Genomic DNA, 56207 nt, shown 5'->3' with positions numbered 1-56207 from the left:
TCTGTCTCATGGGGCAGACGCTCGCCCATGATATGTCCGTCAAACATCACGGCGATCCGGTCCGAGAGCGAGAAGATCTCCTCCAGCTCGACCGAGACCAGCAGGATCGCCTTGCCTTGGTCGCGCAGGGCTACGATCTGTTTGTGAATGAATTCGATCGCGCCAATGTCGACGCCACGGGTCGGTTGACCGACGAGCAGCAGGTCGGGATTGCGCTCAATCTCGCGCGCGACGACGATCTTCTGCTGGTTGCCGCCCGAAAAGCTTTTGGCGGTCAGCCAGCCGTTCGGGGGACGCACATCGAATTTCTCGATCTTGGCTTCGGTGTCCGCGCGCAGGGCGGCGTTGTCCATGAACAGGCCGCGCTTGTAGGCCGGGTCACGGTGATAGCCGAAGGCAACGTTTTCCCAGGCATGGAAGTCCATGATCAGACCTTCGCGTTGACGGTCTTCGGGGACGTGGGCGATGTGCTGCGCGCGACGCGCCTGACCGTCAGACCCAGCCCCGCTGAGGGGAAGCGGCGTACCGTTCAGCTTGATCGACCCCTGACCGGGGCGCATTCCGCCCAGAACTTCCAACAGTTCCGACTGGCCGTTGCCCGCGACGCCTGCGATACCGACGATTTCACCGGCGCGGACGGTCAGGTCGATGCCTTTGACACGTTCAACGCCTGCCGCATCGAACACGCGCAGGTCTTGGACCTCAAGAATGGGTTTTCCGGGCTGCGCGGGCACCTTGTCGACCTGCAGCAGGACCTTGCGGCCCACCATCAGCTCGGCCAGATGCTCCGGGCTGGTCTCAGACGTTTTGACCGTGGCCGTCATCTCTCCGCGCCGCATGACCGAGACGGTATCGGTGTTCTCCATAATCTCACGCAGCTTATGCGTGATCACGATGATCGTCTTTCCTTCGGCCCGAAGACGGTCGAGGATGCGGAACAGCTGGTCTGCCTCCGCAGGGGTCAGAACGCCGGTGGGCTCATCAAGGATCAGGATCTCGGCCTTGCGATACAGCGCCTTGAGGATCTCGACCCGTTGCTGCATGCCCACACCGATTTCATCGATACGCTTGTCTGGGTCGACGAACAGCTCGTATTCTTCTTCCAGCGCTTTCAACTCTTTCCGGGCCTTAGCCAGAGACGGGGCCAGCAGCCCGCCATCCTCAGCACCCAAAACAATGTTTTCCAGAACGGTGAAGTTTTCGACCAGCTTGAAGTGCTGGAACACCATCCCGATTCCTGAGGCGATGGCCGCCTGACTGTCGGGAATGTCGGTCTTGGTGCCGTTGATCCAAATTTCACCTTTATCGGCTTTGTAGAAGCCGTAGAGAATGCTCATCAGCGTGGATTTGCCCGCACCGTTTTCACCGATGATCCCATGGATCGTGCCGGGGGCGACGCTGATGGAAATGTCTTTATTGGACTGAACCGGCCCAAAGGCTTTGGAAATCCCTTTGAGCTCAATGGCGGGGACTGTCATGTCTTGTCCTTGGGTTGCCGAAGGGCCGCGCGGTTCGCGGCAGAGTGGGACCGAGGCGGAGGTCTCCCCCCGCCCCGTGCGATATCAGAACTGCAGCGCCGGGCAGCTGTCGTTCTCGTAGTAGCTGACAACGGAGATGTCGCCGTTGATGATCGCTTTGCGTGCTTCGTCCACGGCGTCGTTCATACGAACCGAGACCAGCTCTTTGTTGTTCTCGTCCATGGCAACGCCAACGCCGTCCTCGGCCAGGCCCATGGCGAATACGCCGGTTTCCAGATCTTCACCCGCTTTCATCGCGTCATAGACGGCCACGTCCACGCGCTTGAGCATCGAGGTCAGAACCTTGCCCGGGTGTAGGTGGTTCTGGTTGCTATCCACGCCAATCGACAGGATGCCCTCGTCGGCTGCGGTCTGCAGCACACCAACACCGGTGCCGCCTGCAGCTGCGTAAATTACGTCAGCGCCCTGGCTGATCTGCGCTTTGGTCAGTTCGGACCCTTTAACCGGGTCGTTCCATGCGGCAGGGGTTGTGCCGGTCATGTTGGCAACAACGTTGATGTCGGGGTTCACAGCCTTGGCGCCTTGCGCATAACCGCAACCAAAGTGGCGGATCAGCGGGATATCCATACCGCCGATGAAGCCGACAGTGCCCGATTCCGATGCCATCGCAGCCATCATACCAACGAGGTACGAGCCTTCGTGCTCGGCAAAGCCGATCTGACGGATGTTCGGGGCGTCCAGCCAAGTAACGTCAACCGCGACGAACTTGGTGTCAGGATAGTCGCCGGCAACGGCAGACAGCGGGTCAGCCATGGCAAAGCCCATGGTGATCACCGGGTTCGCGCCAGCCTCGGCGAAACGGCGCAGGGCCTGTTCACGCTGTGCTTCGGACTGAAGCTCGATCTCGCGATAGGTGCCGCCGGTTTCGTTGGCCCAACGCTGCGCGCCGTTATGTGCGGCTTCGTTGAATGACTTGTCGAACTTGCCACCCAGGTCAAAGATCAGGGCCGGTTCGGCCAGTGCGGCACCAGCGGTCAGAGCGACGGCGGCGGCAGCGCCCATCAAGGATTTCATCAGGGTCATTTGGTACTCCCGTTGTTTTTGTCGGTTCGAGGTTAAACTAGCCTCGTTTACCCACCTATAGCGAGCATAACCGTTGTGATGACGGGAATTAAGGCCGTATGCAACAGGTAGGGTCAACTGATTTTTGACCACTTGGTCTAAAAAGTGGGGTGTGGGGCTACGGTAGGGGGCGTTCCATCACGATCGCGTCGCAATTTGAGGCAGAATCGCGTGTATAGTAGCCTTTACGCCTCCCGCAGGGGCTGTATCCGAAGCGTTCATAGAGCGCGATAGCAGCCCCATTGTCTGCCGCCACGTCAAGAATCGCGCGCGCTGCACCGAGGTCAGCGGCAATGGCGTGCCAGTTTTTCATGCAGGCTGCAGCCAAGCCCTGACGCCGATGCAGTGGGTGAGTCGCGATGGTCAGCAACTCGGCCTCGTCCGCGATGACCTGAAACAGAGCAAAGGAGTTGGGGTCTCCGACAACATGGGTGAAGCGGTTTTGCAGCAGGTCTTCGAACTCGGCAGCCGTCCACGGGCGCGCCTGTGTGAAGGCCGCAGCGTGGGTCAGGGCCATGTTTTCCGGGGTCATTCGTCCAGCAGCACAGGTGGGAGGTCGCGAGAAGGCGCCGCATCCGCGGGGCGAATATAAAGCGGTGCGGGTGGGTCTGTTTCCGTGCCGTATCGGCGCGCCGCGATATGGGCGATGGCCTGAACATGCGCGTTTGGGTCCGTGTCAGTGAAGAGGGGGCCAAGCCCCTCGGCCTCGGCCCGAGGCATCAGGCGTGGGCCTTCGGAGGTCTGCACATAGACCTGATCGCGCGGGGCAGAGATCGCGGGTAGGTGACCGTCGGGCATAATCTCCGCCAAGGAGTCAAAACCTGACACGCCAACGGCCGGGACGTTCAGACCCAATGCAAGCCCGCGCGCCGCTGAAACCGAGATTCGAATGCCGGTGAAGTTTCCTGGGCCGATGCCAACACCAATGGCATCCGGGTCTTTCCAGCCAAGCCCGGCATCTGACAGAACCTCCTCCAGCAGAGGCATCAGGCGTTCGGCCTGCCCGCGTGACATGGCCTCGGCCCGCGTGACGACAATTTCAGAGCCACGCAACAAAGCGGCCGCGCAATGCGCGGCCGATGTGTCAAATGCCAGAAGGGTTGGTTCAGACGGCAACGGGGCGAACCTCGGTCACTTCGGGGATATAGTGGCGCAGCAGCCTGACTTCCGACATTTTTTCGTATAAGTCATTGATATTATTATGCCTTGGTTGCCAAAAGGCACTACACGGACTTTTTTCGCCAGCGATTGTTTCGGAGTGTTGAGGGAGCTCAGGCTTTGGTCTGGCCAGTTTTTCGGGTGCGCCCGGGGGGTATCTTGAAAGGGGCTTCGTTCCAGGTCAGGCCGACGCAGGTGAGGATGCGTCTGGCATCGACCGTGGCATGGCTTGGCATGCCGTAGCGGTCAGGGGTGCCTTTGTGGCGCAGGATCGAGAGCTGCAATGCGTTCAACTCGTTGCGGATACGAGCCGGGCTCATCGGGTGTCCGAGCAGGTCCAGATGCTTGCGCAGGTGCTGCAGGCAGCAGAAGGCCATGTAGCAGATGGCGATATGGGCCCGGACCCGACGCGGCGACCAGTGATAGATGGGCCGGATTTTCAGATCGTGCTTGTTGGTGCGGAAGCAGGCTTCGATCTCCCACAACTGGTGATAGCGGGCAATGACGTCCTGTGCCTCCAGTTCGTCCGCACCATGAACAACAATGGCATGCAGCCCGTCCCATTGTGCCGCTGCCTTGATCTTTGCATCATCCAGCGTGACGTCCCCGCTGTCGGGGAAGGCCAGGAAGCGGCCATATCCCCGGCTGCTGAAGCTGCCGGGTTTGCGAGAGCGCTTGAGCTTCTTGTGCAGCTTTTCGATTGCCTTGTCGCGCTTGTGGGCATCATTGCGTGCCCGGGTGGGTGACCAGGTCACAATGACCCGCGCTCCCTCCTGGTCGATCACCTTGTACCAGCCCTTCTCGGTTGCCTCTTCAGAACCGTGTCCAGCCCAAGGCTGGCGTCCCTCCGGGCTCAAAATGTTCGCCTTCACGGCGGCCGGGGCGGACTTCATGCGATAGCCGAGGATGTAGGGCAGACCCTTGTTCTGCAACATCTGCTGGTTGTCCTTGCTGAGCATGGCGGCATCGGCCACGAACGTGACCCTGGCCACGTCGAAGCGTCCCTCCAACGCCTTCAGCGCAGCTTCCAGCGTATGACCTTCCCAGGTGTTTCCCGGGAAGAGTTCATAGCCCACAGGCAGCCCATCGGAGGTGACGATCAGCGCCAGCATGACCTGAGCGCGGTGATGCTTGCCATCCTTGCTGAAGCCCTTGGCCAGAAGATGATCCTGCTCGACCCCGTCCGCATCCTCGGCCGGGTCCTCGCGCTCGGTGTCAAAGGCCAGGGTCGTGCAATCGTAGAACAGCACGGTCACTGGCCCGCCCAGCAACTTCTCTGCCGCCGCGTGAGAGGTTTTGCAAATCCCGTCTATCACCGGCGTATTGATGTAATCCATGCTCCGATAGACCACGTCCAGATTGAGCGTGATGCCTGCCTGGTTCTCCAACGCCTCCACGGTCGCGCGCTTGCTCTCGGGCTGTGCGATCCGCGCCATAACCAGCTCTTTCACAATGCGATTGGCACTTTTACGCGCCGCCCCCAGAAGGGCCCCCCAACCCAGTTGGTCATACATCGTCCCCATGACATCCCGCAGACCCAGAGAGACCCGCGCCTCCTCACGGCACTCGGCAAGATCAACGCCAAGCTTGTCCGGCCGCGGAGCGCGGCGCACCAGCGCCTGCAGATCGGCATATTCCGTGGGCGTGAACAGTTCCATTTGCGGCGAGCGATCAATGCGTAATTGCTCCATCAAGCGGCCCGCCAGACGCTTGATATCCTCAATCTCGCTGTCGTTATGGGCCACACCCACATGGCGCAGGATCTTCTGGCGTACCTTGGAGCCGGTGCGGACGGATTCAACGATCTGGATCCGTGTGCGGTTGAGCTTTGCGTCATGTTTGGTGCGGATGAACATGGGCGAAGAGGTTAGCCATCTGAAGGCCCATGTCAATACTTTTTATAATAATGGGGCACTACAACGCGCCTCTGAGCAACCACACCTGAAAACAAACCAAAAACCCAGTCAGATCAACAAAAAGGTCGGAAGTCAGGAAACAGAGCAAAGGAGTTGGGGTCTCCGACAACATGGGTGAAGCGGTTTTGCAGCAGGTCTTCGAACTCGGCAGCCGTCCACGGGCGCGCCTGTGTGAAGGCCGCAGCGTGGGTCAGGGCCATGTTTTCCGGGGTCATTCGTCCAGCAGCACAGGTGGGAGGTCGCGAGAAGGCGCCGCATCCGCGGGGCGAATATAAAGCGGTGCGGGTGGGTCTGTTTCCGTGCCGTATCGGCGCGCCGCGATATGGGCGATGGCCTGAACATGCGCGTTTGGGTCCGTGTCAGTGAAGAGGGGGCCAAGCCCCTCGGCCTCGGCCCGAGGCATCAGGCGTGGGCCTTCGGAGGTCTGCACATAGACCTGATCGCGCGGGGCAGAGATCGCGGGTAGGTGACCGTCGGGCATAATCTCCGCCAAGGAGTCAAAACCTGACACGCCAACGGCCGGGACGTTCAGACCCAATGCAAGCCCGCGCGCCGCTGAAACCGAGATTCGAATGCCGGTGAAGTTTCCTGGGCCGATGCCAACACCAATGGCATCCGGGTCTTTCCAGCCAAGCCCGGCATCTGACAGAACCTCCTCCAGCAGAGGCATCAGGCGTTCGGCCTGCCCGCGTGACATGGCCTCGGCCCGCGTGACGACAATTTCAGAGCCACGCAACAAAGCGGCCGCGCAATGCGCGGCCGATGTGTCAAATGCCAGAAGGGTTGGTTCAGACGGCAACGGGGCGAACCTCGGTCACTTCGGGGATATAGTGGCGCAGCAGGTTCTCGATCCCCATCTTCAGCGTCAGGGTCGAGGACGGGCAGCCAGCGCAGGCCCCTTGCATATGCAGGTAGACCACGCCGCGGTCAAAGCCGTGGAAGGTGATGTCGCCACCATCCTGAGCCACAGCAGGGCGCACGCGACTGTCCAGCAGATCCTTGATCTGGTCGACGATTTCCGAATCCTCGCCAGTATGTTCGGCATGGCCGGAAGCAGGTGCCGCCTCGGCCCCCATGACGGGCTGGCCGGATTGGTAGTGCTCCATCACCGCGCCGAGGATGCTTGGCTTGATATGGTCCCAATCGACGTCATCCGCTTTGGTGACGGTGACAAAGTCATTGCCAAAGAACACGCCGGTCACGCCGCTGACCGCAAAGATGCGCTGGGCAAGCGGCGATTTTTCAGCCGCTTCGGCGGATGGGAAGTCGGCTGTGCCTGCCTCAAGCACCGTTTGGCCGGGCAGGAACTTCAAGGTTGCCGGGTTCGGGGTAGATTCGGTCTGAATGAACATGAGGCAGCTCCGTTTTCGTTGCATCTGATATGCGGGCAGCCGCCTTGGAAGTCAAGATTTGGAACCGTTCTAAATTGAGGCAGCGTGGTTTATCGCGTCAACCAACCGGTCATCACCCCAGAAAACCTCATCCCCGACGACAAAACTGGGTGCGCCGAACAGGTCTAGATCCTTGGCGCGGCTGGATTGCGCAAAGAGCGCTGCTTTGACCTGCGGGTCTTGCGATTTGTCCATAAAAACAGCGGGCAGACCTGCGGCTGCAAGACAATCGGTCAATGTCGATGCGGCTGAGATATCGCGGCCCTCGCCGAACTCGGCCGTGTAAACGGCACGGGCAAATGCGGCCCGCTGGTCCTGGGACGTGATGGCGACGGCCAGACGCGCAGCGTTCAGGGAGTTCTGCGGAAACGGATCGGGGCGTTGAAACGGCAATGCGCGCTGGGCGCATAAACGCTCCATATCGCGCCACATGTAGCGCCCCTTGGCGGGGTAGATTGTGAACGGAGACGTGTTCCAGCCTTGTTCGGCAAAGATGGGCCCCAAAAGAAAGGGCTGCCAGTCGATGGAAACGCCCTTGTCAGCGGCCAGTTGCTCGATCCGCATCGCGCTGAGGTAAGAATAGGTCGAGGCGAATTCGAACCAGAACTGAACGGGTGCTGCCATGTTGCCTCAGGTGATCTCTTCCAGTTTTTCCTTGCTCAGATCGCCCGGCACGATGGTGATCGGGATCGGCATGCTGCCTGAGTTCTTGGTCAGCTGAGTCACCAGCGGACCCGGCCCTTTCTTGTCGGTGCCGGCGCCCAGAACTAGAACCCCAATCTCGGGGTCGGACTGTACGTGTTCGATGATCTGTGCCACCGGATCGCCTTCGCGAATGGCCAATTCAGGCTCAACGCTCTGCTTGTCGCGCATCCATTTAGCGAAGACTTCGAAATGAGCGTGGATACGCTCGCGGGCCTCTTCACGCATGGTTTCGGCCACACCGATCCAGTGATTGAATTCATCCGGCGGGATCACGGACAGAATTGTCACGCCGCCGCCGGTATGCGCGGCCCGCATCGCGGCAAAACGCATGGCGTTCAGGCATTCGCGGCTGTCATCCAGAATGACGAGAAACTTGCGCATTTGGGTCCTCTTGATTTTCTGGGATCATGCCCGACCGATAGCGTGCTGGCAACTCGGGTAAATCCCTAGCGCTCGCTTGCTGCCCAATCCCAGTAGAGCGCGCGGGCGCGACGCGCGATAGGGCCAACCTGATATTGCGTGTCGTCCAGAGCGGTCACTGGCGTTACCTTGTTCATATTGCCGGACATGAACACCTCATCCGCCGCATGGAAATCATCAAAGCTGAGGACCGCTTCATGTACGGTGAAACCATCGGCGCGCAGGTTCTTGATGTGTCGCGCGCGGGTAATCCCGGCCAGAAAGGTGCCGTTTGGCATGGGGGTAAAGACCTCTCCGTCCTTGGCCAGGAAGATATTGGCCGTGGCGGTTTCGGCCACATTACCCATCGCGTCGGCGACAAGCGCGTTCGAGAACCCTTTGGAGCGCGCCTCAGTCAGCATCCGGGCGTTGTTCGGGTATAGGCACCCGGCCTTGGCATTCACGACGGCGGATTCCAGCACCGGACGGCGGAATCGGGTAGTCGTCAACGTGACCGAGGCCGTCTCGGGCGCCATTGGGATCTCTTCAAGACAGATGGCGAAACCGGTACTGTCTTTCTGTGGCACGATGGCCGTGACGTCTCCGTGGATGCCCCAATACATCGGACGGATATAGACAGCCTGATCCGGGCCATAGGATTGCAGCCCTTCGCGCACCAGATCGACCATTTGTTCCGGCGTTACGGTCGGGGTCAGCATCAGCGCCTCGGCGGATCGGTTCACGCGGGCGCAATGGGCCAGCAGGTCAGGGGCCATGCCGTCAAAGTAGCGCGCGCCATCAAAAACCGAGGAACCTAGCCACGACCCATGATCCGCCGCCCGCATGATCGGTGCGTCCCCTTCATGCCATTGGCCTTCGAAATAGGTGCGGATATTCTTGCCGACTGCCATAGCGCCCTCCCTCAGCTTTCGGCAAACCTAGGAGGGCGTCAGGCGAAGGTCCAGTGCAATCAGCGCGAGGCTGCGCCGACCATGCCCACAATCTCGTAGGTTTGTTTCAGGATCGGGGCGGCAATCGCACGCGCCTTTTCCGCACCACGGGCCAGGATCTGGTCAATCTCGGACTGCTCGCCCATCAGGCGGGCCATCTCGGACGAGATCGGAGACAGTTTTTCGACCGCCAGTTCCGCAAGCATCGGCTTGAACTCACCGAACTGCTTGCCGCCAACCTCGGCCAGCACCTGCGCGGCCGAGCTGTCGCTGAGCGCGGCGTAGATATTGACCAGATTGCGCGCCTCGGGACGATCTTCCAAACCGTCGACTTCTGAGGGCAAGGCATCCGGGTCGGTTTTGGCCTTGCGGATTTTCTTGGCGATCGTGTCGGCATCGTCGGTCATGTTGATGCGGCTCATGTCTGACGGGTCAGACTTGGACATCTTCTTGGAGCCGTCACGAAGGCTCATGACCCGTGTGGCCGCCCCTTCGATCACGGGTTCGGTGACCGGGAAGAAATCGACGCCGAAATCGTTGTTGAATTTGATCGCGATGTCGCGCGTCAGCTCAAGATGCTGTTTCTGGTCCTCACCCACCGGCACATGGGTTGCGTGATAGATCAGAATGTCCGCGGCCATCAGCGCCGGATAGGCAAACAAACCCAGCGAGGCGTTTTGAGTGTTCTTGCCCGCCTTGTCCTTCCACTGGGTCATGCGCTGCATCCAGCCCATTCGGGCAACGCAGTTGAAGATCCACGCCAATTGCGCGTGTTCGGGCACCTGGCTTTGGTTGAACAGGATAGATTGTTCTGGGTCGATGCCCGCCGCAATATAACCCGCGCACAATTCGCGCGTGTTGTGCGACAAGGCGGCGGGGTCCTGCCAGACGGTGATTGCGTGCAGGTCGACCATGCAATAGATGGTTTCGAACTCTGGCCCCTGCATATCCACAAAGCGCTTCATCGCGCCCAGATAGTTGCCCAGGGTCAGCCCGCCCGAAGGCTGGATGCCGGAAAACACGCGCGGCGTGAATTGGGTCTGGGTCATCGAAGGGAACTCCCGTCTGGAAAAATCAGCCCTCGTCGCTTACCCATGAGGCCAAGGGACGTCAACAGCCGCGAAAGGCCAGCCCAATGAGCAGTGAGCATTATACACCCGCCGTGAACCCTCTGCCGCCTGTCGTGGTGGCCTTGGTTCTGTTCATCATGGGGATCGAGCTGGCGTTTACGCTGGGCGCCCGAGGTCTGGTCGGAGGGCCGGGCGCGGTCGGATGGCGGCTGGATGCGCTGCAGAGCTACGCGTTCTCAGCCGATATCTTCGACTGGATGGTGCAGAACGGGCGCTGGCCATTCGAGCATGTCATCCGCTTTGTGACCTATCCGTTCGTCTCGGGCAGTTTTACGCAGGCGGTGTTTGTCTGCGTTTTCGTGCTGGCCATGGGCAAGATGGTGGGTGAGGTCTTTGGCGGCTTTCCGATGCTGCTGATCTTCGTTCTGTCGGGTGTTGGTGGCGCGTTCGCCTATGCGCTGTTTCTGGACCCGTCTTATCCGCTGGTCGGAGGGTTCCCACCGGTCTATGGGCTGATCGGGGCATTTACTTGGTTGCTGTGGCGCAAACTGTCTTTGGTTGGCGCCAATCAGGCGCGGGCGTTTCAGTTGATTGCGGTGCTGATGGGCATTCAGTTGCTGTTCGGATTGCTCTTCGGCGGCACAGGTGATTGGGTGGCCGATCTGGGCGGTTTTGCCACCGGGTTCGGCCTGTCCTTCTTTTTGGCGCCGGGTGGTTGGGCGCGGATCAAGGGCTGCATCCGGCGTGAGTAGTCATGACCGGCGCAGGGCCGTTTTGAACTCGGACAGTCTAAACGCCCCCAACAGGTGGCCGAATGCGAAGTAGCTGACTGCTGCAACCATGATCAGCGCAAGCAGAGCCAGATAACGCCACCCGGGCACATCCAGCGTCCAGCCGAACAGTTGGATGGCGGCAAACAACACCGCGCCCATCCCGACCGATGCCAAGATGATCCGCCCCGCGCGGCGCCGAAAGCGGTCGTCGAACCGAGTCTCATCGCCCATATTCCGCGCGCCAAAGGCCAGTAGGCCAACCATGGCCCAGCCAGCGGCAGAGGCCGCAATGGCAGGGGCAATCCATCCGAAAATCGGGTAAAGGCCAAAGGCAAGCGCCGCGTTGATGATCATTGCCACCAAAGCATAGTGGAACGGAGACCGCGTGTTCTCACGCGCGAAATACAGCGGTTGCAGCAGCTTCTGGAGCATGAACGCGGGTAGGCCGATGCCATAGATCGCAACGGCCAGGGCTGTCGCGGCTGTGTCCTCAGCGGTGAACTGGCCCCGCTGGAACAGGACCGAGACCAGCGGGTTCGGGATGATCAGGAAGGCTACGGTCGAGGGCAGGGTGAGCAGCAACATGAACTCTCCGGCCCGCGAAAACGCATTGCGCGCGCCTGCTTTGTCATCCGCGCGCAAGCGGCGAGACAGATCGGGCAGCAGCACGATTCCGATGGCAATCCCGACAACACCCAGGGGCAGCTGATAAAGGCGGTCTGCCGCAAACAACCAGCTGACAGCTTTCTCGGTCTTTGAGGCCACAAGTTGCCCTACAACCAGATTGACCTGCGTCACCCCCATGGCCAGGGCGGCGGGTACGGCGATGCGGACCATATTCCGCATCTCGGGCGTCAGACGCGGCAACCCAAAACGTATGCGGATACCGGCGCGTTCGGTGGCAAACCAGACCAACGCCAACTGCGCCACACCTGCCAAAGGGATCACGGCGATGAGCCAGCGAATGACCTCACCTCCGGATATCGCGCCAGCGATCAGGGCGGTGCAGGCGAAGATGTTTAGAAGAACCGGTGCTGCGGCGGCGGCAGCAAACCGCCCGGTCGCGTTCAGAACGCCCGAAAACAGCGCCGCCAGTGACATGAAAAGAATGTAGGGGAAGACGACATAGCCATAGTCGACCGCCAAGTCGAAGCGCTCATCGCCGTAAAACCCCTCGGCCGTCAGCCAGACGAGGCCGGGCATGAACACCATCGCCAACCCGACCAGGGCTAATACCGCAGCGACCAATAGGTTGAAAGCGTCTTGCGCGAACCCTTGCGCGTTCTCTCCGCCTTCTAGCCGCTTGGAAAACATCGGCACGAAAGCTGCGTTGAATGCGCCTTCGGCAAAGAAGCGGCGGAACATGTTGGGCAGACGGAAAGCCGCGACGAAGGCGTCCATCACCGGGCCGGGGCCGATGAACGCGGTCAGCAGGATCTCACGCAGAAAGCCCAGAATGCGACTTGCCAACGTCCAGAAGCCGACCGTGAAAAAGCCGGAAAACAGCCGGATCTGCTTCATGAGGCCGCTCGCTCGGCGCCCTCGGTTATGGCTTTGCGCAGTTTGGTCTCAAGCCCGCGCTGCTTGCTTTCCGAGTGGTATTTCAGCCCGAACATGTCCTTGACGTAGAATGTATCCACCACCTGCTCGCCATAGGTCGCGATCACGGCGTTGGCGATATAGACATTGGCCGCTGCCAGCGTGCGTGTCAGGTCATAGAGCAAGCCGGGGCGGTCGCGGGTATCAACCTCGATGATCGTGTAGATCTCGGACCCGTCATTGTCGAAGGTGATATGGGTCGGCACGTTGAAGGCGCGTTCGCGTTTCTTGATCTTGTCGCGCGATTTCAACGCCTCGCGGGCCACGACCTCGCCTTTCAGCGTTTTGTGGATCATCTGGGTCAAACGCGGCAGACGGCTGGCTTCGAACGGGTGGCCTTCAGCATCCTGTATCCAGAACGCATCCGTGACATAGCCATCCTTGGTGGTGTAGCTGCGGGCATCCACGACGTTGGCGCCGACCAAGGCCAAGGCCCCGGCGATCCGTGCGAAAATACCGGGGTGATCACCCATGGCAAAGCAGGCGCGGGTGGCGTCGCGATCCTCGTCCGGATGCAGGCGAATTTCCATCGCGCCGGGATCGCCGCTGTGCTCCAGCGCCCGTAGCATCTCGGCAAATTCTACGTGGGTCGAGAAGTTCAGGCCTTGCCAGTACGGGGCATAGTGCCGCCCGGTTTCCGTCTTCAGATCGGCCTTGGACCATTCGGCCAGTTCTGCGCGCAGCAGTTTCTTGGCCTCGGCCCCGCGATTGGCGCGGTTCAGATCCTCCATGCCCGTTTCCAAGGCACGTTTGGTTTCCGCATGCAGCGCGCGCAGCAACGTGGCTTTCCAGTTGTTCCACGTATTGGGCCCGACACCGCGAATGTCACAGACGGTGAGCACGGTCAGCAGATCCAGCCGTTTGACCGTTTGCACAGCTTTGGCAAAATCCCGCACGGTCCGAGGGTCCGAGATATCGCGTTTTTGTGCCATATCCGACATCAGAAGGTGATAGCGCACCAGCCATTCGACCGTCTCGGCATCGGATTTGTTCAGCCCAAGCCTAGGGGCCACTTTGCGCGCGATTTGCGCCCCGAGGATCGAGTGATCTTCGGGCCGCCCCTTGGCGATGTCGTGCAAAAGCAGCGCAACATAGAGGACCTTGCGGTTCACGCCCCCTTCAAGGATCGAGGACGCCAGCGGCAGCGATTCAACCAGCTCTCCGCGTTCGATCTGGGCGAGGTTGACGATGCACTGGATGATATGCTCGTCCACCGTGTAGCTGTGATACATATTGAACTGCATCATCGCCACGATGGGTTCGAACTCGGGTATGAAGGCCGATAGCACCCCAAGTTCGTTCATCCGGCGCAGGGCGCGTTCCGGGTTGCCATGTTTCAGCATCAGGTCGAGGAAGATGCGCTGGGCTTCCTTGTCGTTGCGCATATCTTCGTCGATCAGGTGCAGATTGGCCGTGACCAGCCGCATGGCATCCGGATGGATCAGCATGCCCGTGCGCAGGCCTTCCTCGAACAGGCGCAACATGTTCAGCTTGTCGGTCAGGAATGTATCCGGATCGGCAATGTCCAGACGACCATGAACCATGCTGTACCCGGCTTTGACCCGAGGACGGCGGCGGAAAATCCGCTCCAGCAGCGGGGCGCCTTTCATATGCAGGGCTTCCAGCTTGGTCAGGAAGATCCGCGTCAATTCCCCTACGCTGGTGGCATGGCGGAAATAGCGCTGCATGAACACTTCGACGGCCCGCCGCCCGGCCCGATCTTCATAGCCCATGCGCGCCGCAACCTCGACCTGCATGTCGAAGGTCAGCTGCTCGGTCGGGCGCCCTGTGACCAGATGCAGGTGTGAGCGCACGGCCCAAAGGAAGTTTTCGGCCTCGGCAAACGTCTTGAATTCATCGGGCGTGAACAGGCCCAGCGGGACCAGCTCGGCCACGTCTTGCACACCGTAGATGTATTTCGCGATCCAGTAGAGCGACTGCAGATCGCGCAGCCCGCCCTTGCCCTCTTTCACATTGGGTTCGACCACGTAGCGCTGGCCCTGCTTGAGGTGACGCTCGTCGCGTTCCTGAAGCTTTGCCTCAATGAACTCGCGCTCGGTGCCCTTGAACAGATCGGCCTTGAGGCGTTGGTCCAGTTCCTTTGCGAGGTTCGTATCACCAGCCAGATAGCGCTGTTCCAGCATCGCGGTGCGGATGGTGAAATCTTCGGTCCCCAGACGCAGGCAATCCTTGATCGTGCGTGAGGAATGGCCAACCTTCAGGCGCAAATCCCACAGGATATAGAGCATGGATTCAATCACGCTCTCGGCCCAGGCGGTGATCTTGTAGGGCGTCAGGAACAGCAGGTCGACATCCGACGCGGGTGCCATCTCACCGCGCCCATAGCCGCCGACCGCAAGAACGGCGATGCGTTCCCCCTGCGTCGGGGTGGCCAGAGGGTGGAGATGCTCGCTAGCGACCCGCATCGCAGTGCCGACCAGACAATCCGTGAGGTAGGTATAGGACCGGGTCAGAGGGCGCGCATCGAAGGGGCGGGCGGCAAACGCCTCGGCAATGGCGGCGCGCCCGGACTTTTGCGCCTCACGCAGAATGCGCACCGTTTCAGCACGCAACGCGGAATTGTCAGTACCTGCCTCGAACGCCGCAGCAAGCTGAGCGTCAACGTGGGCACCGTCGAAAATATCCTCGGGCGGGCAGATAAGTGAGTTTTCAGGCACTGCGGTCAGGTGAGGCTGGTCAGAAACCGGCCCCTGAGAAGCTTTGAGGGGCAGGGTCAATCACAACCACCTGTTTGTTCTGGATCGTGGCAACCGCCAGACCGCGTTCATTGGTACCGTCCGAGCGCAGGCGGAAAATGCCGCCAACGCCCTGGAAACCGGCGCTCTGAGTCAGCGCAGCCCCGGTCAGAGCATTCGATTTGCCTTGGCTGACAAGCGCCCCGATCGCGGCGATCCCATCATAGGCCAGCCCGCTGATCGGATGAGGCGCTTCGCCATAGGTCGCATTGTAGCGCTGACGATAGGCCTGCGCTTTTGCAGGATCAGGTAGGGCAAACCAACCGCCCTGAACACCGGGCAGTTCCAGCGTTTGGGCTGGAATGTCCCACCGTGTCAGACCGATATACTGAGAGGTCGACGGCGAAACCCCCGCTTCAGGTAGAAGCTGCGAGAACAAGGGCAGCGCGCCCGCGGTGGTTGCAGTCAGGAAGACCGAGTCCGCCCCCGTCGAATCCATGGCGGATTTGATGTTGGGTACCGCGTTGATCACGCCCTGCTGCGACCGGTCGTAGCCGACACTTCCGGCGTTGTTCATGCTGCTGCTGGCCAGCGCATTAGCAATGGCCGAGCGGCCAGCCTCTCCGGCGGCGTCATTGCTGTGTACGATGATTGCTCCTGTCTTGCCCTGTCTTCCGCCATAATTGGCCAGTCGATTGGCCGTGTTCTGGAAGGTCGGCCCCAAAACAAAGACATTCCCGCCCGCGATACTAGTGTTGTTCGAGAAGGACAGGACGTTGACGTTGTTGTTCAGCACCGCAAGACCGGCCGCGTTGGCGGCCTGTGCATAGACTGGTCCGATGATGATCTTGGCCCCATCCGCCACAGCCTGTTGCGCCACGCCCGAGGCCGTACCGGCATTGCCTGCCGTATCATAGACACGCAGGTCGATTGTAACGTTCGGCAGGTCCGACATCGCCAGACGTGCTGCATTTTCAAGGCTTTGCGCCAGCGCCGCGTCGCCGGACTGGCCCGATCCGCGCGGAACCAGAAGCGCAACGGGCACCGGTTCCGAGGTGTTGATCGAGGGGCCTCCGCCGACGCCAGTGGTTTCACATGCGGCCAGAAAAACGGCGGTGGTCAGGGCAATTGTGGTTTTGGCCAACTTGCTTACGGACTTGCAAACGGTAAACATCTAAAAGAAAACTCCCTGATCCGGCGGCTTGCGACGCTGCTATTCTATCGAGCCGCGATAATAAACGTCACGCTGTGAGGGTCCAGCTTTGAATTTCCAAAACATAAGTTTGGCTGCAGGCCTGTATTTTGTTGCCACACCGATCGGAACGGCGCGCGATATTACGCTCAGGGCGTTGGATGTGCTGGCCTCGGCCGACATGATCGCCGCAGAAGACACCCGCAGTCTGCGCCGGTTGATGGAAATCCACGGTATCCCCTTGGGCGGACGTCGCATTCAGGCGTATCACGACCACAGCGGAGCGGGCGCACGCGGCAAGATCATGGATGCTTTGGCCGCAGGGCAATCCGTTGCCTATGCGTCCGAGGCCGGTATGCCGCTAATCGCCGACCCGGGCTACGATTTAGGGCGGCAGGCGTCCGAGGCCGGGCACACCGTCACTTGCGCACCGGGCCCGTCCGCCGCGCTGACGGCGCTGACGCTGGCGGGTCTACCAACGGATGCGTTCTTTTTTGCGGGCTTTTTACCGAATGCGTCTGGCGCGCGCCGCAGCCGAATCGAGGCGCTGCGGGATATTCCCGGAACGCTGGTGTTCTACGAATCACCCAAGCGCGTGGCTGGATGCTTGTCCGATCTGTCAGACATCCTGGGCGCCGACCGGCAGGCGGCTTTGTGCCGCGAGCTGACGAAGAAGTTCGAGGAAGTCCGACGTGGCTCTTTGCAAGACCTGGCAGAAGCCTACCAAGACCAAACCCCCAAGGGTGAGGTCGTTCTGCTCGTGGATCGCAGCCATTCGCCAAGCGTTAACGAATCTGACGTAGAAGAGGCATTGAAACAGGCTTTACAAACCCATTCGGTTCGGGATGCGGCGGATTTGGTGTCAAAGATGTATGAACTTCCCAGACGTCCCATTTACCAGCAGGCCCTCAAACTGGGAAAGGGATGACATGACGCAGCGTGCGGTGCGGGGGTCGGTATCTTATCATGCAGGGCAATCTGCGGAATTGCGGGTTGCAGCCGACTATGAACGCCGCGGATTCTCGATCGCTCACAGACGCTGGCGCGGTGCCGGGGGTGAAATTGACCTGATTGCGCGGGGTGACGAAGGGCTCGTTTTCATTGAGGTCAAGAAAAGCACCAGTTTCGACAGGGCTGCGGCTCGGATCACCCCACGGCAGACTCAGCGTATCTGCGCATCAGCGGCGCAGTTTCTTGAAAATGAACCCGGCGGGCAATTGACGAATGTTCGGTTCGACGCGGCGCTGGTCGATGGCACGGGCGCTGTTCAAATCATCGAAAACGCCTTCGGACCGGTCTAAGCCCCATTGAACCCCTCGGCCTGCTGCGCCATGTATCTGGCGTGAAGTTGAGGGACATGCCATGAAAATCGCCTTTCAAATGGACCCGATCGGGGCCGTGGATATCAACGCCGACAGCTCTTTCCGCCTCGCGGAAGAGGCACAGGCCCGCGGGCATGAGCTGTTCTTCTACGGGCCGGATCAATTGGCCTATCAGGAGGCGCGGATCACCGCGCGAGGACAAGACATGCAGGTTCAGCGCGTTGCCGGAGACCCCGCGGTCCTCGGTCCCGAGCGTGAGGTTGATCTGGCTGAGTTTGACGTGGTGTGGCTACGTCAGGACCCGCCGTTCGACATGCATTACATCACCTCGACGCATCTGCTGGATCGGTTGAAGGGGCAAACTTTGGTGGTCAATGACCCGTTTTGGGTACGCAATTACCCCGAGAAACTACTGGTTCTGGATTTCCCCGAATTGACCCCTCCGACCACGATTGCGCGGGACATGCAGACCATCAAGGCCTTCAAGGACAAGCATCAGGACATCATCCTTAAACCTCTTTATGGAAATGGAGGGGCTGGGGTGTTCCGGTTGGATGCCAATGACCGCAACCTGACCTCGCTGTATGAGCTGTTCACCGGATTCTCGCGCGAGCCGTTGATTGTTCAGAAATTCCTGCCGGATGTGAAGAACGGCGACAAGCGTGTGATTCTCGTGGATGGAGAGCCTGTGGGTGCCATCAACCGCGTCCCGGCCGAAGGTGAGACGCGTTCCAATATGCATGTCGGCGGGCGACCCGAAAAGATTGGTTTGACCGAGCGGGATCTCGAAATCTGCGCGGCCATCGGCGCTCTACTAAAGGAAAAAGGCCAGATCTTTGTTGGGATCGACGTGATCGGAGACTACCTGACCGAGATCAACGTCACCTCCCCCACCGGCATTCAGGAGCTTGAGCGCTTCAACGGAGAGAACATCGCCGAAAAAATCTGGCAAGCGATCGAGGCCAAAGTCTAAGCGCAGCAGGTGTGGGGGGCGCTTAGGTGGGTGCGTACATCGGAATGGACGGGCGCACTAAAGGTCGAGTTCCTCGCTTGAACATGGCGCAAGCGGTAAGCTGCCGGACTTGTCTAGGACGACGGGCAATGATCAGTTCCGCCGTAGTTTGTATCCCAATCGGCCTCGCAACATACTGAGGGCGAACATCTAAGCCATGGCCCGTGCGCTGATCCGAAAACTTAGCGCTTCGGCCACGTGCGGTCGCCGGATATCAGCGGAGCTATCCAGGTCGGCTATGGTTCGCGCGACCCGTAGGATGCGGTGAAAGGCGCGCGCTGACAGGCCGAACCGGTCGGCGGCCTTGAGCAGCAGCTCTTTGCCCTCAGCATCTGGGGCGGCGACCTCTTCCAGTAATTTACCCTCGATATCAGCGTTTTGACGTACGCCCTTCCTGACTTCCGACATTTTTTCGTATAAGTCATTGATATTATTATGCCTTGGTTGCCAAAAGGCACTACACGGACTTTTTTCGCCAGCGATTGTTTCGGAGTGTTGAGGGAGCTCAGGCTTTGGTCTGGCCAGTTTTTCGGGTGCGCCCGGGGGGTATCTTGAAAGGGGCTTCGTTCCAGGTCAGGCCGACGCAGGTGAGGATGCGTCTGGCATCGACCGTGGCATGGCTTGGCATGCCGTAGCGGTCAGGGGTGCCTTTGTGGCGCAGGATCGAGAGCTGCAATGCGTTCAACTCGTTGCGGATACGAGCCGGGCTCATCGGGTGTCCGAGCAGGTCCAGATGCTTGCGCAGGTGCTGCAGGCAGCAGAAGGCCATGTAGCAGATGGCGATATGGGCCCGGACCCGACGCGGCGACCAGTGATAGATGGGCCGGATTTTCAGATCGTGCTTGTTGGTGCGGAAGCAGGCTTCGATCTCCCACAACTGGTGATAGCGGGCAATGACGTCCTGTGCCTCCAGTTCGTCCGCACCATGAACAACAATGGCATGCAGCCCGTCCCATTGTGCCGCTGCCTTGATCTTTGCATCATCCAGCGTGACGTCCCCGCTGTCGGGGAAGGCCAGGAAGCGGCCATATCCCCGGCTGCTGAAGCTGCCGGGTTTGCGAGAGCGCTTGAGCTTCTTGTGCAGCTTTTCGATTGCCTTGTCGCGCTTGTGGGCATCATTGCGTGCCCGGGTGGGTGACCAGGTCACAATGACCCGCGCTCCCTCCTGGTCGATCACCTTGTACCAGCCCTTCTCGGTTGCCTCTTCAGAACCGTGTCCAGCCCAAGGCTGGCGTCCCTCCGGGCTCAAAATGTTCGCCTTCACGGCGGCCGGGGCGGACTTCATGCGATAGCCGAGGATGTAGGGCAGACCCTTGTTCTGCAACATCTGCTGGTTGTCCTTGCTGAGCATGGCGGCATCGGCCACGAACGTGACCCTGGCCACGTCGAAGCGTCCCTCCAACGCCTTCAGCGCAGCTTCCAGCGTATGACCTTCCCAGGTGTTTCCCGGGAAGAGTTCATAGCCCACAGGCAGCCCATCGGAGGTGACGATCAGCGCCAGCATGACCTGAGCGCGGTGATGCTTGCCATCCTTGCTGAAGCCCTTGGCCAGAAGATGATCCTGCTCGACCCCGTCCGCATCCTCGGCCGGGTCCTCGCGCTCGGTGTCAAAGGCCAGGGTCGTGCAATCGTAGAACAGCACGGTCACTGGCCCGCCCAGCAACTTCTCTGCCGCCGCGTGAGAGGTTTTGCAAATCCCGTCTATCACCGGCGTATTGATGTAATCCATGCTCCGATAGACCACGTCCAGATTGAGCGTGATGCCTGCCTGGTTCTCCAACGCCTCCACGGTCGCGCGCTTGCTCTCGGGCTGTGCGATCCGCGCCATAACCAGCTCTTTCACAATGCGATTGGCACTTTTACGCGCCGCCCCCAGAAGGGCCCCCCAACCCAGTTGGTCATACATCGTCCCCATGACATCCCGCAGACCCAGAGAGACCCGCGCCTCCTCACGGCACTCGGCAAGATCAACGCCAAGCTTGTCCGGCCGCGGAGCGCGGCGCACCAGCGCCTGCAGATCGGCATATTCCGTGGGCGTGAACAGTTCCATTTGCGGCGAGCGATCAATGCGTAATTGCTCCATCAAGCGGCCCGCCAGACGCTTGATATCCTCAATCTCGCTGTCGTTATGGGCCACACCCACATGGCGCAGGATCTTCTGGCGTACCTTGGAGCCGGTGCGGACGGATTCAACGATCTGGATCCGTGTGCGGTTGAGCTTTGCGTCATGTTTGGTGCGGATGAACATGGGCGAAGAGGTTAGCCATCTGAAGGCCCATGTCAATACTTTTTATAATAATGGGGCACTACAACGCGCCTCTGAGCAACCACACCTGAAAACAAACCAAAAACCCAGTCAGATCAACAAAAAGGTCGGAAGTCAGGAAAGGCGCGCGCTGACAGGCCGAACCGGTCGGCGGCCTTGAGCAGCAGCTCTTTGCCCTCAGCATCTGGGGCGGCGACCTCTTCCAGTAATTTACCCTCGATATCAGCGTTTTGACGTACGCCCTTGTGACCTTCAAACCGAGCAGCCTGAACGGCGCGGGCCTGCTCCACACGCGCGGCCACGGTGGCCGAACTGTCGCCAGACGGCGGCAGATCAAGGTCGGTGAACGCTACCGGAGGCACTTCGATGCGCATATCGAACCTGTCCATCAAAGGGCCGGAGATGCGGTTCAGGTAGTCTTCGCCACAGCCCGGTGCGCGGGAACAAGCGCGGGACGGATCGGTCAGGTACCCGCATTTGCACGGGTTGGCTGCCGCGACCAGCATGAAACGGCAGGGGTACTTCACATGGGCGTTGGCGCGGGCGACCATGACCTCTCCGGTTTCGATCGGTTGGCGCAGGGTTTCCAAAACGGTGCGAGGGAATTCGGGGAACTCGTCCATGAACAACACCCCGTTATGGGCCAGAGAGATTTCTCCGGGTTTTGTACCGCGTCCGCCGCCGACAATCGCCGCCATCGAGGCGGTGTGATGCGGTTCGCGAAAGGGCCGCGTCCGGTTGATGCCGCCTTCGTCCAATAACCCACAGAGGGATTGGATCATCGACGTTTCCAGCGCCTCGACCGGGGTCAAAGGCGGCAGGATGCCGGGCAGGCGCGCGGCGAGCATGGATTTGCCCGATCCCGGCGTGCCGATCATGATCAGGTGGTGCCGTCCCGCTGCAGCGATCTCAAGCGCGCGTTTGGCGCGTTCCTGTCCTTTGACGTCTCGCAGATCGCGGGTATTGGAGGACAGGCTGACTTCGCCCGGTGTGGCCGCAGCCAGTGGGGCCTGGCCCGAGAAATGGCGCACCACGTCGCCCAGCGAACCGGCTCCTATGACCTGAGTGGCGTCCACCCAGGCAGCCTCGGCGCTTGAGGCGCGGGGGCAGAGCAGGGCGCGATCCTCGGCCGCCGCCGTCATCGCGGCGGGCAAAGCGCCCACGACCGGAACCAGCGACCCGTCCAAGGATAATTCGCCCAACGCAACAGTGCCCTCGGCCGCGTCTGCCGGGATGATCTCTAAAGCTGACAGGAGGGCGACGGCGATAGGAAGGTCGAAATGGCTGCCCTCTTTGGGCAGGTCGGCGGGGGATAGGTTGATGGTGATGCGTTTTGACGGCAAGGCGATGGCCATGGCGCCAAGTGCGCTGCGCACCCGATCTCGGGCCTCGGACACTGCTTTGTCCGGCAGGCCGACGATAGAAAAGGCGGGCAGGCCCGGAGAGACGGCGCATTGCACCTCGACCGGGCGGGCATCAACCCCTTGAAACGCAACCGTATGAGCGCGGGCAACCATGGCAATCCTGTTCTTGGTTAAAAGGACGTTGCTGCCATGGCGGCGGTTTAGGAATGGTTAACGGCTGCGCGCATCGCAGTAAATTTGGGCCAGGCGTCCGGATCTGCGACTGTTTTGTCGCGGCAGAACGTGTTGCAGAACCCCCAGCGCTGGCCGTCGAGGTCGAGGAAATCGGTAACCGGGTCGCCGGAATACGGACAGTGCGCGTTGACTGAAGGGCCTTCTTCGGCGGGTCGTGCCTCGGACGGTTCTCCAACAGGCCAGTGGGCCGAAGGGGAATATTCTGGGTAGGGATACGGATTGTATTGAACCGTCAGCCCCATCGCGCGCCATTGTCGGACCGATGTATCTGACAGCAAGCTTAGGCAATAGCTTCGATTTTCGGTTGAGATTGGCAGATCATATCCAATGATCCGCGCCGCGACAGGGGTGTAGAAGACATCGGCCAGCGAGTATGCTCCGAATAACGGCCCTTCTGACGCGCCCGAGATCGCTCGGGCATGCGCCCAAAGCGTCTCAATCCGGGCGAGGTCTTTCAAAGTGTCCGCTGATGGCTGAAAACCCTTCCAAACATGCGCCAACTGCATCGGGCATTCCCCGCGCAGTGCGGTAAAACCCGCGACCATTTCGGCGCACAGCCAACGGGCCGTTGCGCGCGCGGCGGGGTCTGAAGGCCAAAGGCCAGCTTCGGGGTGCCGTTCAGCCAATGTCTCGGCCATCGCGAGGCTTTCGCCCACAACCGCACCATCGGGCAGACGCAGAGCGGGAACCAGACGGGCCGGAGCAAGGGGTTCCATATCCGTGGCCATGGTGCCGGAATAGAGGCCAACCAAGTGGCTGCGATAGGGCAGGCTGAACTTCTCGAGCATCAACCAGCCGCGCATGGACCAGCTAGAAAACAAGCGGTCACCGATAAAGAGATCATAGGTCATGATCAAAGGATGACGGAGCCGGAAGCGCTCGTAAATCAGTGATTTGTGACCTGCCGGATCACGGAAGATGATTGATGGCACCGACGGACCATTCGCCCGCGTTATAGGCGATCTGGGTAACCGACAGGTTGTCGATCCGGTGCGAAAACGCTTGTTGCGCCTCAATATTCAAAGCGCGCTGTACTTGCGTCAGGATCACTCCGAAATGGGCAACAATGACCAGATCCGCGCCCGCATGTGTGGCCATCAGCGCATCGACGGTTTTGTCGACCCGCGCACGGACGTCGTTCCAGCTTTCTCCGTTTGGAGGGCGCACTTCGCCGGGATTGTCCCAATATGCAAAGGCAAGCTCGGGGTCTTCGGCTTCGATCTCGGCGAAACCGCGCAGTTCCCATGTGCCGAAGTTGATCTCGCGCAGGTCAGGGTGGTGGGGCAGGCGGAGGCGCTGGCCTTGGATCGCCGTTGCCGTATCCGCCGCGCGCGACAGGTCGGATGAGACAACAACCGCGTCCGCAGGGATGTGATCATGCAATCGCTGCAGCGCGGCCTGATCGCTCAGATCGGCGGGCAGATCGGACCAGCCGACCATCGTTTTGGCATGGGTGGGGCCGTGGCGGACCAGATGAAGCCGCGTCATGGCAACTGTCCCTTCAAGACCATGGGCAGCCCCGCCGTGACCTGAACCACCAGGTCGGCCTGTGCTGCTAGCGCGATGTTCAGCCGGCCCTGTGCTTCGCGGAACCGCCGGGCGAGGGCGTTTTCGGGTACGATGCCGTGACCAACCTCATTCGAGACAATTACAAGCAGCGCCGGGCAGCTGCGCAGGGCGCTCAGCAGTTGGGTCTGGGCCTGATCCAGATCGTTCTCGGCCAGCAGGTGATTGGTCAGCCACATCGTCGCGCAATCAATCAGGCAAACGTGATCTGCGCTCAGTTCTGCCAAAACCGGGACAACGTCCATCGGTGCCTCGATGGTTTCCCAGCCGGACCCGCGTTGTTCGATGTGGCGATCGATCTTTTGCCGCATCTCGCTATCAAACACTTGTGATGTCGCAAGGTAAACCCGGTTTTTCCCTGAGGATACAACCAGTTGTTCAGCATAGGCCGACTTTCCCGATGCGGCTCCTCCCAGCACAAAGGTTAAATTGGCAGTCACAATTCTTACCTTTCTGGTGATCCACTTGGTGATGATCTGCGTATCGACCCTAAGTCGGCAAGGCAAGCCCGGCTGATGCCTGCAAAAAGGGAGAGTTTCATGGCACTGGACAACGCATCCGATTTCTCGATGTCCCGCAAAGCGATGAAGGCCGAACTGCTGGACGCGGAAACCGAATTGCAACTGGCCTATGCGTGGCGTGACAACCGCGACGAACAAGCACTGCACCGACTGATCACCGCCTACATGCGTCTAGCTATTTCGATGGCGGCCAAGTTCAAGCGCTACGGCGCTCCGATGAACGACCTGATCCAAGAGGCCGGTCTTGGATTAATGAAAGCCGCAGACAAGTTTGACCCTGATCGCGGTGTGCGGTTTTCGACCTATGCGGTGTGGTGGATCAAAGCCAGCATCCAGGATTACGTGATGCGTAACTGGTCGATGGTGCGGACCGGTTCGACCTCATCCCAGAAATCTCTGTTCTTCAACATGCGCCGCGTTCAGGCACGGTTGGAACGTGAAGCCGCCACCGAGGGGCAGGAGCTGGATCGGCATCAGCTACACCAGATGATTGCAACGGAAATCGGCGTCCCCTTGCGCGATGTCGAGATGATGGAGGGGCGTCTGTCCGGCTCGGATTTTTCGCTCAACGCGGTGCAGTCAGCGGATGAAGATGGGCGTGAGTGGATTGATGCGCTGGAAGATGATCGTGAGCAGGCCGCCGAGGCGGTTGAACATCGCCACGACACTGAACAGTTGCGCGAATGGTTACTGATGGCGATGCAATCCCTCAATGACCGCGAAAGATTTATCGTGCGTGAACGCAAGCTGCGCGAACCGGCCCGAACCCTTGAAAGCTTGGGGAATGAGCTGGGGCTATCGAAGGAACGTGTACGCCAGCTTGAGGCTGCAGCCTTCACCAAGATGCGCAAGAACCTTGAAGCCCAATCGCGTGAGGTGCAACACTTCATCGCATGACAAGATTTGCGATTCTGTTGTGTGTGCTGGCGTTTACAGCCAGCGCTTTGCGCCCGGTCCAGGCCGGTGAGTTGATCCCCGAGGATGTCCTGACCGCCATGCAGGACGCAGATGTGGTGATCCTTGGTGAAATCCACGACAATCCACGTCACCACCTTGTGCAGACCGAGGCGCTGGGCGCGATCGCTCCGTCGGCTGTGGTGTGGGAAATGGTCACCGAAGAAGGCGCGCAACGTCTGGCTCAGACAGCCGCGTCCAACCCCGAGGAATTGTCTCGGATCCTGCGCTGGGCGGAGTCTGGCTGGCCCCCTTTGAGTATGTACTACCCAGTCTTTCATGCCTCGGACGCGCCGGTCTATGGCGCCATGGTTCCACGCACGGCCGCGCGCGCCGCGATGGAAAAAGGCGCGGCCACAGCCCTTGGTGCAGATGCCGCGCGGTATGGCTTGACCGTTCCGCTGTCGCCCGAAGATCAGGCCGCGCGCGAGGCGGATCAACTGGCCGCCCATTGCGATGCTCTGCCAGCCGAAATGTTGCCGCAAATGGTCTCGATTCAACGTCTGCGAGACGCGGTGCTGACCCGAGCAATCCTGCGCGCCGACGAGGAAACCGGTGGTCCGATTGCGGTGATCACCGGCAATGGCCACGCGAGAACCGACCGGGGCATCCCGACCTTTCTGTCGCGCCTGAAGCCAGGGCTGAAGGTCTTTGTACTGGGTCAGTCCGAAGGGGGAGTGATCGACGGGACCTTTGATGCGGTGATCGATAGCCCGGAAATCGAGCGTGAGGACCCTTGCAAAGCGTTTGAGACGCAGAATTAACCGCTGGAACTACCCGGTGGCCTTGCCTAATGTCAGGACCGACCGGGACGGGAAGGGCTGAACATGCTGGCATCCAAACGCATTCTGCTGATCATCGGCGGTGGCATTGCGGCCTATAAGTCGCTCGATCTGATCCGACGGCTGCAAGAGCGCGGTGCGCAAGTCACTCCCGTTTTGACCCGCGCCGCTGAGGAGTTCGTGACGCCGCTGTCGGTCTCCGCACTTGCAGGCCAGAAAGCCTATCGCGATCTCTTTGACCTGACCGATGAGGCCGAGATGGGACATATCCAGCTGTCACGCTCGGCTGACCTGATCGTGGTTGCCCCCGCTACGGCGGATATGATGGGCAAGATGGCGGCAGGATTGGCCAACGATCTGGCCTCGACCCTGCTGATGGCCACGGACACGCCGGTTCTGTGTGCGCCTGCCATGAATGTGCGCATGTGGGATCACCCGGCGACCCAGCGCAATCTGAAGCAGTTGCAGCAGGACGGCATCCGCTTTGTAGGACCCAACGAGGGCGACATGGCCTGTGGTGAATATGGCCCGGGCCGGATGTCCGAACCGCTCGAGATCGTTGCCGCCGTTGAGGCGCAATTGGCCGATGGGCCGTTGAAGGGTAAACGTATCCTCGTGACCTCCGGCCCGACGCATGAACCGATTGACCCGGTGCGCTACATCGCCAACCGCTCATCCGGGGCGCAGGGGACGGCCGTTGCCCGCGCCTTGGCGGCGCTTGGGGCTGAGGTGGTTTTTGTCACAGGCCCTGCCGACGTTCCGCCGCCCCAAGGCGTACAGGTCGTGCGGGTCGAGACCGCGCAACAGATGTCGGACGCAGTGGATGCGGCGCTTCCTGTGAGTGCAGGTGTGTTTGCCGCCGCAGTTGCCGACTGGAAAGTGGCCACCGCCTCGGATCGGAAACTGAAGAAAAGCCGCGATGGTCTGCCCTCGCTGGAGTTCGCCGAGAATCCCGACATCCTGAAACGCGTCTCGCAGATGGGCGCGGGTCGCCCTGATCTGGTTGTGGGCTTTGCAGCGGAAACCGACGATGTGATCGACAACGCAACTTCAAAGCGCGCCCGCAAGGGATGCGACTGGATCGTGGCAAATGACGTCAGTCCGGCAACCGGCATCATGGGTGGTTCTGAAAATGCAGTGGTCCTGATCTCGAATCAGGGGGCCGAGAGCTGGCCGCGTATGGGCAAAGACATGGTCGCCGCGCGTCTTGCACAAAAGATCGCCGACGCGCTGGCCGGATAAAACAGAAGGAATACAGATGGTAGCTATCAGCGTGATCCGGGAAGTGGGGGCAGATGCTTCTGTTCCCCTGCCTTCATATGAGACCTCAGGCGCGGCCGGCGCTGATGTACGTGCCAACCTGCCCGAAGGCGCGTCGATTTTCTTGGAGCCGGGGCAGCGCGCCCTTGTCCCCACTGGCCTGCGAATCGAGATCCCGGCGGGCTATGAGGTGCAGGTCCGCCCGCGCTCCGGGCTGGCATTGAAGCACGGCATCACCCTGCCCAACACGCCGGGGACCATCGACAGTGACTATCGCGGCCCGCTGGGTTTGATCGTCATGAACGCAGGGCAGGACCGGTTCGAGGTCACCCACGGAGAACGTATCGCGCAGCTGATCGTCGCGCCTGTCGTGCAGGCCACGTTCGAGTTGACCGAAACACTTGGCGAGACCGAGCGTGGCGCTGGCGGGTTCGGCTCAACCGGGCGCGGCTGATGCTGCTGGTTCTGGTCCTCGCCGCGGGTCTTTGGGGCGTCGGCTATATCGCGGGCGTGTCCCGGACGGCGCGTGTGACCTCGGTCAGTGTGCTTATGGCCGGGGTGATCCTGTCGCATTTGGTTTTGCCGAGTGGTCATCCTCTGCGCGAAGCAACCGGAGGATCGGCGGCGCTGTGGCTGATGCTGGCCGGGGCGGCCGCTCTGGTCATGGTCTATGGCAAGGGACTGAAAGCGCTGCGAAATCGGGCGCAGCCCGAAGCGGACAAGACTGAGGCCAAACCCTCGGACCGGTTCACTGAAACAGAACTGGACCGCTATGCCCGCCATATCGTTCTGCGCGAACTGGGTGGACCGGGGCAGAAACGGTTGAAAAAGGCGCGCGTGCTGGTGATTGGGGCCGGGGGTCTCGGCGCACCAGCCTTGCAGTATCTGGCTGCAGCGGGTGTGGGCACGATAGGGGTGATCGACGACGACGTGGTCGAAAACGCCAATCTCCAGCGTCAGGTCATCCACCGCGATGCCGATATCGGAATGCCCAAAGTGTTTTCGGCCCAGCAAGCGATGGAGGCACAGAACCCCAACGTCACTGTCCTGCCCTACAATCGTCGTCTGAGCGATGATATCGCGAACGACCTTTTGGGCGACTTCGACCTGATCCTAGATGGCACCGACAATTTCGAAACCCGCTATCTGGCCAATCGCACGGCCGTTGCGTTGGGCAAACCGCTGATCTCGGGCGCGTTGTCTCAATGGGAAGGACAGCTGAGCGTCTTCGATCCGGCCAATGATGCCCCCTGCTACCAGTGTATTTTCCCCGAAGCCCCCGCAGCCGGTCTGGCCCCATCCTGTTCCGAGGCAGGCGTGATCGGCCCCTTACCGGGCGTGGTTGGGTCCATGATGGCGGTTGAGGCGATCAAGGTGATCACCGGGGCCGGCCAAGCGCTGCGCGGCGAAATGCTGATCTACGACGCGCTTTATGGTGAAAGCCGAAAGATCACCCTCTCCAAGCGCTCTGACTGCCCGATTTGCGGCGCCGGTGGTGAATAAACGCGGTGTTGCTCTGGATCATCTGACCGGCCCTTCCTAGGTTGTGGGCAAAGGAGATCTGAATGACTAACCCGATCCTGTCCGACTGGACCACTCCGTTTGAACTCGCCCCTTTTGCCAAGATTTCGGATGATGATTTCGCCCCTGCTCTGGATGAGGCGCTGCAGGCGCATAGCGCGCAGATCGACGCGATCGCCACAAACACTGAGGCCCCGAGTTTCGCCAACACGATCGAAGCGCTTGAGGCGGCGGGTGAGCAACTGGACAAAGTGCTGTCGGTTTTCTTCACAGTTGCGGGCGCGGACAGCAATCCGAAACGAGAAGAGCTGCAGCGGGAATTCTCGCCAAAGCTGGCGGCGCATTTTTCGGGGATATCCTCGAACAAGGCGCTGTTCAAACGCGTGGCCAACCTGTGGGCGCGGCGAGATGATCTGGGCTTGAGCGAAGAACAGGCCCGCGTGTTGATGCTGTCTCATCGCGGTTTTGTCCGCGCCGGCGCGGCGTTGGAGGGCGAGCAGGACGCCCGGATGCAAGAGATCAAGGCGCGGCTGGCGTCACTGGGAACCTCATTCACTCAGAACCTGCTGGCGGATGAGCGCGACTGGTTCATGGACCTGTTCGAGGATGACCTGCAGGGCCTGCCGGATTTCGTTGTCGATGCCGCGCGCGCGGCGGGTCAGGAAAAGGGCGCCGCTGGTCCCGTAGTCACCCTGTCGCGGTCGATCATTGTGCCGTTCCTGCAGTTCTCCCCTCGTCGCGACCTGCGGGAAAAAGCCTATCGCGCCTGGACCGCGCGCGGGGCGAATGGTGGTGAGACCGACAACCGCGACATCGCAGCCGAAATCCTTAGCCTGCGCGAGGAACGCGCCAAGCTGTTGGGCTATGACAGCTTTGCCGACTACAAGCTGGAAACCGAAATGGCCCGCTCGCCTGACCGCGTCCGCGACCTGCTGATGCAAGTGTGGGAGCCTGCGAAGGCGCGCGCCGACGCAGATGCCGAAGTTCTGACGGCGATGATGCAGGAGGATGGCGTGAACGGCCCTCTGGCGGCGTGGGATTGGCGCTACTACGCCGAGAAACGCCGCAAGGCCGAGCATGATCTGGATGAGGCCGCGCTGAAACCCTACCTGCAACTGGACCGGATGATCGAGGCCTCGTTCGCCTGTGCCAACCGTCTGTTCGGGTTGGAGTTCAAACCGCTGGACGTGCCGCTCTACCACCCGGATTGCCGGGCGTGGGAGGTGACGCGAGACGGCAAGCACGTCGCAGTCTTCATTGGTGACTATTTCGCACGCGGGTCCAAACGGTCGGGCGCGTGGTGCAGCGCAATGCGGGGGCAGGCGAAGTTCCCCAAAGAACAGGCTCCGGTCGTGATCAACGTTTGCAACTTCGCGAAAGGCGATCCGGCGTTGTTGTCCTATGACGACGCGCGCACGCTGTTCCACGAATTCGGACATGCCCTGCATCAGATGCTGTCGAATGTGACCTATGAAAGCATCTCGGGCACGTCCGTGGCGCGCGACTTCGTCGAACTGCCAAGCCAGCTTTACGAACATTGGCTGGAGGTCCCCGAGGTTCTGGCCGAGTTTGCCACCCACGCGGACACTGGCGAGGCAATGCCGCAGGAAATGCTTGAGAAAGTACTGAAAGCCGCGAATTTCGATCAGGGGTTCCAGACGGTGGAATATGTCGCCTCGGCCTTGGTTGACTTGGCTTTCCATGAAGGCGCGGCCCCGGCGGACCCGATGGCGAAACAGGCCGAGGTCCTGGACGGCATCGGTATGCCCGCAGCCATCGGCATGCGCCACGCGACCCCACATTTCGCGCATGTTTTCGCGGGCGATGGCTATAGCTCGGGCTACTACAGCTACATGTGGTCCGAAGTGATGGATGCCGACGCGTTCGAGGCCTTTGAAGAGGCCGGAGGGGCCTTTGACCCCGAACGTGCCAAAGCTCTGGAAGATAACATCCTGTCCACCGGCGGCTCGCGCGAGGCTGAGGAGCTGTATCTGGCCTTCCGGGGCCGGATGCCGGGTGTCGAAGCTTTGCTGAAAGGGCGTGGCCTGATCGCGGCGTAAACCCTTCTCCCCGGTCCAAGGGGGGATCAATACCCTAGCTGGCGATCCACCAGATGCACGAACGGCTCGCCAGCTTCCCCGCGCCGGATATTTTCGACGATCACCTGCGCCGCTGTGACCGGTCGGGTTTCCGAAGCGATATGCGGCGTCACCGTCACGTTTGGATGCGCCCAGTAGGGGTGATCGGCGGGCAGAGGCTCAACCCGGAATACATCCAGCGTGGCATGTCCGATCTGGCCTGTGTTCAACGCCTGCAATAGCGCGTCATCGTCAATCAGAGGCCCACGCCCCGGATTGATGATCCGCGCGCCTTTGGGCATCAATGCAAGTGTTCCGGCGTTCAGAGTGTTCTCGGTCGCCAGTGTATCAGGCAGCAAAAGGACGGCGATCTCAGCCTGTGACAGAGCCTCTCGCAACCCGTCTTCGCCGCTCAGGCAGGTTACTCCGGGGATGTCTTTGGGGGTGCGGCTCCATCCGGTGACGTTGAAATTCAATGCCGCCAGCGCTTGGGCTGCGTCCTGCCCCAATACCCCAAGGCCCAGCATGCAGACGTGCCGCTGCCGTGCCAGAGGCGGCACTTCGTGGACCCAGACGCCATCCTGAACTGTGATGTGCTGGTCCATGCCCAGATGATAGCGCAGCACATGCCCCACGACCCATTCGGTCATGCCTTGGGTCAGCCCGTGATCTACCATCCGCGCCAGTGGAACGGTCAGCGTCTTGTTTCCTGCGATCTTCTCAACCCCAGCCCAGAGGCTTAGAACCGCTTTCAGCCTTTTATAGGGCGTGAAATCCAGCAGCCCGCCGCTTGGGGCGTAGACGATATAGTCCACCTCATCCTCGGGGAATTCGGTTGCCAGATTGAAGGCGACACCTGCCTCTTGCAGTCCTTCGGTCAGAAGCGGCTGGTACACCGGCCAAAGTTCGGGGCGCGCGAAGAATTGGATATTGACGGACACGCGCGTTCTCCGATCAGCGGGGGCGGTGGATATGGGCGCTTTGCACGACACCGAAGGCGGCCATCAGGACCAGCATGGCCGACCCGCCATAGCTGACCATGGGCAGAGGCACCCCGACAACCGGAGCCAGCCCCATCACCATCGACATGTTGACCGCAAAGAACAGGAAGAAGTTCAGCGCGATCCCCATGGTGACCAGCGATGAGAACCTGTCTTTGGTCGACAGGGCCGTGACCATGCAGAAGATCAGGATCAGCGCGTAAAGCAGCAACAGGGTGATGCCACCAACAAAGCCGAACTCTTCGGCCAGAGTGGTGAAAATGAAATCGGTGTGTTTTTCAGGCAAGAAGTTCAGCCGCGATTGCGTGCCCTGCATGAACCCACGCCCATTCCATCCACCCGATCCCAGGGCGATCTTGGACTGGGTGATGTGATAGCCCGCGCCCAGAGGGTCGGTAGACGGATCAAGAAACGTGTCGATCCGGCGGAACTGGTAGTCTTTGAGCAACTGCCACTCGGTTCCCCGGCTATTGAAAACAGCCGCAATCAAGCCGACCACGGCTGCGATCACCGCGGCGAAATAGGCCCAGTGGACGCCGGCCAGAAACATCAGCCCTCCGCCCGCAGCCAGCAGCAGGATCGAGGTCCCAAGGTCCGGCTGGCGCAGCACCATGAAGGTGGGGATCAGGATCAGCACGACCGGGATCAGAACCCAAAGTGGGCGTGAGGTTTTATGCGAGGGCAGCCAGTCGTAATAGGCCGCCAGCAGCATCACCAGCGCGACCTTCATCACCTCGGACGGCTGAAGGCGCATGAACCCAAGGTCGATCCAGCGCTGTGCGCCCATGCCGATGGTTCCGAAAAGCTCCACAAACACCAACAGCGCGATCGAAGCAAGATAGGCCAGTACCGACATGTTGCGCCAAAACCAGATCGGCACCAGTGCGACGATGAACATCACCGTCAGGCCCAGCCCGAAACGCTCGATCTGAGGCTCGGCCCATGGCATCCACGAGCCACCCGCCACCGAGTACAGCATCAGGAACCCGGCACTGGCCGTGCTGATCAGCAACAGCGTCAGAGGCCAATTCATATACAGGAATTTACGGAACCCCGATGGCGTGGATTTGACCGCATATTCAAGATAGCTCATGCGCGGTCCTTCTCGCTGGGGCGCGCTTTGGGGCGGCGATCGCCCTCGAGCCGTTTTTGTTGTTCCTTGATGCGCTCTCGATCTCCGGCCGGGTAAGCCTCAAGCGGCGGGGTGCCGTTGTAAAGCGCCTGAAGCATGATGTCGCGCGCGACCGGGGCCGCTGCCTTGGAACCGCCTCCGCCATGTTCGACCACAACCGCAATGGCGTACTTGGGTTTGTCGTAGGGGGCGAAGCTGACGAACAGCGCATGGTCGCGCCGTTCCCATGGCAGGTCCTCGTTGCGAATCACACCTGCGGCACGTTCCGCTTTGGTGATGTTGCGTACCTGGCTGGTACCGGTTTTACCCGCCATGCGGAGGTCATCGGCGATGATCCGGCTGCGATAGGCCGTGCCACGCCGGTCGTTTGAGACTGACCACATCGCCTCGCGGATGTAGTTCAGATTGGCTGGGCTGATCCCAAGCGGCTCACCTGCGCCGGTTGGCTGTTCGACCCCATCAATCGAGCGGACCAGACGCGGTGTCACCGCCCGCCCCGTGGCGATCCGCGCGGTCATCACGGCCAGCTGCATCGGTGACGCCAGCATGAATCCCTGCCCGATCGAGGCATTGGCCGTATCACCGATCAGCCAGTCCTCGCCATGAGTGCGTTGCTTCCATTCCTGATTGGGCGCCAGACCGGCACGCACAGCGGACATGGGAATGTCGTGCTTGATGCCCAGCCCGAGGGTCCGCGCCATCTCTGAGATTTTGTCGATGCCGACCTTGATCGCCACGTCGTAGTAGTAGACATCGCAGCTGCGCTTGAGCGATGTATTGAGGTCCACCATACCGTGTCCCCCGCGTTTCCAGCAGTGGAAGCGGCGGCTGCCGACCTTGAGGTGGCCGGGGCAGTAAACGGTGTTACCGGGGCCAACGACACCGGCCTCAAGCGCGGCCAAGGCGGTGACCATTTTGAAGGTCGATCCAGGCGGATAAGTGCCCTGAACCGTCTTGTTGGCCAGGGGGCGGTATTTGTCCTGCGTGAGGATCTGGTAATCCGCGACCGAGATACCGCGCACGAACAGGTTTGGATCGAAACTGGGGGCCGAGGCCATTGCCCGCAGATCGCCGGTTTCGCAATCAATGACAACGGCGGCGGCGCTTTCTCCGGCCAACCTCGCCTGCGCATATTGCTGCAGGTCCGCGTCGACTGAGAGTTGCAAATCGGCGCCCGGTTGGCCTTCCTGCCGGTCCAATTCGCGCATGACGCGGCCGGTGGCGTTAACCTCGACCCGCTTGGAGCCTGCTTTGCCGCGCAGGTCGATCTCTTGCTTGGCTTCCAAGCCGACCTTTCCGATCTGGAACCGGGGGATTCGCAGCACCGGCTCTGGGTCTTCGATTTGGCTGAGGTCATAGTCGCTGACCGGGCCGACATAGCCGACGATATGGGCGAAATCCTCGTAGCGCGGGTATTGTCGGGTCTGGCCGACCTCAGGCGTGACACCGGGCAGGGCCGGGGCGTTGACGGCGACCTTTGAGATATCCTCCCACGTCACCTGATCAACCAATGTAACCGGCAGGAAGGGGGCCGAGCGGCGCATTTCCGTGCGCGCCCTTTCGATCTCGTCCTCGTTCAGGGGGATCAGGTCCGAGAGTTTGGCGATCACCTTGTCGATGTCACCGGCATCCTCGCGTACAATGACGATGCGGTAGGACGGTGAGTTCTGCCCGATGACCTGCCCGTTGCGGTCATAGATGCGCCCTCGGGTCGGCGGGATCAGGCGGATATTGATGCGGTTTTCTTCTGCCAAAAGGCGGTATTCATCCGCTTGATCGACCTGCATATACCGCATGCGCGCGGCCAGGCCGCCAATGAAAACCGCCTGCAGACCGCCCAGCAGCAAGGCCCGCCGGGGCAGACGTTTATAGGCGACACCTTCGCTTTTGATTCTGCGCTGTTTCATGCACGCGCCCCCGCAGCACTTGCATCGGCGGCCGAGACGCGGCGCACGCCGAATACACTCTGAGACAGCAGTACAATGACCGGATAGGTCAGAATTGTCAGCACAAGCTGGATCATGACCGGTAACAAAGCCGCCTGATCAACAGACAGGATTGCAAGGATGACCCGGTTGCCCAGAAAGACGCCAGCAACGATTGCACTGACCGACATCCATTCAGCTACAAAGCCCGCATCCCGCATCCCCGGTGCCGCAGACCGCAAGTAAGCCGCGCCCAGCACCACTAATGCGGCCAATAGGCCCGGAGGGCGTTGCAGCAGCAGATCGGCCAGCAGCATGACCAAAGCGACCAAAACGGTCGGCACATAGTCCGGCCGCCTGAGCACCCAAGCTAAAGTAAGGACGATCAGAAAGTCCGGAAAAGGCCAGCGATCCGGCTGCGTATCCAGCGGTAGCAGATGCAGGAACAGAACGAACACCGCGAGCGCCCCGTAAAGACCGCGCATCGCCCATTTGTGAGAGGCCGGTTTATCCATCACCAGTTTCCTCAGGTGACAACGAAGCGGCGGGGCGTGAGGGGCCAACGATCTGCCCCGGATCGCGGATTGTAGGGGCCGAGTTGTAGCGAAGAACGCGCAGAAACTCCAACCGTTCGAAATCGGCGGAGAGGCGCACACGCAGGCGGCCTCCGGGGTCGGCGGCGATCTGGCCGATCAGCAGACGTGCCGGAAACACGCCGCCATCACCCGACGTCACGACCCGGTCGCCGGGGCGCACAAGCTCACGGTTTTCCAAAAACTCGACCGATGGGGCCGGGGTATTGTCGCCAGTGATCAAAGCGGTCTGGCCTGAAGGCTGGATGGTGGCGGGAATGACGCTTGAGGCGTCAGTCATCAGAATGACGCGTGCCGTATCCGGCCCAACGCCTGAGATACGGCCAACCAGGCCGATCCCGTCCATCGTGGCCCAGCCATCGACGATCCCGTCCCGCTCTCCTACATTCAACAGCACCGACTGCCGGAAGGGAGAGCCGCTATCGGCCATAACAACGCCGGTGACGTAGGTCAGGCGCGGATCGAGCCGCACATTGTTCAAATCCAGGAGCCGCGCGTTTTCCTGTTCCAACTGCAACGCGGCCTCTTTCCACGCACGCATCAGCCGCAGTTCCGAGCGAAGCTCGCGGTTCTGCTCGCTCAGGCTCTGATAGCTTTGGAAATCACGAAACAGGTTGACGGTTGCAGTGACCGGAACCATGGCCCAATCCATCGAGGGCACAACAGCATCCACAACCTGTGCGCGGAACCGTTCAACCCGAGGGCTGTCGATCCGCCAGACAATGAAGATGCCCAGCAGGCACAGCACAACGATCCCCAGTAGCAGACGCCGCAGTGGGGCGGTGTAGTCATCGCGCTGTGATCGGTCTTTTGCCACAGGTTACCTTCCCGTGCTGCTCGGGCCGAGATTACCCTATTTTCTAAAGGGTGCGCGCCTTAGCTTTCGTAGTCAATCGCGTGGCGCAACTGTTTTTCGTATTCTAGCGCTTTGCCGGTGCCCAAAGCCACACAATTCAGGCTTTCATCGGCAATCGACACGGCTAGGCCTGTCTGTTCGCGCAGAGCAAGATCCAGATCGCCCAGAAGCGCTCCGCCACCGGTCAGCATCACGCCACGATCCACGATATCCGCGGCCAAATCGGGCGGCGTCGTCTCCAGCGCGGTCATCACCGCCTCACAGATTTGCTGGACGGGCTCTGACAGCGCCTCGGCCACCTGAGCCTGGCTGATCTCGATTTCTTTCGGCACGCCGTTCAGCAGGTCGCGACCGCGGATATGCATCGACTGGCCACGGCCGTCGTCGGGCATGCGGGCGGTGCCGATGGTGGTCTTGATGCGCTCAGCGGTGGATTCGCCGACCAGAAGGTTTTGCTGGCGACGCAGGTACGAGATGATCGCCTCGTCCATACGGTCTCCACCCACGCGGACTGAGCGGGCGTACACGATATCCCCCAGCGACAGAACCGCGACCTCGGTGGTGCCGCCGCCGATGTCGACAACCATGTTGCCGGTCGGATCGGTGATTGGCATGCCTGCCCCAATCGCCGCTGCAATCGGTTCGGCAATCAGACCCGCGCGGCGCGCTCCTGCGGACAGAACCGACTGACGGATCGCGCGTTTTTCAACCGGGGTCGCGCCATGCGGGACGCAGACGATGATCTTCGGCTTCGAGAAGGTGGAACGCTTATGCACTTTGCGGATGAAATGCTTGATCATTTCCTCGGCGGTGTCGAAGTCCGCAATGACACCTTCGCGCATTGGGCGAATGGCCTCAATCGAACCCGGTGTTCGGCCCAGCATCAGCTTGGCGTCTTCGCCAACCGCCAGAACCTTTTTAACGCCATCCTTGACGTGATAGGCCACAACCGAGGGTTCAGACAGGATCACACCGCGCCCCTTGACGTAGACCAGCGTGTTTGCCGTTCCAAGGTCGATAGCCATGTCCGCTGTGAACAGGCCGCCCAGATTGCCAAAGATCCCCATGTTTCCCCTGATCCTGTATGTCGGTTTTTCTACTGCCCGCGACTCGACGGTTCCGGGACGGATGACTTATAGGGTGCCAACTCGCCCGGTAAAAGGGCTGATTCCGCAGCAATCAGCACCTTTTCGCCTCATTTGCAGGGACTGTAGAAGGCAATATGCTCTCATATCAACATATTTACCACGCCGGGAATCTGGCTGATGTGCAAAAGCACGCTTTATTGGCATGGGCGCTGTCCTATCTGACCCAAAAGGACAAACCGCTGACTTACGTCGAAACCCATTCGGGACGTGGGCTTTACAGACTAGATTCAGACGAAGCCCGCAAGACCGGAGAAGCAGCCGCCGGGATTGAGCGTGTTCAGCGTGGCGCATGGTTTGGCGATGATCATCCGCTGGCGCAAGCGATCGGGATGACACGTGCGCGTTTTGGAGAGGCCAGCTACCCCGGATCGCCCCTGATTGCAGCTAGCCTGCTGAGGTCGCAGGACAGTCTGCACCTCGCCGAATTGCATCCGCAGGAATATGCGGCATTGTCACTGGCGGTGCTGGGGGGCAATGCCCGCGTCTACAAGCAAGACGGGTATGAGCTGGCGCAGTCCCTACTGCCGCCGACGCCCAGACGGGGTATGCTGTTGATTGACCCCAGCTACGAGGTGAAGGCGGAATATGACCGCCTTCCGGGGATAATCGCCAAGCTGCATCGCAAATGGAATGTGGGCGTGATCGCTTTGTGGTACCCGATCCTGAAGGATGCCCGTCAAAAGCCGATGGTGGATGCGCTGACGTCTCAGGATTTCCCGAAGGTGTTGAAACACGAGGTGACATTCCCCGCAGCGCGCAAAGGGCATGGGATGGTCGGGTCTGGAATGTTCGTGATCAACGCGCCCTTTGGGTTGGATCAGGAAACCCACAGACTGTCTGCTTTGTTCAAAAAACTTTGAGGTCTTGGAGAGGAACAAGCAAACCTCGCGCCCCGTTTGCCTGCATCAAAGATGCCGTCAAACGCGTTGGGCCCGGCAGCGCGCCGCAGGCGCGCTGCCGGGCCCAAAACCCAAGATGGGTCGGCGAAGCCGGGTCGCCGCGGGTGCGGGAGCCCTTTGCCGTTTCTAGGTCAGGTCTTTGTAGCTGATCTCACGCATGTCTGCGCCGGGGCCTGTTTTCTCGCGACGAACGATCAGGCGGTTCAGCGCGTGGATATAGGCCTTGGCTGACGCAACAACCGTGTCTGTGTTGGCCGATTGGCCGGTTGCGATCATGCCGTCCTCGCTCAGGCGGACCGAGACTGTGGCTTGCGCGTCGGTGCCTTCGGTGACGGCATGGACCTGATACAGTTGCAACCGGGCTGTGTTGGGGTAGATCGCGCGGATCGCTTTGAAAGTTGCATCCACAGGCCCGTCGCCATGTTCGGTGGCGATGATGTCCTTGCCGTCCATCTCAAGCTCAACAGTTGCCTCGGCCTGACCACCGGTGCCGCAGGTCACTTTCATCGAGACAAGCTGCAGGTAGTCGTCATGCTCGTCCATGGTCATCAAGGCGATCAAGTCGTCGTCGAACACCTCTTTCTTGCGGTCAGCCAGATCCTTGAACCGTACGAAGATGTCCTTGAGCTGGTTGTCACCGACGTCAAATCCCAACGTCTCGAGCTTGTCGCGCAGCGCGGCGCGGCCCGAGTGTTTGCCCAAGGGCAGAGAGGTGCCGGAGAGGCCGATATCCTCAGGGCGCATGATCTCGAAGTTTTCGCGGTTCTTCAGCATGCCGTCCTGATGGATGCCGCTTTCATGCGCGAAGGCGTTCTTGCCGACGATGGCCTTGTTGAACTGCACGTTGAAGCCCGACACGGTCGCCACGCGGCGCGAGATGTGCATGATCTTTGTGGTGTCGATGCCCGTGTGCCATGGCATGATATCGTTGCGGGTGCGCAGAGCCATCACGACCTCTTCCAAAGCCGTATTGCCCGCCCGTTCGCCCAGACCGTTGATGGTGCATTCAATCTGACGCGCACCGCCTGCAACAGCGGCCAGAGAGTTCGCGGTCGCCATGCCAAGGTCGTTGTGACAGTGGGTGGCAAAGATCACCTCATCCGCGCCCGGTACAGTTTCGATCAAGCGTTTGATCAGATCGGCGCTTTCGACCGGGGCGGTGTAGCCCACCGTATCAGGGATATTGATCGTGGTTGCGCCTGCTTTGATCGCAATCTCGATTACACGGCAAAGGTAGTCCCACTCGGTCCGCGTCGCATCCATCGGTGACCACTGCACGTTTTCACATAAGTTGCGCGCATGGCTGACGGTTTCGTGGATCTTCTCGGCCATCTCGTCCATCGTCAGGTTCGGAATGGCGCGGTGCAGGGGGGATGTGCCGATGAAGGTGTGAATACGGTTCTTCTCGGCGTGTTTCACCGCCTCCCAGCAGCGGTCAATGTCGGCGAAGTTCGCACGGGCCAGACCGCAGATACGGCTGTTATTCGAACGTTGCGCGATTTCGGAAACGGCCTTGAAGTCGCCCTCGGATGCGATGGGGAAACCGGCTTCGATAATGTCGACGCCCATCTCGTCCAACAGCTCGGCAATCTCGAGCTTTTCGTCATGGGTCATGGTTGCGCCGGGGCTCTGCTCGCCGTCGCGCAAAGTAGTATCGAAGATCAAGACGCGGTCTTGGTCGGTCACGTTAGTCATGGGGTTCTCTTTCTTCTTCTGTCCTAAAGCCTCTTGGCGCGCTGGCGTCCTCCTCTGAGCGGGCGCGCCGGATGGCACGCTCAGAGGCGGATTAGGATCAGTAGGCCACGCAGCGACGCACCGCGAAGGGCGGTGTCGGCAACAAGGATATCTGCGCGGTTGATCATGAGGATGAGGTTATACCCAGCTTGCGCGGAATGAAAAGAACCAAAATGAGGGCATGTTCCTTTCTGTGCGAATTCTTGAGGACCCATCATTGATCCACCCATCGCCGCCGCTAAGTCGTGAGACATGAAAACAGCTTTGGTTATAGGCGCCTCTGGCGGAATTGGTTCGGCGCTTTGCGCGCGTCTTGAGGGGCTAGGCGTGCAGGTCACCAGCCTGTCCCGGTCGGTTGACGGGTTTGATCTGACCCAACCGGAGCAGGCTTTGCAGATGTTGGATGACCTGCCTGACCCGTTCGATCTGGTTCTGGTGGTCTCCGGCGCGTTGGAGGTCAACGGGGCGGAGCCTGAAAAGACGATCCGCGCTGTATCGGCACAGGCCATGATGGATCAGTTTGCGTTAAATGCGGTTGGTCCGGCCTTGGTCCTCAGCCGTGGGCACAGATTGCTACCACGCGACAGGCGATCCGTTTTCGGTGTCCTGTCGGCGCGTGTGGGGTCGATCGGGGATAACCGGATCGGGGGTTGGATCAGCTACCGGGCTGCGAAAGCTGCGGTGAATCAGATCGTCCGTACCTCGGCCATTGAACTGGCGCGCACACATAAACAGGCGATCTGCGTGTCTTTGCATCCCGGCACCGTCAAAACGGCCTTCACGCACCTGACTTCCGACATTTTTTCGTATAAGTCATTGATATTATTATGCCTTGGTTGCCAAAAGGCACTACACGGACTTTTTTCGCCAGCGATTGTTTCGGAGTGTTGAGGGAGCTCAGGCTTTGGTCTGGCCAGTTTTTCGGGTGCGCCCGGGGGGTATCTTGAAAGGGGCTTCGTTCCAGGTCAGGCCGACGCAGGTGAGGATGCGTCTGGCATCGACCGTGGCATGGCTTGGCATGCCGTAGCGGTCAGGGGTGCCTTTGTGGCGCAGGATCGAGAGCTGCAATGCGTTCAACTCGTTGCGGATACGAGCCGGGCTCATCGGGTGTCCGAGCAGGTCCAGATGCTTGCGCAGGTGCTGCAGGCAGCAGAAGGCCATGTAGCAGATGGCGATATGGGCCCGGACCCGACGCGGCGACCAGTGATAGATGGGCCGGATTTTCAGATCGTGCTTGTTGGTGCGGAAGCAGGCTTCGATCTCCCACAACTGGTGATAGCGGGCAATGACGTCCTGTGCCTCCAGTTCGTCCGCACCATGAACAACAATGGCATGCAGCCCGTCCCATTGTGCCGCTGCCTTGATCTTTGCATCATCCAGCGTGACGTCCCCGCTGTCGGGGAAGGCCAGGAAGCGGCCATATCCCCGGCTGCTGAAGCTGCCGGGTTTGCGAGAGCGCTTGAGCTTCTTGTGCAGCTTTTCGATTGCCTTGTCGCGCTTGTGGGCATCATTGCGTGCCCGGGTGGGTGACCAGGTCACAATGACCCGCGCTCCCTCCTGGTCGATCACCTTGTACCAGCCCTTCTCGGTTGCCTCTTCAGAACCGTGTCCAGCCCAAGGCTGGCGTCCCTCCGGGCTCAAAATGTTCGCCTTCACGGCGGCCGGGGCGGACTTCATGCGATAGCCGAGGATGTAGGGCAGACCCTTGTTCTGCAACATCTGCTGGTTGTCCTTGCTGAGCATGGCGGCATCGGCCACGAACGTGACCCTGGCCACGTCGAAGCGTCCCTCCAACGCCTTCAGCGCAGCTTCCAGCGTATGACCTTCCCAGGTGTTTCCCGGGAAGAGTTCATAGCCCACAGGCAGCCCATCGGAGGTGACGATCAGCGCCAGCATGACCTGAGCGCGGTGATGCTTGCCATCCTTGCTGAAGCCCTTGGCCAGAAGATGATCCTGCTCGACCCCGTCCGCATCCTCGGCCGGGTCCTCGCGCTCGGTGTCAAAGGCCAGGGTCGTGCAATCGTAGAACAGCACGGTCACTGGCCCGCCCAGCAACTTCTCTGCCGCCGCGTGAGAGGTTTTGCAAATCCCGTCTATCACCGGCGTATTGATGTAATCCATGCTCCGATAGACCACGTCCAGATTGAGCGTGATGCCTGCCTGGTTCTCCAACGCCTCCACGGTCGCGCGCTTGCTCTCGGGCTGTGCGATCCGCGCCATAACCAGCTCTTTCACAATGCGATTGGCACTTTTACGCGCCGCCCCCAGAAGGGCCCCCCAACCCAGTTGGTCATACATCGTCCCCATGACATCCCGCAGACCCAGAGAGACCCGCGCCTCCTCACGGCACTCGGCAAGATCAACGCCAAGCTTGTCCGGCCGCGGAGCGCGGCGCACCAGCGCCTGCAGATCGGCATATTCCGTGGGCGTGAACAGTTCCATTTGCGGCGAGCGATCAATGCGTAATTGCTCCATCAAGCGGCCCGCCAGACGCTTGATATCCTCAATCTCGCTGTCGTTATGGGCCACACCCACATGGCGCAGGATCTTCTGGCGTACCTTGGAGCCGGTGCGGACGGATTCAACGATCTGGATCCGTGTGCGGTTGAGCTTTGCGTCATGTTTGGTGCGGATGAACATGGGCGAAGAGGTTAGCCATCTGAAGGCCCATGTCAATACTTTTTATAATAATGGGGCACTACAACGCGCCTCTGAGCAACCACACCTGAAAACAAACCAAAAACCCAGTCAGATCAACAAAAAGGTCGGAAGTCAGGAAATGCGGTTGGTCCGGCCTTGGTCCTCAGCCGTGGGCACAGATTGCTACCACGCGACAGGCGATCCGTTTTCGGTGTCCTGTCGGCGCGTGTGGGGTCGATCGGGGATAACCGGATCGGGGGTTGGATCAGCTACCGGGCTGCGAAAGCTGCGGTGAATCAGATCGTCCGTACCTCGGCCATTGAACTGGCGCGCACACATAAACAGGCGATCTGCGTGTCTTTGCATCCCGGCACCGTCAAAACGGCCTTCACGCAGAAATACCTTGGGCGGCATCCGGCGGTGGAGCCTGAAGAGGCCGCTCAGAATTTGCTAAACGTGGTCAACGGCCTAACGACCGATGACACGGGTGGGTTCTTCGACTGGGCCGGAAAACCCGTTCCGTGGTAGCAAGTTAACCGTCGGAGGGTTCAGCCTCGGTTGGTTCCTCAGCGTTTTCAGCCTGAGCGGGTTCATCCTCTTGCGCGGGCGCTTCTTCTGCTGCGCTTTGCGCGGGCAGAGCGTCATTGTCCCACACGCCAGACTCCTCTTGCCCGTTGGCATAGCGCATGGTGCCTTCGCCGTGGCGTTTGTTGTCGAGGAAACCGCCTTCGTAAACATCGCCCGTGCTGTAGGTCGCAACACCTACTCCGCTTATTTTGCCGTCAACCCAATCGCCCGTGTAGGTGAACGTGCTGGGCGTTGTGATCGTGCCTTTGCCGTGGCGCTTGCCGTTCAGGAAATCTCCGTCATAGATCGTGCCGTCCGCATAGCTGGCCTTGCCTTTGCCTTGCCGCGCGCCGTCGACCCATTCGCCCTCATAGCGGTAACCGTTGGCAAAGGTGACGACGCCGGTTCCGTGGCTGACCGCATTCCGGAACTCGCCGGTATAGACGACGCCGTTTGGATATGTGGCCGTGCCCCGACCTTCGAACACACCCGCAACCCACTCACCATCATAGATGGTGCCGTCAGGATATGTGTTCTGGCCCTTGCCATGCGGCAGGTCCGCACTGAGTTCACCGATATAGGTTGAGCCATCGGGATAGGTGATCTCACCAAAACCTTCGATCTGACCACGAGACCAGTCGCCTGTATAGCTGTAGCCATCCGTTCCGGTGAAGGTGCCTTTGCCGTGGCGCTGATCGTCTTCGTAGTCGCCCTCATAGACGTTGCCGTTGGCATAGGTTTCCTTGCCCTTGCCCTGACGGCGCCCGTCCAGCAAGGCGCCCTCGTAGACATCTCCGTTGGCCAGCGTCAGCCGCCCGGTGCCTGTCATCACGTTGTTTTGCCACTGACCGTCATATTCAACACCGTCCGACTGAACAAGACGACCTTGACCATGGCGCTGACCCTGTTCGATCTCACCTTCATAGAGAGATCCATCGGCCGAAGTGATCTTGCCCATGCCCTGCTTTTCACCCTCAACCCAGTCGCCCTCGTAGGCGTATCCGTTGGGGTCGGACAGAGTGCCCTTGCCGTGATGGCGCGCGTCTTTGAACGCGCCTTCATAGCGCAGGCCATTGGCATATTGGGCCACGCCGGTTCCGTTGATGGCCCCGTTGGACCACGTCCCTTCGTAGGTGCCGCCATCGGGATAGGTGATCTTGCCCTGGCCGTCCGGCTGGCCATCGGCGAATGTGCCCTCATAGATCGCGCCATTTGCAAAGCGCGCCGTGCCTTGGCCCTGAATTTTTCCCTCGATCCATTCGCCCGAATACTCGAACCCGTTGGGTAGCCGATACGACCCGGTCCCGTGCCGCAAGCCGTTCAGGAAGGTGCCTTCATAGACGCCTCCGACCTCGTCATCCTTGACGATGACGGTTCCGTCCTGTGCAAAGGCTGCCGCTGCGATCAGGGTCATGGCCCCTGCAGCAATCGAATTGCGGATCACATCCATTGTTGTTCCTGCCTGCCCGGTCATCATTGCTTGCTTTCTTCGGCGCAAAACTAAGGGACCGTCACGGGCAGAGCAACGGCTTTTGCCGCATGGCCCTTTCACTCGCGCGGTGATCTGCTAAATGCAAAAGGACTGACGAAGGCAAGAGGGCAGCATGGCCGACCGTTTCCGCATCACTCTGGCGCAGCTTAACCCCACCGTGGGGGATATTTCCGGCAATGCCGCCAAAGCACGCGCAGCGTGGCACGAGGCCCGCGAGGCCGGGGCTGACATGGTGGCCTTCCCCGAGATGTTCATCACCGGCTACAACACGCAGGACCTTGTGATGAAGCCCGCGTTTCACCGCGCTGCCATGGCCGCGATGGAGGCGCTGGCTGTGGATTGCGCCGAGGGTCCCGCCATCGCCATCGGCGGGCCGTGGGTCGAGGACGGGCGCCTCTACAATGCTTATCTGATTCTGAATGGCGGCCGAATCACCAGCAAGTCCCTGAAACATCACTTGCCGAACGAAACCGTCTTTGATGAGGTGCGCCTGTATGATTCCGGCCCGCTGGGTGGGCCGTACTCGGTGGGCAATTTCCGCATCGGCAGCCCGATCTGCGAAGATGGCTGGCACCCGGACGTGGCCGAGACGCTCGAGGAAACCGGGGCCGAGTTTCTGTTGATCCCCAATGGCTCCCCCTATTTCCGCGACAAATACGATGTGCGGCTGAACCACATGGTAGCCCGCGTGGTCGAGACCGGCTTGCCGCTGATCTATCTGAACATGGTCGGCGGGCAGGATGATCAGGTCTTTGACGGGGCAACCTTCGGCCTGAACCCGGGTGGTGAACTTGCCTTCCGCATGCCCGTATTCGACGAAGCGATACGCCATGTCGACCTTGAGCGTGGCGATGACGGCTGGCGCATCGCCCCGGCCGAGATCGTCCCCCAGCCGGATGTGTGGGAGCAGGACTACCGTGCGATGGTCCAATCCTTGCGTGACTATATGGGCAAGACCGGTTTCAAAAAGGCGGTTCTTGGGCTGTCGGGTGGGGTCGATTCAGCCCTGGTTGCGGCCATTGCAGTTGACGCGATTGGCGCTGACAATGTGCGCTGCGTGATGCTGCCATCGGAATACACCAGCCAAGCCTCGCTGGACGATGCCGAGGCGGTCGCCAAGGCGCTGGGCGTTCACTATCAGTATGTTCCGATCTCGGACAGCCGCGCGGCGGTGACGGATACTTTGGCCCCTCTGTTCGTTGGTCGTGATGCCGACCTGACCGAAGAAAACATCCAGTCCCGCCTGCGTGGTGTACTGCTGATGGCGATCTCGAACAAGTTTGGTGAGATGCTTTTGACCACCGGCAACAAATCCGAGGTCGCCGTGGGCTATGCCACCATCTATGGCGACATGAACGGGGGCTACAACCCGATCAAAGACCTCTACAAAACCCGCGTGTTCGAGACCTGCCGCTGGCGCAACGCCAATCATCGCGACTGGATGATGGGGCTTGAGGGCGAGGTCATCCGCCCCTCGGTCATCGACAAGCCCCCAAGCGCCGAACTGCGCGAAGATCAGAAGGACAGCGACAGCCTGCCGGATTATCCGGTTCTGGATGGCATACTCGAGATCCTGGTCGATCAGGACGGCTCGATTGCCGATTGTGTTGCGGCCGGTTTCGATGAGGCCGATGCCAAACGGGTCGAGCACCTGATCTACATCAGCGAGTATAAACGGTTCCAATCCGCTCCCGGCACCCGCCTGACCAGCCGGGCCTTCTGGTTGGATCGTCGTTATCCGATCGTGAATCGTTGGCGTGATCAGGGGTAAATAAGGCGCATTGTTTCCCGTTTATGGTGTAGTGCCACTCTCAGCTCTCGCATTGTTTCCGATGCCGTGCGTGCCCCGCTAATTTTCCTAGGTGATCCGCAGGCTGTCCTTGTTTTTGCGACGTTTTTCCGCCACATTTATGCTTGGATATTGCCTCATGTGAGGCGGGTGTGACGTATTTCTGCGAGGGGCGCAGGGTCATGGCAAACTGTCTTTAGCCTGACGACGCCACATCCGGGTGGGATGTCTGAGTGAACAGTGTGGTGTTACGATGAATGAGCAATATGATAAATCGCTTCACGCGCCGCGGGCGCTGAATACGATGGAATCGCCTCCTCAGGAGTTGGACGAGGAGAAACTGGATGCGGCCATTGCGGACATGCTGAGGGAAGAAGCGGGTCAGCAGAATGTCGCGCCGATGAAGCGGCCTGAGTTCCCTGATCTTGTGCCTCAGGAAGAAGTCCGGACCGGATCAAACTCCAAGTCGACCGGGTTTTCGGCCAATCTGCGTCAGAAATGGGCTGAGCTGTCAGGCGCGGCGTAAATCGCCAGACTAAAGTCGAAGTAGGTGCGGCGTATTTCGCGGCACCTTTGGCGTGCGCGCCACAGGTCTGCACAATCCTGTTGTGATCCTCAAAAACCGGTTGCCAGTGGCGCAGTGGTCGGTCTCCATGGCGGTCCATGCGATTGTCCATGAGCGTTTGATGCCCGGTCCCAAGCCTACTGTCTTCGACTCCGATCTTTCATTGCCGAAACAAACCGATATCGTCGTGATTGGCGGCGGTATTATCGGTGTATCGACGGCCTTGGAACTGGCCGAGCGGGGCGTTTCGGTCCTGCTCTGTGAAAAGGGTCAGATCGCGGGTGAGCAGAGCTCACGCAATTGGGGATGGGTGCGTCTTGGTATGCGCGACCCGAGGGAGATCCCTCTGATGCAGGAATCGCTGCGCCTTTGGCGCGGGATGGATGAACGGATCGGACGTCAAACCGGCTATACGCAGTCGGGGATTCTGTTTGGGGCGTCAGGCCAGCGGGATGCGCGAAATCTTGAACGTTGGATGCGCCATGTCGACGGGTTGGACACTGGCGCGCGGATCGTCTCTGGGGCCGAACTGGCCGATCTGATGCCCGGGGCGCAGTCGGATATCTCAAGCGGTCTTTATATGCCGCAAGACGGTCGGGCCGAGCCGCAATGGGCCGCCCCCGCCATCGCCGAGGCCGCGCGTGATCGCGGGGCAATCGTCATGACCAATTGCGCCGTCCGTAGCGTCGATATGCAAACGGACCGCGTCGCCGGAGTTTTCACCGAACGGGGTCGCGTGGCGTGTGACCGGGTGGTTTTGGCCGGAGGGGCGTGGTCGCGCCTGTTTGCGGGAAATGCCGGGGTCGACCTGCCTCAATTGAAGGTGCTGAACACGGTCATGCGCGTGTCGCCGGTGGCCGAGGGGCCCGAGGTCGCGCTGTGGTCGGATGGGTTTGCAATCCGAAAGCGGGCCGATGGCGGCTATACCATCGCTTCGGGCCATGAAAATACGGTGGACATCGTGCCCGACAGTTTCCGGCTGGCCCTCAAGTTCCTGCCAGCATTCGCACAGGAATGGAGATCGCTGCGCTTTCGCCTGTCAGGCCGTTGGACGACCGAGGCGCGAGAGGATCGGCGCTGGTTGCCCACCGATGTGACTCCGTTCGAACATTGTCGCGTGCTGGATCCAGAGCCGTCGCAAAAGGTCATCCGTGGTGCTTGGGCGACGGCGCGCAAGAGTTACCCGGCGCTGGAGCAGGCCGAGATCGTCCAAAGCTGGGCGGGGATGATTGATGTGACACCGGACGCGATCCCGGTGATGTCCTCGGTCGATGATCTGCCGGGCCTGTTCATTGCCACCGGGTTTTCTGGCCACGGTTTCGGCATCGGTCCCGGTGCGGGCCTGCTGATGGCAGATCTGGTCATGCACAGAACGCCCTGTGTGGATCCGGCCGCGTTTCGCCTGTCTCGGTTCACCGATGGCTCAAAGGTCCGGCCGGACCCGGGGTATTGAGGGCTTAGCCCATCATTTGATAGCTGACGGGCACAAAGCGGAAGCCGTCGCCTCGGGTCTCGACATAGCCAGCGCCCGGGAAGGGCATGTGATAGCCGATCATCGGCACCTTGTCGGCGGCCAGCAGGCCCAAAATCTTGCGGCGTGATTCCGTTGCGGCAGCTTTGTCCATGTCGAACCGAACTTCCCATTCGGGGTGCGCAAAAGACCAGACATAGTGATTGGCAAGGTCCGCAGTCAGAATAAGGCGCTGGCCGTTGCTTTCCAGGTGGTAGACCATGTGACCGGGGGTATGCCCAAAGGTCGCCATTGCCGTCACGCCAGAGGCTACGTCTCCGCCATCCTCGATAAAACTCATCTTTTCGGCCAGAGGGGTGACTTTGGCGGCAACCAGATCACCGACCCGGTTCCCGGCTTCCTGAGCAGACCAGAAATCATATTCGGGTGCCGCAGTGACATAGCGCGCATTGGGGAATGTCGGCGCGTCATCGGTGGTCATGCCGCCGATATGGTCTGGATGCATGTGGGTCAGCACAACCACGTTAATCTGATCGGGCGTGACACCTGCATCTGCCAAAGCGGCCTGAATGCCGCCCTGACCAAGCCCGGTGTCGAACAGGATCAGTTCCGAGCCTGTGTTCACCAGAGTCGGCGTGAAAAAGAATTGTGCCAAGTCGGGCTGTCAATCGGCATTGAATAATGACCCCCCATCGGCGTCCAAATTTGACCCCCCTTGGAGCTAAGAGGGGCGTTGAGGGGGTCGTGTTTAGGTTGATTCAGGAGGGGGTGGACAGCAGGTCAAACCGAAAAGAGAGCGTAGCTCGACTGAAGGTTTGACCTGCTGTCTGTTTTGAATTTATTCCCCGATTTCGAGGTTAGTCGCGGTGGTTAATTCGCCAGCTTTCGTTCCCGGTTTCGATGATATCGCAATGGTGTGTCAGTCGATCCAGGAGAGCAGTGGTCATTTTGGCATCTGTGAACACACTCGGCCATTCAGCAAATGCGAGGTTGGTTGTTAGCAGAATAGACGTTCGCTCGTACAGTTTGCTGATGAGATGGAAGAGTAATCGTCCACCAGACTCTGCGAACGGCAGATAACCGAGTTCGTCTATAATCACGAGGTCGACGCGGATCAGCTGCTCGCTGAGCCGCCCGGCGTTGCCTTCGCGATGTTCAGCCTCCAGCTTGTTCGCGAGATCCACAGCGCTGAAGAACCTGACCCGCCGGCGGTTATTGACCGCGTGGCCCCCGATCGCTGTTGCGAGATGCGTTTTGCCCGATCCGGTTCCACCGACCAGCACGCCATTCCTGGCCTGGTCCATAAAATCGCCGTCATGAAGATTGCGCACGACTTCCTCGTTGACGGGGCTGACCGTGAAGTCGAACTCAGGTAAGGACTTGCAGACCGGGAACTTTGCGGCACCCATCTGATACCGGATCGAGCGCGCAGTCTTTTCGGCCAGTTCGGCCGTGAGGAGTTCGGCCACGACCTGTTGGGGCCGCCAGTTGTTTTTGGCTGCGGCCTGCATCACTTCGTCAAAGCAGTTGACGATGCCTGGCAACTTCAGTTGACGGGCAAGTTCGAGAATTTCCTTACGCAGTTGCATGGGAGCCTCCAAGCCTGTCATAGCGAGCGCAATCCGCGATCGGTGCCATTTTCAGCTGCAGGTGGGCAGGCGGCTCAATCGCCTTTGGCGGCGGGGGATTGGTGCGCCGAGAGACAATGTTCAGGATCGCATCGGCCTTGCGCAGGCCAGATTTTAGAGCTTCTTCGCAGGCAGCCTCGACCACATCAATGTCGTGCTGGTAAGCAGCGAAAAGAATATCGGCAAGTTGCCGGTCTCCGTCGGATGTGCCCCGCAGATGGGTCCAGATCTGCGTCATTGCCGGTGGTAGGTCCCAGTCACGGAACGGTGCTCCATTGCGCAGAGCGCCAGGCTTGCGCTTGAGGACGGGCACATAGTGCCAAGGGTTGAAGATCGTTTTTCCTCGGCCGAAGCACCGTTCGTGCTCTCCGACAATCTCACCGTCTTGGCGCAGGACAATCCGCGTGGCGTAGACCTGCAACTGGACCTGACGTCCAACAGCTCTTGCCTCAACGCTGTATTTGTTTCTTTCGAAGTTGATCAGGCAGGTTCGGCTCACGGCGACCGTCTTTTCACGGAACCCGACGAAGGGCTTCTGCAGATGCGTCAGCAGCGGCTTTTCCTGCTGGAACTCCTCCCAGACCGTCACCTCCAGGTTTTCCGGATGCCGCAGTTCTTTTGCGCGTTTGATCGCGTCTTTTTGCAGCCGGGCATTCAATTCATCGAAGTCGGCCACCTCCAGACGCGGTGTAAAACTATAGGCGCGGCTCTCCTTGACCAGATTCTCAACCTGACCCTTCTCCCAACCGGCCGCGCGCGTACAGGCGATCGGGTTCACCAGATGATGAGAACACATCCGGGAGAATGCCTTGTTGAACTTTCTTTCCTTGCCCGACAGGATCGCATCGACGGCGGTCGTCATGTTATCGTAGATCCCGTTGATGCAGCCTCCACCAAAGAATTTGAAGGCCTCGTCGTGGGCATCAAAGACCATCTCCTGCGTCTCGCGCGGATAGGCAATGGAGAATGGCATGCGGCTATGGCAAAGTTTGAAATGGGCAACCTTCACGGTCGTGAGTGCACCGTCCATCAAAACCGTCTCCACACTCCAGTCGAACTGGTACGCCTCCCCAGGATCAAAGATCAGCGGGATGAACGCCTGCGCCTGTTGTCGGCCGTGCGCAATGCGCCAATTCTTTGTGTAGCGTCGAACACTGTCATACCCGCCGCCAAAACCATCATCGGAGAGTTCCTTCCAGATTTTGGTCATCCGCTTGCGGTGTTTCTTCGGAAGCGCCTCGTTCTCCTCAAGCGTTTCATCCAGACGCGCGCGCCAAGGCCCGAGCACCGGGTATGGCTGCGATTTGCGCTCATATTTGAACTCCGTCACTCCCGATCGGATTATCTTTCGAACCGTTGCACGGCTCAAATTGAGCGAACGGCAAATTTCCTTGATGCTCTTTTTTTCGATCAGGTGTAAGCGACGCACTTTTCTAATAGTTTCCACGCAAATCATCCCGCTTGCCTCTCCATCGACTGCTCAATGAAAAGGATGTCTACAACCATAGGGAGGGGTCAAATTTGGACGCCGATTTCCCCGCTTAGGGGGTCAAAATTGCACGCTTTTCTACAGTCGGGCGAGATGAAGTTTTCGGCTGATACTTTGGCGAATTCCTCATCCGAGGCGCCGCCACCGAAGATTTCCTGCGCTCCGTCGCGCGGCAGGCTGCCATCCAGCAGGGTTGTGACAGTAAAGTCGCCCAGCTGGAATGATCTTGCGATGGTCGAGTTCGCCTTTGTCTCGGCTCCGGCCGCCAAAAGAGGGGTCGCTGCGGATGCAAATGGAAGGGCTGCTGCGGCGCCCAGGGCCGCTCTGCGTGTTAAATTGATGGCCATTTCTTAGTCTCCCTGTGAGAACGCCAGCGAAAAAGGTAGTTCGCTTCGGGTCGCGTGCCACCTTATACACCGGTACTTAGTCTGCGTGGATGAACATTGCGTGTTAATATTTGTTCATCTTGCGATCTGGGGTGCCTGCGGAACCTGCGGCATTTCGGGCTAAACCTGAGACACGAATACCCTGCCACGCTTTAAGAGTTCTCGGGACATTGGTGTCACCTGATGCATTAAGTGAACCCGAAACGCTTTAGGCAATCCGAAACGTCCGGCTGGACAAAAACGCGCCTTTGTGACAAGAGCCGCGCCAACAGGAGACACCCATGACAACCACCCGTTTCGCCCCGTCGCCCACCGGCTATATCCATGTGGGCAACCTGCGCACCGCTCTGATGAACTACCTGATCGCCCGCAAGGCAGGCGGTACCTTCATCCTGCGCATCGACGATACCGATCCTGAGCGCTCGAAAGAAGACTATGTCAACGCGATCAAACAGGATCTTGAGTGGTTGGGTCTTCATTGGGATCGGGTTGAGCGTCAGTCTGAACGTCTGGACCGCTACGCCGAAGCCGCTGACAAGCTGCGAGAAATGGGCCGGTTCTATGAGGCGTTCGAGACACCGACCGAGTTGGACCTCAAGCGCAAGAAGCAGCTGAACATGGGCAAGCCGCCGGTCTATGACCGAGCCGCGCTGAACCTGAGTGATGCCGAAAAAGACGCGCTGCGCGCCGAGCGCGGCAACGGCGTCTGGCGGTTCAAATTGGATCACGAGCGGATCGAGTGGAATGACGGCATTCTGGGCGACATCTCGATCGATGCGGCCTCGGTCTCCGATCCGGTGCTGATACGCGGCGACGGGCAGGTTCTCTATACGATTGCGTCTGTCGTAGACGATACCGAGATGGGCGTGACCGATGTGGTGCGTGGCTCGGACCACGTCACCAACACTGCAACGCAGATTCAGATCATCGAGGCGCTGGGTGGCACTTGCCCGCGCTTTGCCCACCATTCGCTGCTGACCGGTCCTCAGGGTGAGGCGCTGTCGAAACGTCTGGGGACGCTGGCACTGCGTGATCTGCGTGAGCAAGGCGTGCAACCGATGGCTCTGCTGAGCTTGATGGCGCGTTTGGGATCGTCTGATCCGGTTGAACTACGTTCCGAGATGGCCGAGTTGATCGACGGATTCGATATCAACCGTTTTGGAGCGGCGCCAACCAAGTTCGATGTGCAGGACCTGTTTCCGTTGACCGCGAAGCATCTGCAATCGCTGCCGCTGGCGGATGTTGCAGGCGCCGTTGCCGAGGCGGGTGTTCCTGCCGATCTGGCCGAGCCGTTTTGGGCCATGGCGCGCGAGAACATCACCACTCTGGCCGATCTCACAGGCTGGTGGGAGCTGTGCCGGGATGGGGCGGAACCTCTGATCGCCGAGGAGGATCGTGACTTTATCGCCGAGGCGATTGCGCTTTTGCCGGAAGGTCCGTTTGATGGCGAAACCTGGGGCACTTGGACCAAGGCCGTCAAAGAGGCCACGGGCCGCAAGGGCAAGGGCCTGTTCATGCCGCTGCGCAAGGCGCTGACCGGGATGGAGCGTGGGCCCGAGATGGCGGCACTCTTGCCTTTGCTGCAAGTAATCCGCGCGCGAGGCTGATTGCCGGACCTTAGAACTTGAACGAGGCAGGCAATTCGTCTGCCTCTTTCTGTTGGTGCGGTTGGATGACCCGCACCGACGCCCGGCGCAAGCGATCGTCAACAAAGTCTGTCTCGTCAGGTTTGAGCTGTTGGTGGCGCGGGTATCTTGGCTCGGCCCTGTCATTCAAGACGGGCGCGTCCCAGCCATCCGTTGTTGCGAAGAACCGGTCGACCCCGTCCGGCCCAAAAACACGCAGATATCCTTGCACAACGACGTCGATGTAGCTCAGCAGTAGCGGATGATGATCTGTCGGCGCATTGTGTCGGTCCTGCGGCACTGCATAAACAGCGATTTCAACATCCTGCTTAAGCGAATGCGTGACTGACGGCGTGGCGGGGATGCGGTCATAGGCCCACTCACGCTCATCCAGCGCGGCCCAGTCGTTTTTAGGTACGTGGGCAATCATACCTTCGATCTCGGAATCAGGATCAGGTACCGCCGTCAGGAACGCGACCGAGCGCAAGTCGGTGTGCTTCCATGCCCGCCGCCAACCTTTGAGCTTTGCAGGCCGAGGATCGGGAAAGTCATGTGTGGCCAAGTTTACGAGGCTGCCATAGCCAAAGAAATAGGGGTCTGCCATCAGCGCGAGATGTCCTTTGGGTCGATTGATGTATGTCAAACCGCTTTTTTGCCGGACATGCAATAAGATCACATCATTGATTTAGGGAGGCCCTTATGCGGATTACCAAACGGACGAATATTGCCGTGCGCCTGTTGATGTATTGCGCGGCACATCCCGACAGGCTGGTGACCAAGGCCGAGATCGCCGAGGTCTGCAACATTTCCGAAAACCATCTGGCTCAGGTGATAAACCAGTTGAGCCAGCTGAACTATCTCAGCACCCAACGGGGTCGCAATGGGGGCATGTCGCTGGCGCGCTCGGCCGATGAGATCCGGGTGGGGGCGGTGTTCCGGGATGTCGAAGGCGCGTTGCCGATTGCCGAGTGTTTTGCGGATGCCGACAACACCTGCCCTCTGACCGATGCGTGTCGATTGAAGCTGGCGCTGAAGGACGCGGCTGAGGTATTTTACGCCTCGCTTGACGAAATCACATTGGACGCGTTGGTTTGTGACAACGATCCTTTATTGAAAATCCTGCAACCCGTCGCCTGCGTGCGCTAAAGGGTCAATCGCTGGCGCGCAGGATGCGGGCTGGTCTTACCGATAGCGGACGTAGAGCGAATGCAAGCCCTGCACCCAGTGTCACGACCATTCCGGCCAATACGATGCCAACGGCTGAAGGCCAGATAACCGTATAGCCGGTGTCGAAGATATAGGTGGCGACGGCCCAGTCCCCTAGAATTCCGACCAGAAGGGCGACTCCCCCAGCGGCTGCTCCCAGCAAGACAGCACGCAGAGCAAAGCTTTGCAGGATGCGCTGCCGGTTCGCCCCGAGTGTTTTCAGCACCGCAGCTTCGTAGCGTCGCGCAGGCTCTCCGGCGGCGGCTGCGCCGATCAGGACCAGAAACCCGGTCAAAAGCGAGACACCTGCCCCGTAGGAGGTTGCCGCCGCCAACCCGGCCAGCAGGCCCGACACCCGGTCAATCGCGTCCCGCACCCGGATCGCGGTGATATTGGGGTACTGGTTGGCCAGATCGCGCAGGATCGCGGTTTCGGCCTGTTCCTCGGCATAAACGGTGGCGATGAAACTGTGTGGTGCACCGGCCAGCGCCGAGGGGTTCATCGACATTATGAAGCCCATGCCTGCCGTCGAAAAGTCAACCTCGCGCAATGAGGTCAGGCGGGCCGTGATATCTCGGCCCAAGATGTTAACCGTCAGTTCATCCCCAAGGGCCAGCCCCATCTCTGCGGCCTCTTCCGCGGCGAAGCTGACCTGCGGTTCTCCGGAATAGTCTTCGGCCCACCAATCGCCTGCTGTGACGCGGGCGTTTTCGGGCGGGCGGGTCGAGTATG

Annotated in this window: 52 protein-coding genes and 3 pseudogenes (2 of these 55 cut by a window edge); 20 read left to right on the top strand and 35 right to left on the bottom strand. The window is 60.1% G+C overall.

Annotated elements, in window-relative coordinates; all coding sequences use genetic code 11:
- The 5 genes from ACOERD_RS09780 to ACOERD_RS09760 all read right to left on the bottom strand — a co-directional run.
- A protein-coding gene (locus ACOERD_RS09780; RefSeq protein ID WP_419738886.1) for an ABC transporter ATP-binding protein crosses the window boundary here: on the bottom strand, positions 1–1478 show its 5' portion. 52 nt of this gene lie to the left of the window's left edge; 1478 of the gene's 1530 nt are visible here — the first part of the coding sequence; the start codon lies at positions 1476–1478; its stop codon lies beyond the left edge, outside the window.
- Positions 1479–1562: 84 nt separating this feature from the next.
- Entirely contained in the window at positions 1563–2561 is a 999-nt protein-coding gene (locus ACOERD_RS09775) for a BMP family ABC transporter substrate-binding protein (RefSeq protein WP_170553494.1), read from the bottom strand.
- Positions 2562–2718: 157 nt separating this feature from the next.
- The gene (locus ACOERD_RS09770) at positions 2719–3117 is read right to left on the bottom strand and encodes a GNAT family N-acetyltransferase (RefSeq protein WP_419738885.1); all 399 of its coding nucleotides are present in this window, start codon (positions 3115–3117) and stop codon (positions 2719–2721) included.
- Between the two features lie 11 nt (positions 3118–3128).
- Entirely contained in the window at positions 3129–3716 is a 588-nt protein-coding gene (gene tsaB, locus ACOERD_RS09765; protein WP_419738883.1) for a tRNA (adenosine(37)-N6)-threonylcarbamoyltransferase complex dimerization subunit type 1 TsaB, read from the bottom strand.
- 155 nt (positions 3717–3871) lie between these two features.
- Positions 3872–5614, bottom strand: coding sequence for an IS1634 family transposase (locus ACOERD_RS09760; protein WP_419737624.1), 1743 nt, complete (start codon positions 5612–5614; stop codon positions 3872–3874).
- Here ACOERD_RS09760 and ACOERD_RS09755 point away from each other — a divergent pair.
- Positions 5607–5792 carry a hypothetical protein gene (locus ACOERD_RS09755; protein ID WP_419738884.1) on the top strand — a complete coding sequence of 62 codons (186 nt, stop codon included), beginning with the start codon at positions 5607–5609 and terminating at the stop codon, positions 5790–5792. The two genes, ACOERD_RS09760 and ACOERD_RS09755, sit on opposite strands and share 8 nt — an antisense overlap.
- A gap of 93 nt (positions 5793–5885) precedes the next feature.
- Here ACOERD_RS09755 and tsaB (ACOERD_RS09750) read toward each other — a convergent pair whose 3' ends face one another.
- The 6 genes from tsaB (ACOERD_RS09750) to trpS all read right to left on the bottom strand — a co-directional run bounded on the left by tsaB (ACOERD_RS09750) (position 5886) and on the right by trpS (position 10168).
- Complete coding sequence (gene tsaB / locus ACOERD_RS09750) at positions 5886–6473, bottom strand: tRNA (adenosine(37)-N6)-threonylcarbamoyltransferase complex dimerization subunit type 1 TsaB (RefSeq protein ID WP_419738883.1); 588 nt, start codon at positions 6471–6473, stop codon at positions 5886–5888.
- Positions 6463–7026 carry a NifU family protein gene (locus tag ACOERD_RS09745; protein WP_170462695.1) on the bottom strand — a complete coding sequence of 188 codons (564 nt, stop codon included), beginning with the start codon at positions 7024–7026 and terminating at the stop codon, positions 6463–6465. Before ACOERD_RS09745 ends, tsaB (ACOERD_RS09750) begins: the two co-directional genes overlap by 11 nt.
- A 69-nt stretch (positions 7027–7095) precedes the next feature.
- Positions 7096–7689, bottom strand: a complete 594-nt coding sequence (locus ACOERD_RS09740) for a 2-hydroxychromene-2-carboxylate isomerase (RefSeq protein WP_419738882.1) — start codon at positions 7687–7689, stop codon at positions 7096–7098.
- 6 nt (positions 7690–7695) lie between these two features.
- Positions 7696–8151, bottom strand: coding sequence for a universal stress protein (locus tag ACOERD_RS09735; protein ID WP_170378913.1), 456 nt, complete (start codon positions 8149–8151; stop codon positions 7696–7698).
- A 65-nt stretch (positions 8152–8216) separates the two neighbouring features.
- Positions 8217–9080, bottom strand: a complete 864-nt coding sequence (locus tag ACOERD_RS09730) for a branched-chain amino acid aminotransferase (RefSeq protein WP_419738881.1) — start codon at positions 9078–9080, stop codon at positions 8217–8219.
- A 59-nt stretch (positions 9081–9139) separates the two neighbouring features.
- Complete coding sequence (gene trpS, locus ACOERD_RS09725; RefSeq protein WP_170528442.1) at positions 9140–10168, bottom strand: tryptophan--tRNA ligase; 1029 nt, start codon at positions 10166–10168, stop codon at positions 9140–9142.
- Between the two features lie 86 nt (positions 10169–10254).
- Here trpS and ACOERD_RS09720 point away from each other — a divergent pair, with 86 nt between their 5' ends.
- Positions 10255–10941 carry a rhomboid family intramembrane serine protease gene (locus ACOERD_RS09720; protein ID WP_419738880.1) on the top strand — a complete coding sequence of 229 codons (687 nt, stop codon included), beginning with the start codon at positions 10255–10257 and terminating at the stop codon, positions 10939–10941.
- Here the strand turns inward: ACOERD_RS09720 and murJ are convergent, their stop codons facing one another.
- From murJ to ACOERD_RS09705, 3 genes are read right to left on the bottom strand one after another with little or no spacing between them, the layout of a single operon-like run.
- On the bottom strand, positions 10942–12483 hold the full coding sequence (gene murJ / locus ACOERD_RS09715; protein ID WP_419738879.1) for a murein biosynthesis integral membrane protein MurJ: 1542 nt from the start codon (positions 12481–12483) through the stop codon (positions 10942–10944). It lies immediately after the preceding gene.
- Complete coding sequence (locus ACOERD_RS09710; protein WP_419738878.1) at positions 12480–15299, bottom strand: [protein-PII] uridylyltransferase; 2820 nt, start codon at positions 15297–15299, stop codon at positions 12480–12482. The genes murJ and ACOERD_RS09710 overlap by 4 nt, the downstream gene beginning before the upstream one ends.
- Entirely contained in the window at positions 15259–16431 is a 1173-nt protein-coding gene (locus ACOERD_RS09705) for a penicillin-binding protein activator (protein ID WP_170378902.1), read from the bottom strand. The genes ACOERD_RS09710 and ACOERD_RS09705 overlap by 41 nt, the downstream gene beginning before the upstream one ends.
- Positions 16432–16519: 88 nt before the next feature.
- Between ACOERD_RS09705 and rsmI the strand changes: the two genes are divergently transcribed.
- The 3 genes from rsmI to gshB all read left to right on the top strand — a co-directional run bounded on the left by rsmI (position 16520) and on the right by gshB (position 18744).
- Positions 16520–17377: a 16S rRNA (cytidine(1402)-2'-O)-methyltransferase gene (gene rsmI, locus ACOERD_RS09700; protein WP_419738877.1), complete on the top strand. Its 858-nt coding sequence runs from the start codon at positions 16520–16522 to the stop codon at positions 17375–17377.
- A gap of 1 nt (position 17378) precedes the next feature.
- On the top strand, positions 17379–17750 hold the full coding sequence (locus ACOERD_RS09695) for a YraN family protein (RefSeq protein ID WP_170639945.1): 372 nt from the start codon (positions 17379–17381) through the stop codon (positions 17748–17750).
- Between the two features lie 61 nt (positions 17751–17811).
- Entirely contained in the window at positions 17812–18744 is a 933-nt protein-coding gene (gene gshB, locus ACOERD_RS09690; protein WP_419738876.1) for a glutathione synthase, read from the top strand.
- A 189-nt stretch (positions 18745–18933) separates the two neighbouring features.
- Here the strand turns inward: gshB and ACOERD_RS09685 are convergent.
- Both ACOERD_RS09685 and ACOERD_RS09680 read right to left on the bottom strand, forming a co-directional pair.
- Positions 18934–19179 (bottom strand): annotated as a pseudogene (locus ACOERD_RS09685) (ATP-binding protein); the annotation flags it as partial.
- Between the two features lie 109 nt (positions 19180–19288).
- On the bottom strand, positions 19289–21031 hold the full coding sequence (locus ACOERD_RS09680) for an IS1634 family transposase (RefSeq protein ID WP_419737624.1): 1743 nt from the start codon (positions 21029–21031) through the stop codon (positions 19289–19291).
- Between ACOERD_RS09680 and ACOERD_RS09675 the strand changes: the two genes are divergently transcribed.
- Complete coding sequence (locus tag ACOERD_RS09675; protein ID WP_419738875.1) at positions 21024–21209, top strand: hypothetical protein; 186 nt, start codon at positions 21024–21026, stop codon at positions 21207–21209. The genes ACOERD_RS09680 and ACOERD_RS09675 overlap by 8 nt on opposite strands.
- Here the strand turns inward: ACOERD_RS09675 and ACOERD_RS09670 are convergent.
- From ACOERD_RS09670 to cobU, 4 genes are read right to left on the bottom strand one after another with little or no spacing between them, the layout of a single operon-like run.
- On the bottom strand, positions 21145–22566 hold the full coding sequence (locus ACOERD_RS09670; protein ID WP_419738874.1) for a YifB family Mg chelatase-like AAA ATPase: 1422 nt from the start codon (positions 22564–22566) through the stop codon (positions 21145–21147). The two genes, ACOERD_RS09675 and ACOERD_RS09670, sit on opposite strands and share 65 nt — an antisense overlap.
- Before the next feature lie 47 nt (positions 22567–22613).
- A complete protein-coding gene (locus ACOERD_RS09665) occupies positions 22614–23498 on the bottom strand; it encodes a glutathione S-transferase (protein ID WP_419738910.1) in 885 nt (294 codons plus the stop codon).
- 58 nt (positions 23499–23556) lie between these two features.
- Positions 23557–24135, bottom strand: coding sequence for a histidine phosphatase family protein (locus tag ACOERD_RS09660; RefSeq protein ID WP_170666856.1), 579 nt, complete (start codon positions 24133–24135; stop codon positions 23557–23559).
- Positions 24132–24653, bottom strand: a complete 522-nt coding sequence (gene cobU, locus ACOERD_RS09655) for a bifunctional adenosylcobinamide kinase/adenosylcobinamide-phosphate guanylyltransferase (protein WP_419738909.1) — start codon at positions 24651–24653, stop codon at positions 24132–24134. The genes ACOERD_RS09660 and cobU overlap by 4 nt, the downstream gene beginning before the upstream one ends.
- 99 nt (positions 24654–24752) lie before the next feature.
- Between cobU and ACOERD_RS09650 the strand changes: the two genes are divergently transcribed.
- The 6 genes from ACOERD_RS09650 (at position 24753) to ACOERD_RS09625 (ending at position 31311) form a co-directional block, all read left to right on the top strand.
- A complete protein-coding gene (locus ACOERD_RS09650) occupies positions 24753–25631 on the top strand; it encodes an RNA polymerase factor sigma-32 (protein WP_170378887.1) in 879 nt (292 codons plus the stop codon).
- Positions 25628–26452, top strand: a complete 825-nt coding sequence (locus ACOERD_RS09645; RefSeq protein ID WP_419738873.1) for a ChaN family lipoprotein — start codon at positions 25628–25630, stop codon at positions 26450–26452. The genes ACOERD_RS09650 and ACOERD_RS09645 overlap by 4 nt, the downstream gene beginning before the upstream one ends.
- Positions 26453–26515: 63 nt before the next feature.
- Positions 26516–27712 (top strand): bifunctional phosphopantothenoylcysteine decarboxylase/phosphopantothenate--cysteine ligase CoaBC, encoded by a 1197-nt coding sequence (coaBC, locus tag ACOERD_RS09640; protein ID WP_419738872.1) that lies wholly within the window; start codon positions 26516–26518, stop codon positions 27710–27712.
- Between the two features lie 16 nt (positions 27713–27728).
- On the top strand, positions 27729–28184 hold the full coding sequence (dut, locus tag ACOERD_RS09635; protein WP_419738871.1) for a dUTP diphosphatase: 456 nt from the start codon (positions 27729–27731) through the stop codon (positions 28182–28184).
- A complete protein-coding gene (locus ACOERD_RS09630; protein WP_419738870.1) occupies positions 28184–29233 on the top strand; it encodes a HesA/MoeB/ThiF family protein in 1050 nt (349 codons plus the stop codon). Before dut ends, ACOERD_RS09630 begins: the two co-directional genes overlap by 1 nt.
- 62 nt (positions 29234–29295) lie before the next feature.
- The gene (locus tag ACOERD_RS09625; RefSeq protein ID WP_419738869.1) at positions 29296–31311 is read left to right on the top strand and encodes a M3 family metallopeptidase; all 2016 of its coding nucleotides are present in this window, start codon (positions 29296–29298) and stop codon (positions 31309–31311) included.
- A 26-nt stretch (positions 31312–31337) separates the two neighbouring features.
- On the opposite strand, the gene ACOERD_RS09620 is transcribed toward ACOERD_RS09625, so the two are convergent.
- From ACOERD_RS09620 to ACOERD_RS09595, 6 genes are read right to left on the bottom strand one after another with little or no spacing between them, the layout of a single operon-like run.
- The gene (locus ACOERD_RS09620) at positions 31338–32270 is read right to left on the bottom strand and encodes a 2-hydroxyacid dehydrogenase (RefSeq protein WP_419738868.1); all 933 of its coding nucleotides are present in this window, start codon (positions 32268–32270) and stop codon (positions 31338–31340) included.
- 13 nt (positions 32271–32283) lie between these two features.
- A complete protein-coding gene (gene rodA, locus ACOERD_RS09615) occupies positions 32284–33423 on the bottom strand; it encodes a rod shape-determining protein RodA (protein WP_170462716.1) in 1140 nt (379 codons plus the stop codon).
- Entirely contained in the window at positions 33420–35369 is a 1950-nt protein-coding gene (gene mrdA / locus ACOERD_RS09610; protein WP_419738867.1) for a penicillin-binding protein 2, read from the bottom strand. Before mrdA ends, rodA begins: the two co-directional genes overlap by 4 nt.
- Complete coding sequence (locus ACOERD_RS09605; RefSeq protein ID WP_419738866.1) at positions 35366–35902, bottom strand: rod shape-determining protein MreD; 537 nt, start codon at positions 35900–35902, stop codon at positions 35366–35368. Before ACOERD_RS09605 ends, mrdA begins: the two co-directional genes overlap by 4 nt.
- Positions 35895–36797 carry a rod shape-determining protein MreC gene (mreC, locus tag ACOERD_RS09600; RefSeq protein WP_419738865.1) on the bottom strand — a complete coding sequence of 301 codons (903 nt, stop codon included), beginning with the start codon at positions 36795–36797 and terminating at the stop codon, positions 35895–35897. The genes ACOERD_RS09605 and mreC overlap by 8 nt, the downstream gene beginning before the upstream one ends.
- Positions 36798–36856: 59 nt before the next feature.
- On the bottom strand, positions 36857–37903 hold the full coding sequence (locus tag ACOERD_RS09595) for a rod shape-determining protein (protein WP_039523195.1): 1047 nt from the start codon (positions 37901–37903) through the stop codon (positions 36857–36859).
- Between the two features lie 155 nt (positions 37904–38058).
- On the opposite strand from ACOERD_RS09595, the gene ACOERD_RS09590 reads away from it, so the two are divergent.
- Positions 38059–38844 carry a 23S rRNA (adenine(2030)-N(6))-methyltransferase RlmJ gene (locus ACOERD_RS09590; RefSeq protein WP_419738864.1) on the top strand — a complete coding sequence of 262 codons (786 nt, stop codon included), beginning with the start codon at positions 38059–38061 and terminating at the stop codon, positions 38842–38844.
- 165 nt (positions 38845–39009) lie between these two features.
- Here the strand turns inward: ACOERD_RS09590 and ACOERD_RS09585 are convergent, their stop codons facing one another.
- Positions 39010–40578, bottom strand: a complete 1569-nt coding sequence (locus tag ACOERD_RS09585; protein WP_419738863.1) for a 2-isopropylmalate synthase — start codon at positions 40576–40578, stop codon at positions 39010–39012.
- A 291-nt stretch (positions 40579–40869) separates the two neighbouring features.
- Here ACOERD_RS09585 and ACOERD_RS09580 point away from each other — a divergent pair, with 291 nt between their 5' ends.
- Positions 40870–41508: an SDR family NAD(P)-dependent oxidoreductase gene (locus tag ACOERD_RS09580; RefSeq protein ID WP_419738862.1), complete on the top strand. Its 639-nt coding sequence runs from the start codon at positions 40870–40872 to the stop codon at positions 41506–41508.
- Positions 41509–41514: 6 nt separating this feature from the next.
- Here ACOERD_RS09580 and ACOERD_RS09575 read toward each other — a convergent pair whose 3' ends face one another.
- Complete coding sequence (locus ACOERD_RS09575) at positions 41515–43257, bottom strand: IS1634 family transposase (RefSeq protein ID WP_419737624.1); 1743 nt, start codon at positions 43255–43257, stop codon at positions 41515–41517.
- Between the two features lie 138 nt (positions 43258–43395).
- Here ACOERD_RS09575 and ACOERD_RS09570 point away from each other — a divergent pair.
- Positions 43396–43785 (top strand): annotated as a pseudogene (locus tag ACOERD_RS09570) (C factor, cell signaling protein); the annotation flags it as partial.
- Positions 43786–43789: 4 nt separating this feature from the next.
- Here ACOERD_RS09570 and ACOERD_RS09565 read toward each other — a convergent pair.
- Positions 43790–45274, bottom strand: a complete 1485-nt coding sequence (locus ACOERD_RS09565; RefSeq protein ID WP_419738861.1) for an MORN repeat-containing protein — start codon at positions 45272–45274, stop codon at positions 43790–43792.
- 154 nt (positions 45275–45428) lie between these two features.
- On the opposite strand from ACOERD_RS09565, the gene ACOERD_RS09560 reads away from it, so the two are divergent.
- The 3 genes from ACOERD_RS09560 (at position 45429) to ACOERD_RS09550 (ending at position 49123) form a co-directional block, all read left to right on the top strand.
- Entirely contained in the window at positions 45429–47087 is a 1659-nt protein-coding gene (locus ACOERD_RS09560; RefSeq protein WP_419738860.1) for an NAD+ synthase, read from the top strand.
- 322 nt (positions 47088–47409) lie between these two features.
- Positions 47410–47631, top strand: coding sequence for a hypothetical protein (locus ACOERD_RS09555; RefSeq protein WP_419738859.1), 222 nt, complete (start codon positions 47410–47412; stop codon positions 47629–47631).
- Between the two features lie 160 nt (positions 47632–47791).
- Positions 47792–49123: an NAD(P)/FAD-dependent oxidoreductase gene (locus ACOERD_RS09550; RefSeq protein ID WP_419738908.1), complete on the top strand. Its 1332-nt coding sequence runs from the start codon at positions 47792–47794 to the stop codon at positions 49121–49123.
- A 4-nt stretch (positions 49124–49127) separates the two neighbouring features.
- Here ACOERD_RS09550 and ACOERD_RS09545 read toward each other — a convergent pair.
- From ACOERD_RS09545 to ACOERD_RS09530, 4 genes and pseudogenes are all read right to left on the bottom strand, one after another.
- Positions 49128–49799: pseudogene (locus ACOERD_RS09545) on the bottom strand (MBL fold metallo-hydrolase); the annotation flags it as partial.
- 199 nt (positions 49800–49998) lie between these two features.
- Positions 49999–50730: an IS21-like element helper ATPase IstB gene (istB, locus tag ACOERD_RS09540; RefSeq protein WP_419737606.1), complete on the bottom strand. Its 732-nt coding sequence runs from the start codon at positions 50728–50730 to the stop codon at positions 49999–50001.
- Entirely contained in the window at positions 50717–52225 is a 1509-nt protein-coding gene (istA, locus tag ACOERD_RS09535) for an IS21 family transposase (protein ID WP_419737605.1), read from the bottom strand. The genes istB and istA overlap by 14 nt, the downstream gene beginning before the upstream one ends.
- A gap of 59 nt (positions 52226–52284) precedes the next feature.
- Positions 52285–52605 carry a hypothetical protein gene (locus ACOERD_RS09530; protein ID WP_419738858.1) on the bottom strand — a complete coding sequence of 107 codons (321 nt, stop codon included), beginning with the start codon at positions 52603–52605 and terminating at the stop codon, positions 52285–52287.
- A gap of 320 nt (positions 52606–52925) precedes the next feature.
- On the opposite strand from ACOERD_RS09530, the gene gltX reads away from it, so the two are divergent.
- On the top strand, positions 52926–54251 hold the full coding sequence (gene gltX / locus ACOERD_RS09525; protein WP_419738857.1) for a glutamate--tRNA ligase: 1326 nt from the start codon (positions 52926–52928) through the stop codon (positions 54249–54251).
- A 10-nt stretch (positions 54252–54261) separates the two neighbouring features.
- On the opposite strand, the gene ACOERD_RS09520 is transcribed toward gltX, so the two are convergent.
- A complete protein-coding gene (locus ACOERD_RS09520; RefSeq protein ID WP_419738856.1) occupies positions 54262–54873 on the bottom strand; it encodes a gamma-glutamylcyclotransferase family protein in 612 nt (203 codons plus the stop codon).
- 95 nt (positions 54874–54968) lie between these two features.
- On the opposite strand from ACOERD_RS09520, the gene ACOERD_RS09515 reads away from it, so the two are divergent.
- On the top strand, positions 54969–55415 hold the full coding sequence (locus ACOERD_RS09515) for an RrF2 family transcriptional regulator (protein WP_419738855.1): 447 nt from the start codon (positions 54969–54971) through the stop codon (positions 55413–55415).
- Between the two features lie 4 nt (positions 55416–55419).
- Here the strand turns inward: ACOERD_RS09515 and ACOERD_RS09510 are convergent, their stop codons facing one another.
- A protein-coding gene (locus tag ACOERD_RS09510) for an ABC transporter permease (RefSeq protein ID WP_419738854.1) crosses the window boundary here: on the bottom strand, positions 55420–56207 show its 3' end. Its footprint extends 1741 nt past the window's final position; the window shows 788 of its 2529 coding nt (coding positions 1742–2529); its start codon lies off the right edge, out of view; its stop codon occupies positions 55420–55422.

The organism is Ruegeria sp. (assembly GCF_965199275.1).
In the GTDB taxonomy this organism is placed as follows: domain Bacteria; phylum Pseudomonadota; class Alphaproteobacteria; order Rhodobacterales; family Rhodobacteraceae; genus Ruegeria.
Note: the sequence above shows the minus strand (reverse complement) of the source record. Positions and strands in the feature narration are given on the sequence as shown.

What these genes read in the sequence shown, in the direction of transcription:
- ACOERD_RS09775 (WP_170553494.1), bottom strand. Translation starts at nt 2,561, where the DNA reads ATGACCCTGATGAAATCCTTGATGGGCGCTGCCGCCGCCGTCGCTCTG.
- ACOERD_RS09770 (WP_419738885.1), bottom strand. Translation starts at nt 3,117, where the DNA reads ATGGCCCTGACCCACGCTGCGGCCTTCACACAGGCGCGCCCGTGGACG.
- ACOERD_RS09755 (WP_419738884.1), top strand. Translation starts at nt 5,607, where the DNA reads ATGAACATGGGCGAAGAGGTTAGCCATCTGAAGGCCCATGTCAATACT.
- ACOERD_RS09760 (WP_419737624.1), bottom strand. Translation starts at nt 5,614, where the DNA reads ATGTTCATCCGCACCAAACATGACGCAAAGCTCAACCGCACACGGATC.
- ACOERD_RS09745 (WP_170462695.1), bottom strand. Translation starts at nt 7,026, where the DNA reads ATGTTCATTCAGACCGAATCTACCCCGAACCCGGCAACCTTGAAGTTC.
- ACOERD_RS09740 (WP_419738882.1), bottom strand. Translation starts at nt 7,689, where the DNA reads ATGGCAGCACCCGTTCAGTTCTGGTTCGAATTCGCCTCGACCTATTCT.
- ACOERD_RS09735 (WP_170378913.1), bottom strand. Translation starts at nt 8,151, where the DNA reads ATGCGCAAGTTTCTCGTCATTCTGGATGACAGCCGCGAATGCCTGAAC.
- ACOERD_RS09730 (WP_419738881.1), bottom strand. Translation starts at nt 9,080, where the DNA reads ATGGCAGTCGGCAAGAATATCCGCACCTATTTCGAAGGCCAATGGCAT.
- trpS (WP_170528442.1), bottom strand. Translation starts at nt 10,168, where the DNA reads ATGACCCAGACCCAATTCACGCCGCGCGTGTTTTCCGGCATCCAGCCT.
- ACOERD_RS09720 (WP_419738880.1), top strand. Translation starts at nt 10,255, where the DNA reads ATGAGCAGTGAGCATTATACACCCGCCGTGAACCCTCTGCCGCCTGTC.
- murJ (WP_419738879.1), bottom strand. Translation starts at nt 12,483, where the DNA reads ATGAAGCAGATCCGGCTGTTTTCCGGCTTTTTCACGGTCGGCTTCTGG.
- ACOERD_RS09705 (WP_170378902.1), bottom strand. Translation starts at nt 16,431, where the DNA reads ATGTTTACCGTTTGCAAGTCCGTAAGCAAGTTGGCCAAAACCACAATT.
- ACOERD_RS09695 (WP_170639945.1), top strand. Translation starts at nt 17,379, where the DNA reads ATGACGCAGCGTGCGGTGCGGGGGTCGGTATCTTATCATGCAGGGCAA.
- gshB (WP_419738876.1), top strand. Translation starts at nt 17,812, where the DNA reads ATGAAAATCGCCTTTCAAATGGACCCGATCGGGGCCGTGGATATCAAC.
- ACOERD_RS09675 (WP_419738875.1), top strand. Translation starts at nt 21,024, where the DNA reads ATGAACATGGGCGAAGAGGTTAGCCATCTGAAGGCCCATGTCAATACT.
- ACOERD_RS09680 (WP_419737624.1), bottom strand. Translation starts at nt 21,031, where the DNA reads ATGTTCATCCGCACCAAACATGACGCAAAGCTCAACCGCACACGGATC.
- ACOERD_RS09670 (WP_419738874.1), bottom strand. Translation starts at nt 22,566, where the DNA reads ATGGTTGCCCGCGCTCATACGGTTGCGTTTCAAGGGGTTGATGCCCGC.
- ACOERD_RS09665 (WP_419738910.1), bottom strand. Translation starts at nt 23,498, where the DNA reads ATGACCTATGATCTCTTTATCGGTGACCGCTTGTTTTCTAGCTGGTCC.
- ACOERD_RS09660 (WP_170666856.1), bottom strand. Translation starts at nt 24,135, where the DNA reads ATGACGCGGCTTCATCTGGTCCGCCACGGCCCCACCCATGCCAAAACG.
- ACOERD_RS09650 (WP_170378887.1), top strand. Translation starts at nt 24,753, where the DNA reads ATGGCACTGGACAACGCATCCGATTTCTCGATGTCCCGCAAAGCGATG.
- ACOERD_RS09645 (WP_419738873.1), top strand. Translation starts at nt 25,628, where the DNA reads ATGACAAGATTTGCGATTCTGTTGTGTGTGCTGGCGTTTACAGCCAGC.
- coaBC (WP_419738872.1), top strand. Translation starts at nt 26,516, where the DNA reads ATGCTGGCATCCAAACGCATTCTGCTGATCATCGGCGGTGGCATTGCG.
- dut (WP_419738871.1), top strand. Translation starts at nt 27,729, where the DNA reads ATGGTAGCTATCAGCGTGATCCGGGAAGTGGGGGCAGATGCTTCTGTT.
- ACOERD_RS09630 (WP_419738870.1), top strand. Translation starts at nt 28,184, where the DNA reads ATGCTGCTGGTTCTGGTCCTCGCCGCGGGTCTTTGGGGCGTCGGCTAT.
- ACOERD_RS09625 (WP_419738869.1), top strand. Translation starts at nt 29,296, where the DNA reads ATGACTAACCCGATCCTGTCCGACTGGACCACTCCGTTTGAACTCGCC.
- rodA (WP_170462716.1), bottom strand. Translation starts at nt 33,423, where the DNA reads ATGAGCTATCTTGAATATGCGGTCAAATCCACGCCATCGGGGTTCCGT.
- mrdA (WP_419738867.1), bottom strand. Translation starts at nt 35,369, where the DNA reads ATGAAACAGCGCAGAATCAAAAGCGAAGGTGTCGCCTATAAACGTCTG.
- ACOERD_RS09605 (WP_419738866.1), bottom strand. Translation starts at nt 35,902, where the DNA reads ATGGATAAACCGGCCTCTCACAAATGGGCGATGCGCGGTCTTTACGGG.
- ACOERD_RS09595 (WP_039523195.1), bottom strand. Translation starts at nt 37,903, where the DNA reads ATGGGGATCTTTGGCAATCTGGGCGGCCTGTTCACAGCGGACATGGCT.
- ACOERD_RS09590 (WP_419738864.1), top strand. Translation starts at nt 38,059, where the DNA reads ATGCTCTCATATCAACATATTTACCACGCCGGGAATCTGGCTGATGTG.
- ACOERD_RS09585 (WP_419738863.1), bottom strand. Translation starts at nt 40,578, where the DNA reads ATGACTAACGTGACCGACCAAGACCGCGTCTTGATCTTCGATACTACT.
- ACOERD_RS09580 (WP_419738862.1), top strand. Translation starts at nt 40,870, where the DNA reads ATGAAAACAGCTTTGGTTATAGGCGCCTCTGGCGGAATTGGTTCGGCG.
- ACOERD_RS09575 (WP_419737624.1), bottom strand. Translation starts at nt 43,257, where the DNA reads ATGTTCATCCGCACCAAACATGACGCAAAGCTCAACCGCACACGGATC.
- ACOERD_RS09565 (WP_419738861.1), bottom strand. Translation starts at nt 45,274, where the DNA reads ATGGATGTGATCCGCAATTCGATTGCTGCAGGGGCCATGACCCTGATC.
- ACOERD_RS09560 (WP_419738860.1), top strand. Translation starts at nt 45,429, where the DNA reads ATGGCCGACCGTTTCCGCATCACTCTGGCGCAGCTTAACCCCACCGTG.
- ACOERD_RS09555 (WP_419738859.1), top strand. Translation starts at nt 47,410, where the DNA reads ATGGAATCGCCTCCTCAGGAGTTGGACGAGGAGAAACTGGATGCGGCC.
- ACOERD_RS09550 (WP_419738908.1), top strand. Translation starts at nt 47,792, where the DNA reads ATGCCCGGTCCCAAGCCTACTGTCTTCGACTCCGATCTTTCATTGCCG.
- istB (WP_419737606.1), bottom strand. Translation starts at nt 50,730, where the DNA reads ATGCAACTGCGTAAGGAAATTCTCGAACTTGCCCGTCAACTGAAGTTG.
- istA (WP_419737605.1), bottom strand. Translation starts at nt 52,225, where the DNA reads ATGATTTGCGTGGAAACTATTAGAAAAGTGCGTCGCTTACACCTGATC.
- ACOERD_RS09530 (WP_419738858.1), bottom strand. Translation starts at nt 52,605, where the DNA reads ATGGCCATCAATTTAACACGCAGAGCGGCCCTGGGCGCCGCAGCAGCC.
- gltX (WP_419738857.1), top strand. Translation starts at nt 52,926, where the DNA reads ATGACAACCACCCGTTTCGCCCCGTCGCCCACCGGCTATATCCATGTG.
- ACOERD_RS09520 (WP_419738856.1), bottom strand. Translation starts at nt 54,873, where the DNA reads ATGGCAGACCCCTATTTCTTTGGCTATGGCAGCCTCGTAAACTTGGCC.
- ACOERD_RS09515 (WP_419738855.1), top strand. Translation starts at nt 54,969, where the DNA reads ATGCGGATTACCAAACGGACGAATATTGCCGTGCGCCTGTTGATGTAT.